Here is a 50,809-nt window from a genome sequence, read left to right on the forward strand (position 1 = left end):
GTTCGGCGGCAGCGCGCATCATTATGCCCGCCACGCCGAGCTTGGCCGCAAGGCCTGATACCGGGAGAGCCTCATGGACCTGTCGTTCAATGCCGAGGAGCGCGCCTTCCAGGACGAGGTGCGCGGCTTCATCGCCAAGAATCTCACCGAGGAGATGAAGCGCGCGACCGCGCTGACGCCGTCGGTATTCTCCGACCCTGATATCGGCATGGCCTGGCAGCGCGCGCTACACAGGCAGGGCTGGGGCGCGCCGGGCTGGCCGGTCGAGCATGGCGGGCCGGCCTGGACGCCGGCGCAGCGCTGGATCTTCGAGACCGAATCCGCACGGGCCGGCGTGCCGAATGTGAATGTCATGGGCGTGAAGATGGTCGGGCCCGTCATCATCGGCTTCGGCTCACCGGAGCAGAAGAACTTCTACCTGCCGCGAATCCTCTCCGGCGAGGATTACTGGTGCCAGGGCTATTCCGAGCCGGGCTCCGGCTCCGACCTCTCCTCGCTGAAGACGCGCGCGGTCCGCGACGGCGACGACTACATCATCAACGGCACCAAGATCTGGACCACGCATGCGCACCACGCCAACCGCATGTTCGCGCTGGTGCGCACCAGCGACGGGCCGCGGCAGCAGGACGGCATCAGCTTCATCCTGATCGACATGAAGACGCCGGGCATCACCACGCGCCCGATCCTCACCATCGGCGGCGACCACGAGGTCAATCAGGTGTTCTTCGACGACGTGCGTGTGCCCGTCGCCAACCGCGTCGGCGAGGAAGGCAAGGGCTGGACCTACGGCAAATATCTGCTCGAGTTCGAGCGCGGCTCGGGCATCGCCTCGGCCAAGCTGCGCGAGGGGCTGAAGGCGATCGCGGATCTCGCCGAATCGGATCTGACCGGACGGGCCATCGACAGTCCCGATATCGCGGCGCGCATCTCGGAGGTGGAAGTCGATATCGACGCGCTTGAAATGACCGAGCTGCGCGTGCTCTCCGCGCTGCAGACCGGACAGAATCCCGGCGCGGTGTCGTCGATCCTGAAGCTGCGCAACAGCGAGATCCGCCAGGCCGTGACGCGGCTCGGGGTCGACGTCATCGGCCACGACGCCCTTGCCGTCGAACCGATGCGCCCGCTCTACAAGCTCAACCACGAGCCGGCGACGCCGGAGGAGATGCTGACAATGGTGCCGGAATATCTCAACGGCCGCGCCTACACGATCTTCGGCGGCACCTCGGAGATCCAGCGCGACATCATCGCGAAGATGATGCTGGGGATTTAGCCCCGTAGCCCGAGCATTTGGCGCGAGCGAGCACTACATACTCCACTGTCGTCCCGGACAAGCGTAAGCGCAGATCCGGGACCCATAGCCACAGGGGGATGTGGTTGCGGGGATTCGGAGTTACCAGTTCGCGCCACAACCACTCCCTGTGGTTATGGGTCCCGGATCGGCGCGCGCTTATGGCGCGCTTGTCCGGGACGACAGCGGAGTTTGACGCAGTACCAGCGCAACAACACGCCGCGCTTAGCCCGCCGCCTTCGCCTCCTTGATCGCCTGCCACACCTTCTGCGGCGTCAGTGGCGTGTTGAGCTGGGTGATACCGAGCTCGGCGAGCGCGTCCATCACGCCGTTGGTGACGCAGGGCGGACCGCCGATGGCGCCGGATTCGCCGCAGCCCTTGGCACCGAGCGGATTGGTGCGGCAGGGCGCGGTATCGTCCAGCGTCACCACGATCGGCGGCACGTCGTCGGCGCGCGGGATGCAATAATCCTGGTAGCTCGCGGTGAGGAGCTGGCCGTCGGCGTCATATGAGACGCCTTCGTACAGCGCCTGGCCGATGCCTTGCGCGACGCCGCCATGGATCTGCCCGGTGACCAGCATCGGGTTCACGGCGACACCGACATCGTCGACGGTGGTGTAGCGCACGACCTTGGAGACGCCGGTCTCGGGGTCGATCTCGACCTCGCAGATATGCGTGCCGTTTGGCCAGCTTGGACCGTCGACCTCGCCTTCGGAATCGACGCTGAGCTTGGCGCCGCTCTCCTTCTCTGCAATGTCGAACAGGCTGATGCGGCGGTCGGTGCCGACCACGGTGAGCATGCCGCCCTGATATTCGATGTCCTCGATCGAGGTCTCCAGCACGTTGGCCGCCTTCTCGCGCGCCTTCTGGATCAGATCGTTGGAGGAGACCGCGACGGCCGTGCCGCCGACGAACAGCGAGCGCGAGCCGACGCTGCCAAAGCCCATGGCGAGATCGGTGTCGCCCTGCACGACGTCGATCTTGTCCATGGCAATGCCGAGCGTGTCGGAGATCATCTGGGTGTAGGTGGTCTGCAGCCCCTGCCCCATCGCCATGGTGCCGGAATGCAGCACGACGCGGCCTTGAGAGGTCGCGTGCAGGCTGACCTTCTCGGTGTGGGCGCGGCCGCCGGTCCATTCGATGTAGGAAGTGAGCCCGCGGCCGTAGAGCAGGCCCTTCTTCTTCGCCGCCTTCTTGCGCGCGGCAAAGCCGTCCCAGTCGGCGAGCTTCACGGCGCGGTCGAGCATGTGCGCGAAGGCGCCGGAATCGTAAACCTGACCCGCGGCATTGGTGTAGGGCAACTGGGCCGGCTTGATGTAGTTGGCTTTGCGGATCGCGCGCGGATCCATGCCGATCTTTCGCGCGGCGGCGTCGAACAGGCGCTCGACGATGAACACCGCTTCGGGACGGCCCGCGCCGCGATAGGCGCCGACCGGCGCGGTGTGAGTCATCACCGACTTCACCTCGAAATGCACCAGCGGCAGATCGTAGACGCCGGTCTGCACGAACGGGCCGAGCACCAGCGGGATGATGTTCGCCGCGCCCGAGGAATAAGCGCCGGTGCAGCCGATCGACCTGACGCGATAGGCCAGCACCTTGCCCTTCTCGTCCAGCGCGAAGGACGCCGTCGAGGTGAGATCGCGGCCATGGGTGCCGCCGACGAACTCGTCGGTGCGATCGCCGCGCCAGCGGATCTTCTTGCTCAGCTTGGTCGCGGCATAGGCGACGATGCCGTCCTCGGGATAGAGGTTGGTCTTCTGGCCAAAGCCGCCGCCGATGTCGCCGACCAGCACGCGCACGCTGTCCTTGGGACGCTTCAGCACGGCCTCGGCGAGCACGTCGCGGGTCGAGGCCGGCGTCTGCGACTGCACGTGCAGCAGCAGGCGGCCGGTCTTGTTGTCGATCTCGGCAATGGTCGAGCGCGGCTCCATCGCGGACGGCACAAGGCGCTGGCTGACGAGATCGAGCTCGACGGTGTGCGCGGCCCTGGCAAATGCCTCGTCCACCTTGGCGGCATCGCCATAAGCCATCGCGCCGACGATGTTGTCGGGCGCCTCCGGCCACACCACGGGCGCGCCGGGCTTCACGGCCTCGACGGGGTCGACCACGGCCGGCTGCACGTCGTACTCGACCACGATTGCTTCGGCAGCGCTCTGCGCCTCGACGCGGGACGACGCCACGACGGCCGCGACGGCTTCGCCGGCGTAGCGCACGACCTCATGGGCGAGCAGCCGACGCGGCGGCACCGTCATCGGCTTGCCGTCCGGGCGCTTGAAGATGCTCAACGTCGGGATGCTGCCGACATCGTCCTTGACGAGGTCGGCGCCGGTGTAGATCGCGGTCACGCCCGGCATCGCGGCGGCTGCACTGGTGTCGATCGAGACGATCTTGGCGTGGGCATGCGGCGAGCGCAGCACGTACAGCCACAGCGCGCCGTCGCCCGGCTTGTCGTCGATGAACTGCCCCTTCCCGGTGAGCAGCCGCTGGTCTTCCAAACGCTTGACGGGCTGGCCCGCTCCGAAACGCAAATTGCCGGGAAGAATGTTCATTCCGTGGGGTCCTCAGGGTCTTTTCGAAACTGCGGGCAGCCTTTTAGCGGATCGATCAAGGGCATACCAGCCGCGGTTTTGGGCGGGATATCCACGGATTCGGCATGCCGTTGGAGATCGTCATTCCGGGATGGTCCGACGGACCAGACCTCAGGTGCGCAATTGCGCACCTGGGAATCTCGAGATTCCGGGTTCGATGCTGCGCATCGCCCCGCAATGACAATCACGCCAGCTCCCGCAACGCCGCCTCGACCACCTTGCGCGCATCGGCCGTCAGCGGGGCTTGCGGCGGGACGGGGTCGCCGACATCGTAGCCCTGGATCGACAGCCCCGCCTTGATGCAGGCGGCGAGGTTGAAGCGGGCGAACGCCTCGTTGATGCGCCACAGCCTGCGCTGCAGCGTCATGGCCTCGTCCCAGCGGCCGGCCTTGCAGAGGTCGTAGAGCGCGACGCTCTGGCGCGGGATGATGCAGGCCGGTCCCGCCATCCAGCCGAGCCCGCCGATCAGCATCACTGCGGCCGGGATATGGGCGGAGGCCGAAAACACCCGCAAGCCATCCCCGCAGCGGTTCATGATCGAGAGCAGCCGGCCGGTGTTGGTCGAGGCGTCCTTGATGTAGCCGATACGCGGATGCTCGGCGAGGCGCGCGATCACGTCGAGGGTGAGGTCCGAGCGCTGGAATTGCGGATTGGTGTAGATGACGACGGGAATGTCGACGGCATCCGCGATGGCGCGGAAGTAGGATTCGACCTGGGCATCATTGAGCGGGAAGTAGGCCTCCAGGATCGCGAGGATGCCGTCGGCCCCACACTTCTGGTAGGCCCTCGCCTGCGCCACCGCATCCGTCGTCGAGGTCGAGGCGACGCCCGCAATCACAGGCACCCGGCCCCTCGCGGCCTCGATCGTGGTCTGCACGACCGCCGTGCGCTGCGCTGCACTGAGATAGGCGAACTCGCCAGTCGAGCCCAGCGGCGTCAGCCCATGCACGCCCGCGCCGATCAGATCGTCACAGAGCTTGCCGAGCACTTTGGTGCGCACGGTGCCGTCGGCATCGACGGGCGAGACGAGATAGGGAAAGACGCCGTGGAATTCGGACATGTCTGGACCGGACCCTGAAGACAGCTTCGGACAGGAGATATCCTTCCGGGTGCTAACATGAGGTCCCAGCGCCAGCAAGCAACGCGATCGCCCGATGCGGATTTGCGCCCGGACCACAACCTGCAGAAATATATGTGTGGATGGACTACCGCGAAGATCGCAGTAACATCTGTCGTAGCAAGAAAAATGCAGGGAGGGGCGCGCTGTCTTGCGCCGGCGTCGTTGGCTACGCGTCGCGCGCATCGCAGGCAGTGCGTCCGAGGGGCGTCGATGTTTGCGTTGTTGTCATGGCGAAGATCGGCCGCGCGCCGTCTCGCCGCGAGCTTGATCGTCGCAGTGTCGCTGCCGATTGCATCGGCGGTGGCACAGGAGGAAGGATCGTCCGGTCAAGGCGGCCGCGACGTGCGCACCGAGGCAAAGCCGTTCCAGCTCTATCGCTGGAAAGAGGATTATTCCTATCTGGCCGGCAAGCCGCAGCTGAGCACGTGGGAGCGGCTCAAATATATTCCGATCGCGCAATCGCCGGAGGTCTGGCTCTCGCTGGGCGGCGAGGCCCGTTACCGACTCGATCGCTACGCGCCTTACCTGTTCGGCCTCGGCAAGAGCGGCTTCGACTGGGCATCCCATCAGGAGCGCATGTTTCAGCATTTCGATCTGCATCTCGGCCGAACATTCCGAACCTTCGTGCAATTCGATGCGGCCTATGAGGATGGACGGCCGGTGCAACGCGCCTACGACCAGAGCCGGCCGGACGTTCGTCAGGCCTTCGTCGATGTCGTGCTGCCGATGGGGCCCGGAAACGTCATGCTCCGCGCCGGACGGGAGGAGCTCTATCTCGGCGATTCCCGCTGGCTCGCGGTTCGCGACCCCACCAACCTCAGGCGCTCGTTCAACGGATTGCTTGCCGAATATGACGATCCCTCACTGACCTTGCGCGTCTTCGCAGCGAACCCGGTCAACATCCAGTCCGGCACATTCGACGACAACACGCTCGGCTCGGAATTCTTCCGCGGCGCCTATGCCGTCGTTCGCGAGCCGCTTGCGCTTCCGCTGACGCTGGACGCTTATGTCTACGGCCGGCAGCAAGCCAGCGTCACCTATGCACGAGGCATGGCGCCCGAAGATCGATGGAGCGGGGGCGCCCGGGTCGCAGCAAGGCACCGGGGCTTCGAGCTCACCAGCGAGGCAACCTATCAATGGGGCTCGTTCGGGACCTCATCGATTTCGGCCTTCGGAGCCTTCGGCGATTTCGGCTACAGGTTTCCACGGCTTGACATCTTCGGCCAGAGTGCCGCCCCGAAGCTCGGCCTACGTACCCACTATGCCAGCGGTGACGACAATTTGAAGGGTACGACCCTGCACACTTTCGCGGGCGCCTATCCGGCAGCGAGCGTGATCTCGGAGATGTCCCTGCTCTCCGCCTCGAACGTGACGAACCTGCAGCCCTATGGCCACCTGTTCATCACCTCCGGACTGGTCCTCGGCGCGAACTGGAACTTCGTGCGCAAAGCCACAACGGCCGACGCGGTCTATGGTCCAATCGGAACGCAGATCACGGCGAAGGGCTCGGCATCGCTCGATGTCGCGCAGATCGGGCAGATCGACATGACCTGGACCATCAATCGCTTTCTTCAGTTGCACGCGCTCTATGCGCACGTCTACGCGGGCGACTACATTCGCGCCGCCGGCGGACGCGATTTCGACTATTACCGCCTGCAATTGATGGCCCGATGGTAACGTCGATGGGGCCTAGCCCCTGATCAGCCGCACCCGCGTGCCCCAGGGATCGACGGCCTCGACACCGTTCGCGAGCGTCATGACCTGCGCGCCGCCCTTGCGCAGGCGCTGTTCCTGGGCGGCCAGGATGTCCTGCTTTTCCGTCACCAGCGAGAACCAGGCAAGGCCGGTCATCTGATCGTCGCGCTGGCCGGCGCCCTGGCTCTGCCAGACGTTCATGCCGAGGTGATGATGATAGCGCCCCGACGACAGGAACGCGGCGCCGTTGCGGCTGCGGGTCAGATCGAGGCCGATCGCGCCATGATAGAAATTTCCGGCCTGTGCGAGATCGCCGACCCGCAGATGCATGTGGCCGATGCGCATTCCGTCCGGCGCCCTGGCGTAATCGGGAACGCGCGTATTGGTCAGCGACAGCAGGTCGGGAATGTTGAGCTCGTCGGACGCCATCTTCACGCTGCCCTCGCTCCATTGCCATTGCGAGGGATCGCGGTCGGCATAGACCTCGATGCCGTTGCCTTCGGGGTCATCGAGATAGACGGATTCGCTGACGAGATGATCGGCGAAGCCCGACAGCTTGACGCGGTGCGAGGCGGCGTGAACCAGCCAGCGCGCCAGGTCCTTGCGGGTCGGCATCAGGAACGCGGTGTGGTAGAGGCCGGCGGCATTACGCGGCTCGATTGCCGCATCGGGGCGGGCCTCCAGCACCAGCAGCGCGATGCCCGATGTGCCGAGCTTCGCCGCGGTCGCCGAGCGCTCCATCACGGTGAGGCCGATGACATCGCGGTAGTAGTCCGCAACCTTGTCGAGATTCTTCACCCGCAGCGTCACCATGCCGACCCGCATCGGCGTGCGGCTGGCATAGGTCGGCCCGCCGCCCTGCGGCGCGCCCTCGGCACGCGCCGCGGCTGCGGCCGCCATGGCAAGCGAGGTCGCGCCGGCGAGTTGCAGCAGGGTGCGGCGGGTGAGGTCGATGGTCATCAGTCAGGGCTCGCTGAAAGGGCATAAGGCCGTGCGGCGCAATGTCGGGCCGATTGCTACACGTTCCCGTGAGCGGCTCCCAATCACATGTTCGTCGGCCGTAACAGGCTGGTCCTGACCACCCGGCCAGTTTCGCGATTCCCCGCGACATCCCAGATTGGGGGCAGCTTATAGGAGCCTGCTATGACCGATCCAACTCCCCTGTCCTCACTGTCGTCCGCCCTCGCGGACGTGGTGGCGCGCACCGCGCCCTCTGTCGTCTCCGTGCACTCGCATCGCTCCCGCGCGACCGGCTTCGTCTGGAAAGGGGGCCTGATCGTCACCGCCGACGAGGCGCTGGCCGATGAGGGCGAGGTCGAGATCGGCCTGCCCGACGGCAGCCGGGCGGCCGCCACGATCGCCGGTCGCGACCACACCACCGATATCGCGCTGCTGCGCACCGACGCCGCTGTTACGCCGGTTAAGCTCGCCGCAACCGTCCCGCCCCTCGGCACATTGGCGATCGTGGTGGCCACCAACCGTGACACGCCCAGTGCCGCGCTGGGGATGGTGTCGGCGTCCGGAAACGGCTGGCGCTCCTTGCGCGGCGGCGAGATCGATGCACGGATCGAGCTCGATGTTCGCCTGCGCGCCAGCCAGCAGGGCGGCCTCGCGCTCGATGCATCGGGCGCGGCCTTCGGCATGGCCGTGCTCGGCCCGCGCCGCGTGCTGGTGATCCCGACCGCGACGATCGAGCGCGTCGCAGCGCAACTCGAGACGCGCGGCCGCATCGCGCGGGGATATCTCGGCCTCGGGCTCCAGCCGGTCCGGCTCGACGACGGCCTCGGCGCCATGGTGATGAACGTCGACAAGGCCGGTCCCTCGGCCGCCGCCGGCATCCGCCAGGGCGACGTCATCGTCGCGGTCAACGACCAGAAGCTGTCCGGCGTGCGCGCCCTGTCGCGAACGCTGGGACCTTCGAGCGTCGGCGCGGTGGTCGATGTCGCGGCGCGCCGCGGCGGCGAGCCGGTCAGCTTCAAGGTCACGGTCGGCGAGAGGCCGGAGGCGTGAGCGAGGACCGGACGCCGGAGATCGTGCTTGCCTTGGAGATCGACGATCCCGCCCTCGCCGATCGCCTGGCGGCCTTGCTCGGCAGCGTCGCCGGGCTGCGTCTCGCCGGGCCCGGCGAGGCGGCCGCGGCGACGATCGTCGCCCGCGATCCGCGCATCATGCCCGAAGACATCGCGCTGACGCAGCGCGAGCTCGACGTGCTGGCGCTGATGGCCGAGGGCGCCTCCAACAAGATGATCGCCCGCCGGCTCGGCATCTCCGTGCACACGGTGAAATTCCATGTCGGCTCGCTGCTCGACAAGCTCGATGCCACCGGCCGCACCGATGCGGTGGCGCATGCGGCACGCCGCGGCGTGATCGAGCTATGATGAACTCAATAGTGCTTTGGTCTTGGGGAAGCTGAGCTCGACCGTCAGGCCGGGCGCATTGTCATGCAGCGCTACTCCCGCGCCGTGAAGCCGCGCGACCGCGGCGACGAGGCTGAGGCCCAGGCCATTGCCCGGCGTGTAGCGGCTCTGCTCGAGCCGGTAGAAGCGCTTGAAGACGTGATCGCGCTCCTCAGTGGGAATGCCCGGACCATCGTCGGCGATCGCGATCACCGCGCCGCCCTCGGTGCTGCGGCAAGTCACGCTCACCTGCCCGCCTTTGCAGCCGTGCTTGATCGCGTTGTCGACGAGATTGGCGATGGCATCGAACAGCAGGTCGCGATCGCCGGTGATCGGCACCTGGCGGTCTCCGGCAAGGCTGAGGCGGGTTGCGACCTGCTCGGCGGCGGCGTCGTAGAGCTCGACGACCTCGCCGGCGATTTCCGTCAGGTTCAGCGCGCGGAAGGCGCCGGTGCGGGCACGGGTCTCGATCTCGGAGATCCGGGTGATGGAGGCGAACATGCCGAGCACGGCGTCGAGATCGGCGATGGTGTCGCCGATCAGCGCGGCATCCGCCTCGCTGTTGCGCTCGTGGTGATAGGCCTTTTCCAGCCGGCCGCGCATCCGCGTCAGCGGCGTGCGCAGATCATGGGCGACGTTGTCGCTGACCTGCTTGACCTCGCCCATCAGCGTCTCGATGCGGTCGAGCATCTGGTTGAGGCTTTCGGCGACGCGGTCCCATTCATCATGGCTGCCGCGCAAGGGGATGCGCTGGTCGAGGCCTGAGAGCATGATGGCGCGGCTGGTGGCGTTGATCTCTTCGATCCGCCCGACGGTGCGCCGCGTCACCAGCACGGCGGCGAGCCCGGCGAGCACCAGCAGCAGCACGGCAACCGCCAACATCGCAAGCTCGATCATCGCGGTGAAGCCGCTGTGATCGCCGGCGTCGCCGACCCGGCTCCGCACATAGGCGATCGTGCCGAAATAGACATAGGCCATGATCGCCGCGACGATCAGCCCGAACGCGGCGATCGCGATCAGCGCCAGACGGAAGGTCGAGGAGCGGAGCGTCTTAACCAGGAGCACGGAGGCAATATCCGATGCCGCGGATGGTATGGATCAGAGGATAGGCCTGGGCATCGTCGACCTTGCGGCGGACGCGCCCGACATAGACGTCGATGATGTTGGTGGAGGGATCGAAATGCAGGTCCCAGACGTGCTGGAGCAGCATCGCACGGGAGACGACCCGGCCCTCGTTGCGGACGAGATATTCGAGCAGCTGGAATTCGCGCGGCAGCAGCGGGATCTTGCGGCCGCGGCGGCTGGCACTGCGTGCGATCAGGTCGATGGCGAGATCGCCGACCCGCAGCAGCGTCTCCTTGGCGATGGTCTCGCTGCGCCGGCCGAGCGCCTCCAGCCGCGCCAGCAATTCGGTGAAGGAGAACGGCTTGACGAGATAGTCGTCGCCGCCGGCGCGCAGGCCGCGCACGCGGTCATCGACCTCGCCGAGCGCGGAAATGATCAGGAACGGCGCGGCGACGCCGTCGTCGCGCAATTGCCGCATCACGCTGATGCCGTCGATATCGGGCAGCATCCGGTCGATCGTGATCACGGCATAGTCGCGCGCCGCGCCGTGGCTCAGGGCTTCGCGCCCGTTAGCTGCGAGATCGACGTCGTAGCCGGAGGTCGTCAATTCCTCGACGAGCTGGCCTGCGGTTTCCGGATCGTCCTCGACGACCAGGATGCGACGGTGACCTCCGGTCATGCAAAACTCCGCGCGACGATCGCCACCAGACTATCCCGTTCCGGGGCTGGACGGAACCGCCCGGTGGCGACCGCGACAATGGTGCGGTACGGCGATGCGACTACCAATAGTCTCCGCACACATTGACCCATTGCCATCCATAGGGCGTCCAGCTCCTGCGCCAGCAGCCGTCATTGTAGCCGGCGTAAATGAAGGGCGCGCCGAAGACGGCGAAACGACGGAAATGATGATGGTGGAAGGCGTGGCGGCCGTGCCAGCCGGCACCGGCGAAACGCGGCCCGATCGCCGCATGCGCGAAGCGTGCGCCGCCGAAGGCCGGACCGCCGACATGGGCGAAGCGCGCGCCGCCCATCCCGCCGACATGCATGCCGCTAAAGCCGCCGGCGCGCATCCCGCCGCCACCGAAATGACCACCACCACCGAAATGGCCACCGCCGCCGAAGCCGCCATGTCCGCCACCGCCGCCTCTGGCGAGCACCGGTGAAGCTGCCGCCATCACCGCGGCGAGCGTCACCGCGGTGAGGCCTTTGAGAAGCCTGCTGTTCATCGAAGCATCCTCCTTGCAGTGCGGCGGTCTTAACGCCGCACGAGGACGATCAGATGAGGAGAAGCGACGGGCGCCTTCAACTTACAAATGCGCCAGATTCTAACGCGGGTGTTAGGGAGAGGGAGCCCGCGCTCTCTCCCCGTCATTGCCAGGAGCCCTTGCGACGAAGCAATGACGACGTGGAGAAAGTTTTCCAAACGTCGGGCAGCTCACCTCTCCCGCAAAGAGCGGGGAGAGGCTGGAAAACCTACGCCCGCTTGCCGTTGTTCTTTTCCGCCGCCCTGCGCAGCGCTTCGGCGAGGGCACCGCCGCCCGAGGATTCCTGCTTGCGCGGGGCCGACGACGTCATGCGGGACGGGTTGCGCGAGCTGTTGTCGCGCTGCATGCCGGGGGCGTCCTTCTTGGCGCCGACCTCGTCGTCGAGACGCAAGGTCAGCGAGATGCGCTTGCGGGCAACCTCGAAGTCCAGCACCTTGACCTTGACGATGTCGCCGGGCTTCACCACCTCGCGCGGATCCTTGATGTAGGTCCTGGACATCGCGGAGATGTGCACGAGGCCGTCCTGGTGCACGCCGATGTCGACGAAGGCGCCGAAGGCGGCGACGTTGGTCACGGTGCCCTCGAGGATCATGCCCTTCTTGAGATGCTTGATCTCCTCGACACCCTCCATGAACACGGCGGCCTTGAACGCCGGACGCGGATCGCGGCCGGGCTTTTCCAACTCCTTCAAAATGTCGGTGACGGTCGGCAGACCGAAAGTCTCGTCGACGAAATCCTTCGGCTTCAGGGTGCGCACGATCTCGCTGCTGCCGATCAGCGCCTTGATGTCGCTCTTGGTGGCGCTGAGGATCCGGCGCACCACCGGATAGGCTTCCGGATGCACGCCGGACGCGTCGAGCGGGTCCTCGCCGCCGAGGATGCGCAGGAAGCCTGCGCACTGCTCGAACGCCTTCGGCCCGAGCCGCGGCACGTCCTTGAGCGCCTTGCGCGACTTGAACGGGCCGTTGGCGTCGCGATGCGCCACGATGCTCTGAGCGAGGCCGGAACCGACACCCGACACGCGGGCCAGCAGCGGTGCGGACGCCGTGTTGACGTCGACGCCGACCGCGTTCACGCAGTCCTCGACCACCGCATCGAGCGATTTTGCGAGCTTGGCCTGGCCGAGATCGTGCTGATACTGGCCGACGCCGATCGCCTTGGGCTCGATCTTGACCAGCTCGGCGAGCGGGTCCTGCAGACGCCGCGCGATCGAGACCGCGCCGCGCAAGGTGACGTCGAGGCCGGGCAATTCCTCCGAGGCGAAAGCCGAGGCCGAATAGACCGACGCGCCGGCTTCCGACACCACGATCTTGGTCATCTTCAGCTCGGCCAGACCCTTGACGAGATCGCCCGCGAGCTTGTCGGTCTCGCGCGAGGCAGTGCCGTTGCCGATCGCGATCAGCTCGACATGATGCTTCAATGCGAGCTTGCCGAGGATCGCGAGCGACTCGTTCCACTGCCGCTGCGGCTCGTGCGGATAGATCACGGCGGTGTCGACGACCTTGCCGGTCGCATCGGTGACGGCGACCTTGACGCCGGTGCGGTAGCCGGGATCGAGCCCCATGGTGACGCGGGTGCCGGCCGGCGCCGCCAGCAGCAGATCGCGCAAATTGGAGGCGAACACGCGCACGGCCTCGGTCTCGGCGGCGTTCCACAGCCGCATGCGCAGGTCGATATTGAGATGCACCTGGATCTTGGTGCGCCAGGCCCAGCGCACGGTGTCGATCAGCCAGCGGTCGCCGGCGCGCTTGAGGTCGGCGATGCCGAACCGCTTCATGATCTTCAGTTCATAGGCGCTCGGCACGCCCGGCGGCGGCGCTTCGGCCTCAGCCTGGATCTGCAGATCGAGGATCTCCTCCTTCTCGCCGCGGAACATCGCGAGGATGCGGTGCGAGGGCAGCTTGGTCAGCGGCTCCGAGAACTCGAAATAGTCGGCGAACTTCTCGCCTTCGGTCTTCTTGCCGTCGCGCACCTTGGAGGCCATGCGCGCATTGGTCCACATTTCCTCGCGAAGCGCGCCGATCAGGTCGGCATCCTCGTCGAAGCGTTCGACCAGGATGGCGCGGGCACCGTCCAGCGCGGCAGCGGCGTCCGCAACGCCCTTCTCGGCGTTGACGAAGGCTTCGGCCACCACCTTCGGATCGTTGGTCGGCTCCGCCATCAGCTGGTTGGCGAGCGGCTCGAGGCCGGCTTCCTTGGCGATCTCGGCCTTGGTGCGCCGCTTCGGCTTGAACGGCAAATAGATGTCTTCGAGGCGGGCCTTGCTGTCGGCGGCGAGAATGGAGGCTTCGAGGGCGGCATCGAGCTTGCCCTGCTCGCGGACTGATTCGAGGATGGCCTTGCGGCGGTCTTCGAGCTCGCGCAGGTAACCCAGGCGCTCCTCCAGGGTGCGCAATTGCGCGTCGTCGAGCGCACCGGTCGCTTCCTTGCGGTAGCGGGCGATGAAGGGAACCGTGGCGCCGCCATCGAGCAGCGTCACCGTCGCCTCGACCTGCTCCGCCCGAACCCCAAGCTCCTGCGCAATTTTCTGGTTGATATTTGCCACGCGAGAATTCCTCTATCCAAGCACGCAACGCGGGGGCGAACCACCGGCCACGGGACGCCGCTTATGGACCAACCGGGGTTGATTCATCAAGGTACCGCGGAGGACCGTCGACAGGGGATTTTTTTGTCGAACCGATGCGATCTCGCCACATTCGTGGGGACGTGCTGCTCTCGTGTCCTGGACGCGCTGCAGCGCGCTTGCGATGTGATGCAGTGGGCGACGTGCCGATGTGAGCGGCAGACACGTGCCGTAGGGTGGGCAAAGGCGCGAAGCCGTGCCCACCAAACTCAATTTGCGGCACGAGATGCGTGGGCACGCTTGCGCTTTGCCCACTCTACGATGTCGGAGGTTGTGACTCGCAGACATGCTTCTCCTCCTCGCGGCGCTTCCGCCCGAGTTTTGCTCTCTTCTTCGCGCCCTCAATAGAAAGGGCGCAGGGAAGGCCGGGTGCCGGCTGGCACCCGCAAGACCCCCGTGCGAACACATTGCACACGCAATGCACGAGGGAGACACAGGGCAGCCGATCATCCGGCCTTCCCTGCGCGATGTTTGACGGCGTATGGCGCGCTCTCCCCGGAGACGAGTTCCTGCTTGCCTCCGTCACCTCACGGATTGACGATGCGCGTCGCCCGGTCGGGCTCGGCGCACCTCCGCAAGGCTTGGCTGTAGCAACGACAGCCAGGACCACGCGATTTGGCCGTACGCATCAGCGCCGTTCGTCCGCACGCCGCCGGGACCTCACGGGGGTCGCCCGCCCTGCTCCCGCTTCTCGTGCACGACGCTGCCGCGTCCACCGCTCCCCGATCCGCGGCTCGTGACGACGTACGACCGCCCCTTTTGCCGGATCAGGATGGGCGACACATACGCCGAAACCGAATTTCGGCAAAGTGGAATATTTTCGCACTTGCGGATTGACAGAGGGCGACACAGCCACGATGGCGTAGCCCGGATCGAGCGTCAGCGTAATCCGGGGCCGTGCAAAATGCCGGGCGAGCGGCCCCGGATTGCGCTGCGCTCCATCCGGGCTACAGGCTCCCCGGTTGCAACCATCGCACCACTGCCGGATTGAGATCCGCCTTGCGACCTCTCCGCCCCATGCAACCCTGCCCCTCGTGCCGGCTCAGTTGATTCATGCGGTCCCTTGCTAAAGGAAGGTGGCGCTGCATCAAAGGGATTTGAATTTCATGACTTTGCCGATGAGCTGGACTGAATGGGCGCAGCACGATGGCGTGGGCCTCGCGGCGCGTGTCCGCAAGGGCGAGCTGACGGCAAAGGAGCTGGCGCGCCAGGCTGCCGCGGGTGTCGCCAAGGTCAATCCGGCGCTGTCGGGCGTGGTCGAGCTGTTCGAGGACGTGATCGCCGATCCCGCCAAGGACGGCGCCAATCTCGCCGGTCCCTTTGCCGGCCTTCCGTTCCTGATGAAGGACCTCGGGCCGACCATGAAAGGCCGGCTGCAGGAAATGGGCTCGCTGTTGATGCGCGGCAATCGCGCCGCGGCCGATACCTTCCTCACCGGCAAATTCCGCCAGGCCGGGCTCAACCTGATCGGGCGCACCACGACGCCGGAGTTCGGCGTGTGCTCTTCGGCCGACAATCCCGCCGTCTACGTCACCCGCAATCCCTGGAATACCGATTACACCACCTGCGGCTCCTCGGCGGGCAGCGCCGCGATGGTCGCCGCCGGCGTGGTGCCGATCGCGCATGCGACCGACGGCGGCGGCTCGATCCGCATTCCCGCCGGCGTCAACGGCAATATCGGGCTGAAAGTCTCGCGCGGCGTGTTCTCGCTCGCCCCCCACATGTCCGACCTCACCGGCCTCGTCTCGATCCAGGGCTGCCAGTCGCGCTCGGTGCGCGACACCGCCGCCTTCGTCGATCATGCCCGCGGGCCTGCGCCCGGCGAGTTCATGCCGTTCTGGACCACGGCGCAGCCTTATTCGGAGATGATCAAGCGCGATCCGGGCAAGCTGCGCATCGCGCTGTCGCATACATGGGGCGACTACACCGCGACGCCCGAGCTCGCAGCCGAGCTGGAGAAGACCGGCCGTTTCCTCGAAGGCCTCGGCCATCACGTCGACTACGCGCTGCCCGAGCTGGACTTCCGTGCCGCGTTCGAGGCGCAGACGATGTGCTACATCTCGAACTTCGCTGTGGTGATCTCCAATATGCTCGCCGCGCGCGGGCTGGACAAGCCGCCGGAAGACCTGATCGAGCCGATGAACATCCGGATCTGGGAAGCCGGGCGGCACACCACCTTTGCCGAGCGCGCGAAAATGCAAGGCGTTTTCAACACGACATCGCGCGGCTTCGGCGCCTTCTTCGAGCAGTGGGACGTGATCCTGACGCCAATCACCGCGCTGCCGACGCCGAAGGTCGGCACGAGGGAATATCTCACCATCTCCGACAATCCTGACGTCCTCGACTGGTTCGGCAATCTCTGGCGCTTCTTCGCCTTCACGCCGCTCGCCAATCTCTGCGGCATGCCGGCGATCTCGATGCCGATGGCGACGCAAGACCACGGCCTTCCGCTCGGCATCCAGGCCATCGCGAAACAGGCCAATGACGGCCTGCTCTTGCAACTCGCCGCCCAGATCGAGCGCGCGCTCGACGGCAAGTGGAACGGCGGCAAGACGGCGAAGGTGCATGTCGCGAGGGCGTAAGCTGTCGCCAGGGATTGCTTAGCCCATCTCCTTGCCAACACCTCGCGCGATCGCCTTGTCGGCGCGCCCGCGCGAGACGCCGTGCTCTGCAAGCAGGCGCGCGGCGGGGCTTCGTGTTTCCGGAAACAGGGCAATTAGGGCGTTGGCGCCGGTCACGGCAGTGTAACCCATCTCCTGGGCGTGGAGCGCGGCGCGCTGATCGACGCGATTGAATGCCGCCGTGGGCTCGGCGCTCCCGACCTCCGTCACGATATGTTTGAGATCGTCGTCGAGAAATTGCACGAGTCCCTGCCTCAGGCCGGCGAGATCGGCGTCGCAGGCCCGCATCACGGCGGATGCTTCTGCATCGTCGATCAGCGCGAGTAGCAAATGCTCAAGTGTCGCGTATTGATGGTGACGGCGGTCGGCGTGATTGAGCGCCTTCCGTATCGTAGTCGCATAATTTGCTGAAACCGGGCGCTGCGGCAGGTCAAGCAGTGCCTCGATGCGCTCGAGCCGCTTCGCGGGATCGAGTGTCGCCAACAGCTCGTACTTGTCCTTGATCGGCAACTTCATCCGCGTCGCAACGGTATCGGCGATCTGTCCGGGATCACGGGTTTGATCGAAGAACAGCCAGATGTCGGGGACTATAATTCCGTGAACCGCCGTGTAATCCTGGAAGCGCTGATAGATCCTTCGGATGAGATCCCTTGCATTGCGGGCAACTCCCTCGCTGACGTCGACCGCCTCGGCCCAATAGGCGGCCGATTCGGTAGCGAAGCTGCGTAGCTCGACACGCCGCAGTCCTCGCGTCAGCACCCTGAACGTGCCATCGGCGAGCGGTTCGAGTTCGAGCAGTTGGGCCACGATGCCGATCTCGTAGACATCGGCAAATCGGGGATCATCGACGCCCGCCTCCCGCTGGACCGCCAGCACGACCTCGCGTGCGCCGTCAAATGCCTGGTTCAGGGCCTGGAAGGAGCTCTCTCGGCCCACAAACATCGGGTATGTCGCATTTGGAAACGGAACGAGATCGCGGAGCGGAACGGCGGGATAAAGCGCTGTTGTCGTTTTGAGCCTCGCAATCGGCGCCGCCGTATCACGCCGCTCGGCGTGAAGCAGCGCCGACAGCGTGTTCCAGTCGGCAACGCCGAGCATTCTCGAGACAAGTTCGAGGCTTTCGCTGTGACTGACGGTGACGGCCTTGCTGGTCAGAGATTCGCGCAGGGTCTGCGCCATAGCCTTGGCATCGCGAGAATCGCGCATCGGTTCGTCCTCTGCATGAGCGATCCAGGTGTGTCAGGCGGTTGCGTTGCTGACCCGGTCGCTCGGGCAAAGGGGAGGCCGATGAGGGCTCGATACGTTCACCATTCCACAGAGGGTGCAACCGGCAGGTCGTATCAACCTGTACGGAAGGTGGCGCAAAGATAAATCGCTGTCAATTGCGATCTCAATTCTTCACCGCGGGGATCTCCTCCGTCACCGGCTGCTGCTGGCCCTGCCGGAACATCGCCAGCGCCTTGTCGAGGGCTTCGCGCAGCGCCAGCGCTGCGGCGACGCTGCAGCGCAGATGCGCGGTCTGGATCACGTCGACCCTGACGGCCGCGCCGACCGGCATCAGCAGGTTCGCGGCGAGCTCGATCTGGATCGCGCCGTTGTGATGGCCGAAGCAGGACGCGCCGTCGAAATAGATGATCGGCGCCCGCTCCGAGCTCGAGCTCGAAATGGTGACGGGCCCCTGATTGTTGGCGGGCGTTTCGGGGTCGGCCATGGGCGCTCCTTGCGGCTAGTCGGCGAACGAAGCGCCCACCATCGGTGCTTCTGCCTGCTCTGTCGAGGCCAATTCGGGGTTTTGCGCGGCGCCCGACACTGGTCTAGAACCTTCCCATGAGCACCATACCGACCACGCTCCCGTTCGAGGAACTCGCCGACGCCGTCCAGGGCCGCCGCTCCGATTACGGCCATATCAGCGGGCTCCAGCTCGACCGCTTTGCGCCTAGCGAGGCCTGGTCGAGCCTGCCCTATCGTCCCGTCTTCGTCGGCGACACCGAGACCGGCGTGCTGCATGGCGGCGTCGTCACCGCGATGCTGGACGAGAGCTGCGGCATGGCGGTGCAGCTTGCGCTCGACGGCACGCGCGCGATTGCGACCCTGGACCTGCGCATCGACTACCAGAAGCCGGCGACGCCGGGCCTCGACATCAAGGCGCATTCGGTCTGCTATCGCACCACGCGCTCGATCGCCTTCGTGCGCTCCACCGCCTATCAGGAGTCCGAGGACGACCCGGTGGCGACCGCGACCGCCTGCTTCATGATCGGCGCCAACCGCACCAACATGCTTGCCGACCGCCGGATGGATGCGCGCAGCATCCCGGTGCTGGAGGCGCCGGAGGATCCGGATGGACCATTCGCGCGCAGCCCATTCGCGCGCGCCCTCGGCATCCGCCTCAATGACGACGGCACGCTGACGATGCCGTTCTCGCCACATATCATCGGCAACCCGATCCTGCCCGCGATCCACGGCGGCATGACCGGCGCCTTCCTCGAGACCACGGCCGTCATCGGCGTCGCGCGCGAGCTCGGCGCCGCCGCGCCGCCCAAGCCAATCGGGCTCACCGTCAACTATTTGCGCTCCGGCCGTGCGCTCGACACGTTTGCCAACGTCTCGATCGTCAAGCAGGGCCGGCGTATCGTCGCCTTCGAGGCGCGCGCCTGGCAGGACGATGCGGACAAGCCGATCGCCACCGCCTTCGGCCATTTCATGCTGCGCCCGACGCCCGGACGTGACGAGGAATGAGCGCTTTTTGACTTGACGGCCGCAGCGCCGGCCACAACGATAGCGCGTCCCCGCGAGAGGTATTGGATTGCGGCATCCGCTCGACATCGTCGCCATGTTCGCCGCACTCTGGCTGCTGGCCGCGATGATGCTCGACGCGCTGACGCCGAAGGAGCTGACCGCGGTGATGATCGGGGTTGCGATCGGCCCCGCGATCGTCATCACCGCCGTGTTCTACTATTTGCGCTGCGCGCGAACGGATTTCGCGGTGATGTTCGCAGCGCTCTGGCTGATCTCGGACATCGCGATCGCCTTCGTCTCGCCGACGCAGCTGCCGCACTTCCTGATCGCGCTCGGCTTCGTGCCGGCCCTGCTGATCGGCAGCGTGCTGCACTGGCAGCGCTTCCAGCGCCGCCAGGAGCAACTGCCCGCGCCTTCGGTGAAGCGGGGCTAGCGCGGCAAGAGGTTCGTCTTGGCGAGGTCGAGCACCTCGTCGCCGCGGCCATTCATCACCGCGCGCAGGACCCAGAGGCTGAAACCCTTGACTTGTTCGGTGGTGATGGTCGGCGGCATCGACAGCTCCTGCTTGGCGGTGACGACGTCGAGCAGCGCCGGCCCGTCATGGGCGAGGATCTCCTTGACGGCACCGGGAAGCTCGCCCGGGTCTTCGACACGCTTGGCAAAGATGCCCATCGCGCGCGCCATCGCCGCGAAATCGGGATTCTCCAGGTCGACATTGGTGTCGACGAAGCCGGCCGCCTTCATCTCCAGCGCGACGAAGCCGAGCACGCCGTTGTTGAAGATCACGACCTTCACCGGCAGCTTCTCTTGCGTCAGCGTGATCAGGTCGCCCATCAGCATGGTGAAGCCGCCGTCGCCCGACAGCGAGATCACCTGACGGCCGGGCTGGGCGGCCTGCGCGCCGATCGCCTGCGGCATCGCGTTGGCCATCGAGCCGTGCACGAAGGAGCCGACCAGCCGGCGGCGGCCGTTCATGTCGAGATAGCGCGCGGCCCACACTGTGGGCGTGCCGACATCGGCGGTGAAGACCGCATTGTCGGAGGCATGGTCGCTGATGACCTTGGCGAGGTATTGCGGGTGGATCGGCTTGCTTCCCGGCGTTCCCCTGGCGAGCGAATCCAGGCCCTCGCGCGCCTTCTTGTAATGCGCCACAGCGTCGCCGAGATGCTTGCGCTGCGTCTTTGCTTTCAGCAGCGGCAGCAGCGCCTCGATGGTCAGCTTGACGTCGCCGACGAGACCGAGATCGATCTTGCAGCGTCGTCCGAGATTTTCCGGGCGGATGTCGATCTGCGCGACCTTCGCATCATCAGGGAAGAACTGCTTGTAGGGAAAATCCGTACCGAGCATCACCAGCGCGTCGCAGGCGTGCATGGCGGCGTAGCCCGAGGAGAATCCGATGAAGCCGGTCATGCCGACGTCGTAAGGGTTGTCGTACTCGACGTGCTCCTTGCCGCCGAGCGCATGCACGATCGGGCTCTTCAGCGTCTCCGCGAGCTGCATCAAGGGTGCATGCGCGCCGGCGCAGCCGCGGCCGCAGAACAGGGTGATGCGCTCGGCGCCGTTGAGGAGATCGGCGAGCGCCTGCAGCTCATCCGCCTGCGGCACCACCTTCGGCGCCGCCACGTTGAGGCCGCGCGTGGTCGACAGCGCGCGCTTGGGCGGGCTGCGAAACGCGACATCGCCGGGCATGGCGACGACGGCGACGCCGCGCAGGCCCACCGCCGCCCGGATTGCGTTCTCCAGCACAAAGGGAAGCTGGCTCGGGTCGGAGACCAGCTCGCAATAATGGCTGCATTCGCGGAACAGGTTCTGCGGATGAGTCTCCTGGAAATAGCCGCCGCCGATCTCGGCGGTCGGGATCTGCGCCGCGATCGCCAGCACGGGGACGCGGCTGCGATGCGCGTCGAACAGCCCGTTGATCAGATGCAGATTGCCGGGACCGCAGGAGCCCGCGCACACCGCAAGGCTTCCGGTCATCTCGGCTTCTCCGGCCGCGGCAAACGCTGCGACCTCCTCGTGGCGGACATGGATCCATTCGATGGTGCCACGGCGCCGCAGGGCCTCGGTCAGGGCATTCAAGCTGTCGCCGACGATGCCGTAGATGCGCTTGACGCCGGCCTGTTCGAGCGTTGCCACGAACAGATCGGCCACGTTGTTGATCGCCATGTCGGTCTCCTGCTGTCGCCGGTCATCCACACGATGCGTGAACAGCAGCATCGCGAACACAATGAGGCACAATAAGCCATGACGGGATCACGGCTAGTTCATTGCCGTCTCAGTCTTTCGCGATCGCCCGATCGTAAGCCGCGATCGTCGCCTTCGCGCGCGCGGCGACGTCGGCTGCGCTCATGCCGGGCTTGTAGAGGCTGGAGCCGAGCCCGAAGGCGGTCACGCCGCCCTTGATATACTCCGCAAAATTCTGATCGGAGACGCCGCCGACGGCCGCGATCATGACACCCGATGGCAGCACGGCGCGGATCGCGGCGATGCCGGAGGCACCGAGCACGCTGGCCGGAAAGAACTTCAGGCCGGATGCGCCGGAGCGCGCAGCAAGCAGCGCCTCGGTCGGCGAAAACACGCCGGGTAGCGTGACCATGGCGTACTGATGCGCACGCACGAGCACCTGCGTGTCCACATTCGGCGAGACCATCAGCCTGCCGCCGACGTCGTTGAGACGATCGACATCCGCGGTGGCCAGCACCGTGCCGGCGCCGATCAACACGCCCGGAGGCGCCTGCTTCACCGCCGTTGCGATGGAGCGGAACGGATCGGGCGAGTTCAGGGGAATCTCGATCGCGGTCATGCCGGCTTCGATCAGGACGCCGACGATCGCCTCGGTCTCCTCCGGCTTGACGCCGCGCAGGATCGCAACCAGCGGCCGCTTCATCGGGGGAAAGGGAATGGTCATCTCAAAGATCCTTTGATTTCGTCCAGATCGCGGCAGCCGCCATCGACAGGCCGCGGCGAACGGCTTCGTCCGCATCGACCGTATCAGCGTTGACCGACAGCGCCTCGAACGCCAGCCGGTACAGCATCGCAAGCCGCCCCGAGGCAATCAGCGTGATGCCGGCTTTCGGCACAACGCCGGAAAGCCCCGCCGCCAGCTCGACGCCGATCAACGTGCCCGACAGCGTCTCGCGCGCCGCGGCCGGCGTGCCGCCGAACAGCAGCTGGCGCGAGCGCGCACCGAACAAGAGATTGGCGGCGAAGGCCGGCGCCTCATACGCCGCTTTCACCGCTGCCTTGAAGCTCGCGACATCCTCGGCCTCGTCGGCGCCGGCGACAGCCAACGACAGGATGGTCTCGCGCGCGACGACGCTGAACAGCTCGCCGGTCATGAAGGTGGAAAAGCGCTCGACGATGCCGTCCCTCACCCGCACCCATTTCGAATGCGTGCCGGGCATGCAGACCAGCGCCTCGCCGGCGGCATTAAGGCCGAGCGCGCCGAGCAGCTGCGTTTCCTCGCCGCGCATGACGTCGGGGGCGGCTGCATCGCGCTGCGCGATGCCGGGCAGGATGCGGATGTCGCGCGCCTCGCCGGGGACGCGCACGGCCTGCTTCAGGATTGCCGAGAGCGGTGCCGGGGTGTCGACATAGCCGGCTTCGACCCAGCCGTTCCTGGCACCGGCCATGCCGCAGACCAGAACCGGCAGATGATCCGGCGCTTCGACCGCCGCAAGATGCGATCGCAGCACGGCGGCAAAGCCGGCCTTCGCCGCCGCCAGCATGCCCTCGCCGCTGCGGCGCTCCGTCAGCACCTCGCCGGCGCGATCGACCAGCCACAGGCGAAAGCTGCTGGTGCCCCAGTCCACCGCGACATAAGCGGGTTCGGTCATTCGAAACTGTCCTCGTCTCACCGCCGGGACGCCGTCTCGCGACAATGAGACGACGTCTTGCGGGTCTGTGCCGGGATACCGGCTATTGCGCGGGCAAACCAGCCCTTTCTCTCCGCTTTGAGGCCGCCCCGCGCTGGCACAGCGCTTGCTGAAGCCTTCCCGCTCAACTCCGTCAACGCGCGACAAGACGCGTCAACATCAGATGAGGAAACCCATGGAGATCGGCTATTTCACGATGCCTTCGCATCCGCCGGAGTGCGGCCTGAAGGAAGGGAACGACTGGGACCTGCAGGTCATGCGCTGGCTCGATGAGCTCGGCTATCAGGAGGCCTGGGTCGGCGAGCACCACACCGCGCCCTGGGAACCCAATCCCACGCCGGACCTCCTGATCGCGCAGGCCTTGATGCAGACCAAGAAGCTTCGCATCGGGCCGGGCGGATTCCTGCTGCCCTATCACCACCCGGCCGAGCTCGCCAACCGCGTCGCGATGCTCGACCATCTCTCCGAGGGCCGGCTCAATTTCGGCGTCGCGGCGAGCGGCCTGCCGAGCGACTGGGCAATGTTCAACGTCGACGGCATGAGCGGGCAGAACCGCGACATGACGCGCGAGGCGCTGGAGATCATCCTGAAGCTGTGGACCGAGCCGGCGCCCTTCACCCACAAGGGCAAGTTCTGGACAGTGACCAAGCCGGACACGATGTTCGACTTCCTCAAGCCCCACATCAAGCCGCTGCAGGCGCCGCATCCGCCGATCGGCGTCGCCGGGCTGTCGAAGAACTCGGACACGCTGAAGCTTGCCGGCGAGCGCGGCTTCATTCCGATGAGCCTCAATCTCAACCCGGCCTATGTCTCCAGCCACTGGGACTCCGTCGAGATCGGCGCCGCCAAGACCGGGCGCAAGCCGAACCGGCAGGACTGGCGCCTGGTGCGCGAGGTGTGCGTCGCCGACACCGACGAAGAGGCCTGGAAGCTCTCGACCGGCGACATGATGGGCCGGATGATGGGCGAGTACTTCCTGCCGCTGCTCGGCCATTTCGGCTTCAAGGATTATCTCAAGCACGCCCCTGATGTGCCCGACAGCGACGTCACCGTCGAATATTGCGCCAAGCGGAACTGGATCGTCGGCTCGCCCGCGACCGTCGCCGAGAAGATCGAGAAGATCTACGACGAGGTCGGCGGCTTCGGCGTGCTGCTGGTGTTCGGCTTCGACTACAAGCACAAGGCGGAAGCCTGGCACCACTCGCTCTCGCTGCTGAAGAACGAGGTGATGCCGCGCCTTGCGCATCTCGGCTCCGCGAAGAAGGCGGCTTGACGCTCAGCGGGTGCGGCGCGATCGTGCCGCACCCGCATCCATTTCGGAGGCCTCGGCGTGAGCGTGGACGCAAAGGATTTCAAGCAGGCGATGCGCCAATGCGCCGGCGCCGTCGCGCTGGTGACGGTCGGTGCCGAGCACGGCAAGCGCACGGGATTGACGGTGACCTCGGCCTGCTCGCTGTCGGACAATCCGCCATCACTGATCGTCTGCGTCAATCGCAACGCCAGCGCGCATGCACGCATCCGCGAGGAAGGCGCCTTCGCAATCAATTTCCTGCACGAGGACCACGCGCTGCTCGCGCTCACCTTCAGCGGCCAGAAGGGCGTCAACGGCGACGACCGCTTTGCGTTCGGCCAGTGGACGCGCGGCGTGACGGGCGCACCGGTGCTGACGGATGCGGTGGCCGCATTCGACTGCGTGCTGGCGCAGGAATTCGAGACGACGACGCATTCGATCTTCGTCGGCGAAGTCCGCGGCGTGTCGCATCTGGCGTCCGTCGCGCCGCTGGTGTACCTGCGCAGCAGTTTCCACACGCCGCAGGAGATGCGCGAAACGGTGACGGTCGGCGACCTCGACTCACGGCATCTGAGCTGGACGGATTTTTCGTAAGACGCGCCACGCAAGCGATCCACGACTACAGATATCGTAGGGTGGGCAAAGCGACTTGTCCGCCGTAGCTCGAAGAGCGAAGGCGGAAGCGTGCCCACGTCTTAGGTCCTCAACGAGAAGACGTGGGGACGGCGCAAGTGCGCCTTTGCCCACCCTACGACGTCTGTGATCTGGGACAGAGACCGCTATTGCGTCGTCTCGATCTTCAGCAGCTTGATCTTCCGATACAGCGTCGCCCGGCTCAGCTTCAGTGCGCGCGCCGCCTCGGTGACGCGTCCGCCGTGCTTGCGCAAGGCCTCGACGATCGTGGCGCGCTCGGCGGCTTCAAGGTCGGGCTCAACCCGCCCGCCGAACGGCGGCAGATCCAGATCCGCATCCGTGATGACGCCGTTCTCCGCCGTGCAGCCGGCGAGCCGCAGCACGTGGCGGAGCTGGCGCATGTTGCCGGGATAGGAATAGGCCGAGAGTCGCGCCCACGCTTCATCCGAGAGGCGACAGTTCGGCGCCTCCTCGCGCGCGATCTGGCGAATGACGTCGTCCCGGTCGGCGCGCTCGCGCAGTGCCGGCAGCCGTACCTCGAGGCCGCGCAGGCGGAAATAGAGATCGGCGCGGAAAGCGCCCTCCTCGGCCATGCGGCCGAGATCGCGGTGGGTGGCGCTGATCAGGCGGATGTCGACGGCGACAGGCTTGAGCGCGCCGAGCGGCCAGACCTCGCGGTTCTCCAGCACGCGGAGCAAGCGCGTCTGCAGCGCGATCGGCATGTCGCCGATCTCGTCGAGGAACAGGGTGCCGCCATCGGCCTGCACGATCAGCCCTTTCGAGCCGTCGCGCCGTGCGCCGGTGAACGCGCCGGCCTCGTAGCCGAACAGCTCGGCGTCGATCAGGCTCTCCGGCATCGCCGCGCAGTTCAGCGCGACATAATTGCTGCGCGCCCGGCAGCTCGCGGCGTGAATGGCGCGCGCGAACACATCCTTGCCGACGCCGGTTTCGCCGTACAGCAGCACGGGCAGATTGTGATCGCCTATGCTTCGGAGCCGCTTCACGCTTCTGATCAGCCCGGGATCGCGGCCGGCGAGCCGATGCAGCGCGTCGAAGCGATCGACGGGCTCATCGCGGCGCGGCGCATGCGGACGCGCCGATGATCTCGCCCGCAGCGGCGGCGCAACATGCCCCTGCCCGATCCCACTGCCGTCGGCGCGGCGCAGCTCAACGACACCGTCCGCGCCGCGGGCGGCATGATGATCGAATTTGAGGTAGCGCGACAGGTCGATGCCGGATGCGATCAAGCCGTCGGTGAGACCCAGCAATGCGCGCGCCGAACGGCAGGCGCCGACGATGCGGCGATCGTCGTCATAGGCGAGCAGACCGCTGCCGCCGTCGCCCGGTACCGTCGCGATCCAGGCGTTGCGGAAATGACCGCGGAAGATCGCGCCCTCCATGCGCCGCGTCGCCTCCATCGTCACCGCGAGCGCGAGCTGATGCGCAGCGCGCTCGAGATCCTCTCGGCAAGAGGTGATGTTCACGGCACCGGCGAGGCGACCGGCCTGGTCGAACAGCGGTGCCACGGCGCAGGAGAACATGTGCCACTGCGCGCGAAAATGCTCGTCACGATGCACCAGGATCGGCTTCTGCTCCGCGAGCGCGGTGCCGAGCCCGTTGGTGCCTTCGAAAGCCTCGGAAAAATTCGAGCCGGTATAGACCTTCCAGCGCATGAATATTTCGGTATCGGCCGGGCCGGGCAGCCGGCTCCACAGCATCGTGGCGCTGGGATCGGCGAGATTGACGCAATAGCCTGCCTCGCGCAGCACCCGCGCGAGGTCTTCGAGCTCCGGCGTCGCCAGCCGGATCAGCTGCTCCATCGGTTCGGCGACATGCCGGACCTCGGCTTCAGTCAGCGTCTGCGGCGGTCCCTGGCGGGCGGGGTCGAGCTTGTGGCCGATCAGGCAACGCCGCCAGGAATCGGCAATGCGCGAAGAGGCATCGACGTCGGCCAATTGATTGGCGACGGACAAGACGCGGGCGACATGGTTCGAGGCCGACAGGCTGGCCATCGCGGACGTCTCCACCCTGTATTATTGTGCAAAGTCTGGCACCACAGGCGGGGATGTCAATCCGGAACCGGGACGCAGCTATTGCTGCACCGCCCTCACCACGTATCGATGCACGGCCGCTTCTTCCCGGTCCTGGCCGGCGGCTTCGGCACCGAACGGAGTCCGGCCATGATCCAGCGCCGCGTCTCGGCGGGGTCGATGACGTTGTCGATCTCGAACACCGAGGCGATCGAGACCGCCTTGCCGTTGGCATAGAGCTCGGCGACCTTGTTGCGGTAATAGGTCTCGCGCTCCTCGGGGTCGGCGATGGCTTCCATCTCCTTGCGGAAGCCGAGGCGGACGTACCCCTCCAGCCCCATGCCGCCGAACTCGCCGGTCGGCCAGGCCGCGGTGAAGAACGAGGCGTGGAAGCCGCCGCCGATCATCGACTGCGCGCCCAGGCCATAGCCCTTGCGCAGCACGATGCCGAACAGCGGCACGGTGAGGCTCGCGCCTGTGACGAACATGCGCGAGACGTGGCGCACGATTGCAGTCTTCTCGGCTTCCGGACCGACCATGAAGCCAGGCGTGTCGCAGAGCGAGACGACGGGCAAGTCGAAGGCGTCGCAGAGCTGGAGGAAGCGCGCGGCCTTGTCGCCTGCATCGGCATCGATGGCACCGCCGAGATGGCGCGGATTGTTGGCGATCAGGCCGAACGGCTTGCCTTCGATGCGGATCAGCGCGGTGATCATGCCGACGCCGTAGTCGCGGCGCAGCTCCAGAACGGAATCCTTGTCGGCGACGAGATCGATGACGCTGCGGATATCGTAGACCCGCAGGCGGTTCTCGGGGATGGCGCGGCGCAGCAGGCGCTGGTCGGCGGCCTGCCACTCCGTCACCGCACCCTGGAAATAGGACAGGTATTTTTGCGCGACCTTCGTCGCTTCCTCCTCGTCCTCGACCAGGATGTCGATGACGCCGTTCGGCGATTGGAACGAGACAGGGCCGACCTCGGCCGGGTGATAGACGCCGAGGCCGCCACCCTCGATCATCGCGGGGCCGCCCATGCCGATCGAAGCATTTTTGGTCGCGATGATCACGTCGCAGCAGCCGAGCATCGCGGCGTTGCCGGCGAAGCAATAGCCGGAGACGACACCTATCACGGGCACGAGGCCGGAGAGCCTTGCGAACTGCACGAAGGACGGACCGTCGAGACCGGTCATGCCGAGCCGGTCGGTATCGCCGGGCCGGCCGCCGCCGCCCTCGGCGTAGAACACCAGCGGGACGCGCCAGTCTTCCGCCAAGGTCAGCATGCGGTCGATCTTCTTGTGGTTCATGTGGCCCTGCGTGCCCGCGAGCACGGTGTAGTCATAGGCCACGACGATGCAGCGCGCGCCCTCGGGGCCGAACTTCTCGCCATTGACCGTGGCGACGCCCATCACGAGACCGTCGGCCGGCGTGTTCTTGATGAGATCGTCGAGTTTGCGGCGGCGGCGCTGCGCCGCGATCGCGAGGCTGCCATATTCCATGAACGAGCCGTCGTCGACGAGCTGGGCGACGTTCTCGCGCGCGGTCCGCTGGTTGGTGTTGCGTCGGCGCTCGACCGAGGCGGGGCGATTCGCATCCAGCGTGTTGGCCTGGCGCGCGATCAGCTCGGCGAGGTCGGGGCGGATGTGGTCGAGATCGATATCGGCTTCGGCCGTCGTGCTGTCGGCCGCAACGTCGAGCGGCTCCAGATAGAGGATCGCCTCGCCATGCAGCAGCGTGGCGCCGTCGCCGGCGGCGAGTTTTGTCACCCGGCCGCCCTGCTCGGCCATCACGAGATGCTCCATCTTCATGGACTCGATCACGGCGAGCTGCTGGCCGGGGCGCACGATCTCGCCCTCCTTCACCTGAATGGTGACGATGGTTCCTTGCAAGGGTGCAGCGACCATCACCGTGCCTTCAGGCACGATCTGCGCGACATGCGTCTCCGCGCCGTAAACGCCACTTCCTTCGGTCGGCGCAAAGTAAAGCGGCTTGGCCGCACCGTCGGCGGCATCGACGAGCTTTGCGATATTGCGGTCGATGAAGTCGGTCGCGATGCGGTTGGTCCTGAAATCAGGATGCGCCAGCACCGCCTGCAGGAAGGCGATATTGGTGACCACGCCGTCGATCCGGAACTCGCGCAGGGCACGCGAGGCTCTTGCAACGACATCATGCCAGGCTTCGCCCGGCGTATGCACGATGACTTTCGCGAGGAGCGAGTCGAAGGCCGCGCTGGTCTTGTAGCCGGCGTAACCAAAACTGTCGACGCGCACGCCCGGCCCTGACGGCGGCTCGAACACAGCGAGCACGCCGCCGGTCGGATGCGTCGCGCCGGTCTCGTCCAGCGTCTCCATGTTGACGCGGAGCTGCATGGCATAGCCGCGCGGCTTCGGGATCGATCCCTGCGCAAGGCCAAGCGAGGACAGCGTTGCGCCTGATGCGACCGCGAGCTGGGCGCGGACGAGGTCGAGCCCGAGCACTTCCTCGGTCACGGTGTGCTCGACCTGGAGCCGCGGATTGGCCTCGATGAAGGCAAAGCTGTCCTCGGCGGTGCCGTCGACCAGGAACTCGAAGGTGCCGAGATTGTCGTAAGAGGCCGTCGTCGCGAGCTGCTTCGCCGCCTCGATGATGCGGCCGCGCAAGGGCTCGCTCAGCGAGGGGCTCGGCGCCACCTCGACCAGCTTCTGGTGCCGGCGCTGGATGGTGCATTCGCGCTCCCAGAGATGGGAGATCGCGCCGTGCTTGTCGCCGATGATCTGCACCTCGATATGGCGCGCCTGCCGGATCAGCCGCTCGGCATAGACCCCGTCGAAGCCGAAGGCAGCCTTGGCCTCCGACTGGCAGCGCGCATAGGCTTCCGCGAGATCGGCCGCGTTCTCGACCACGCGCATGCCGCGCCCACCGCCGCCGGCCATGGCCTTGATCACGATCGCAGCATTGCTGCCAAGGGAAGCGAAGAACGCCGTGATCTCCTCCAGCGACGACGGCCCGCTGGTGCCGGCAATGATCGGCACGCCGCAACGCTTTGCCAGTTGCCGTGCCGCAACCTTGTCGCCGAACAATTCGAGCGCCGCCGGCTTCGGCCCGACAAAGGTGAGGCCTGCATCGGCGCAGGCCTTGGCGAACGCAGCGTTCTCACTGAGGAAGCCGTAGCCGGGATGCACGGCATCGCACCCGACGCTCTTTGCCGCCGTCACCACCGCATCGATGTCGAGATAGGCCCTAGCGCCACGGCCGGGGATTTCGACCGCTTCGTCGGCAACACGCACGTGCAGCGACAGCGCATCATCAGCGGGATGGATCGCGACGGTCGCGATACCGGCGTCGGCTGCCGCGCGCGCGATGCGAATGGCGATCTCGCCGCGATTGGCGATCAGGAGTCTCTTGAACGACATGCGGCAGTCTCCATGCCCGCAAGCGGAGCGGGTCGGCAGGTTCGATGATCCTGCTTCTTCACTTTAGCCGCTGCCGTCAAGGCTGGGGAAGCCAGTTGCGGTGACCGCTCCCGCGGGCCGGAATATCAGCCGGCCGCACGCGCTGCGATGAGGCAAATAATCCGCGCCACGGCAGACGGGATCGGTGCGATGATCGGCACGGTGAACATCGGCTGAAGCGTTCGCGCAGCCTCGCCGAGCGGCCCCCCACCGATGATGACAGCCTCAGCTCCGTCCTGCACGATGCAGGCTTCGACCGCGCCGGCAAGGGCCGCGCGCAGCCGTTCCGAATCGCGCATCAGCTCGTGCGGATCACCATCGGCGAAGCGCGTTCCCATATAGCTGGATCGCAAGCCCAGCGCTTCAGGCAAGGCGTCGATCTTCGCCTCGAGCAGCGGCGTCGTGGTCGCCACGCCAAAGCGACGACCACCTTCGGCCGCCGCGAGCATCGACGCCTCGCCGATGCCGACCGCAGGCAGCTTCAGCGCGCTCTTGATCCCGGCGAGGCCCGGGTCGCCGAACGCAGCGACGATCATGCCGTCGCAAAGGTTCCAATGCGCGCTCGCGATCTCCTCGACCTCGGACGCAGCCGCGTCCAGCGCATCCGCCGACACGATCATTTGGGGAGCGCGTGTTGCCGTGGCGCCGACGATGTCGAAGCCGTCGGGAACTGCGGGCCTCGCAATGGCGACCATCATCGCTGTGGTCGCCTCGAGGCTGTTCGGATTGATCAGGAGGATGCGACGGCCTGACATGTCAGGCGCCGGCCCGTGAGCGCGCACCGATCTCCTTGAAGATCGCGGTGAATTCGTCGACCTCGTCCTTGTCCCCCTGCTGGCTGATCCGCCGTTCCATCTCCTCGAGGTGATGACGCATCGCATGGATCGCGCCCGCCTTGTCCCGGGCGAGGATCAACGCCCCGATGTCCGGGTGCGCGTCCGGCGAGCAATCCGGTTCGCCCGGCTGCTCGAATGTCGCGATCGCCAGCGATGTCCGCAGTATCAGCTCGCGCGACATGTCCAACAGAACGCGGTTGCCCGCAAGCTTGGCGACCAGGATATGGAATTCCGCCGTGAGCGACAGCGAGGCCCAGCGGTCGTTGCGATCGTGGCGCGCCTCCAGCTCCATGTGCGCCTTCAGCGCGGCTCTGCCGGACTTGTCCAATCGGTCGACCGCCGCGGCGACCGCGGCGACCTCGATGATGCGGCGCGCGGCGAAGATGTCCTGCGCCTCCTCCCAACTCGGCCGGTACACGAACGCCCCGCGGTTGGGGATCTGCATCACCACCTTGCGCGAGGCGAGATGGGCAAGCGCCTGCCGGATGTGAATCCGCGTCGTGCCAAAGGCAGAAGCAAGCTTATCCTCGCCGAGCTTGGCGCCGGGCTTGAGCCGCTTCTGGCTGATCGCGGTCAGGATGCCCTGGACCACCGGATCATCGTCGATGCTGCGCGGATCGACGGCATCTGGCTCCCCGTGTTTCGGCGCGGGGCGCTTCCGCGGGCGCTTGAGAGGGCGGGTTCGCTTCATGCCTCGCTTTTATAGGATTCTGGAGTGTTGCCGCAGCCTATTTTTTATACAAACGGGGCCAATGCTTGTTTACAATATAGCCATTGTATTGGCGCCAATATTTGGCAACAATTAATTACCGACGTATTTACAATGTGTTGGCGAACCGCCTGCATTGGCACGGCGCTTGCTGACGACCCTCCGGCAGGACAACGCCAACGACGGAGCTGACGTTGAGTGACGTGCGCGGACATTCGCTGGATCTGAAGGACATCGGCCATGCTTTCGGCGCAACGGTCGCGCTCGACGAGATCGATCTTGCCGTCGCAGCCGGAGAGCTGATCGCACTGCTCGGGCCGTCAGGCTGCGGCAAGACCACGATGCTCCAGATCATCGCCGGCTTCCTGCGTCCGTCCAGGGGGGAAGTCCGCTTCGACGGTGCACGGGTCGAGCACATCCCGGCGAACCGCCGCCGTATCGGCATGGTGTTCCAGAACTACGCCCTGTTTCCGCATCTCACCGTGTTCGAGAATGTTGCCTACGGGTTGCGGGCGCGCAAGACGCCCGGCGCCACGGTCTCTGCCAAGGTCGAGCAGATGCTCGGCCTCGTTCAGATGACGGCGTTCGCGCGCCGGCTGCCCGGAGAGCTGTCCGGCGGACAGCAGCAGCGCGTGGCGCTGGCGCGCGCGCTCGCGATCGATCCAGGCCTCGTCCTGCTCGACGAGCCGTTCTCGGCGCTCGACAAGAATCTGCGCCTCGACATGCAGATCGAGATCAAGAGCCTGCTGAAGACGTTCGGCGTCACCTCCATCATCGTCACGCACGACCAGGAGGAGGCGCTCTCGATGGCCGACCGCATCGTCGTCCTCAACAAGGGACGCGTCGAGCAGATCGACAACCCAGACGCGCTCTACGACCACCCGGCCAGCCTCTTCATCTCAAGCTTCATCGGCCACACCAATTTGCTGCGCGGCACCGTCACTGACGCGGACCGCGTGTTGCTGGAGGCGGGTCCAGAGATCGACCTCGGGCGCTCCGCGCAACGACGGCGCGGCACGCCGGTGACGATCTCTGTGCGACCCGAGAACATCGCATTCGGCGCCGCTGACCGACCCGGCGCCATTCCCGTCACGATCCGCGCCACCGTACCGCTCGGCGCGGTCAGCGTCACCGAGGGACTCACGGCGAGCGGCGAGGCCGTGAAGATCAGCCAGGCGCGCGCCGCCGGCATCGCGAAGGCGCAGACGGGATCAACCGCCTGGCTCGCGATCTCCGACGTCTCACGCGTCAGCATTTTCAGCACGCCGGCCGACGGCGTCCAAGACCATCAGCAAAGGAGTGTTTGACATGAGCCTATCCCGGAGATCGCTGCTCACGACCGGTTCGGCCGCTCTTGCGGCAGCACGCCTGGGATGGCCGACATCATCGCGCGCCGCCACCTCGATCGTGGCGACGACGTATCCCGGCAGCTTTGACGAAGCGTTTCGCGCCGTGGTCGGGCCGGCCTTCAAGAAGACCAGCGACAGCAGCGTCACCTTTACGCCCCTGCTCGGTGTCGACCAGATCGGCAAGATTCAGGCCTCGCGCAACGCGCCGCCCTTCGACGTGGTGCTGTTCGACGAGGGCCCGCTGATCCCCGCGATTGCGAGCGGCGTGCTAGAGAAGTTCCCGGCCGAGCAATCAAAATCCTTTGCCGACATTCCGAGCGCGTTCCGCCATCCCGACGGTTACGCCCCTGTCATCACCTGTCAGTTGATCGGCATCGCCTACAACCCGAAGAAGATCACGACGCCGCCGACCTCGTGGGAGGACCTCTGGAAGCCAGAATACAAGGGCCGCGTCGGCATCACCGGGCTCGGCTCGAGCCTCGGCACCGCCTTTATGGTCGAGATCGCAAAGCTGAACGGCGGCTCCGAGACCAACATCGAGCCGGCTTTCGAAGCGATGAAGAAGCTGCTGCCGAACGTCGGCGCGATCGCGGCCTCGCCGGGCGCGCTGGCTGCGCTGTTCCAGCAAGGTGAGATCGATATCGCCTTCAATTTCTGGAACAACGTGGCGCTGCTCGCCGCCAAGGGGGTCGATATTGCCTTCGCCAAGCCGAAATCGGGCGCCGTCGTGATCCGCACCAGCGCGCAGATCGTGAAGAACAACCAGAATGCGAAGGCGGTGCTCGACTATCTCGACACCGCGATGTCAGCCGAAACGCAAAAGGGGATCGAGGCGGCGCCCTGGGTGATGATGCCGACCAACAGAAAGGTCGTGCTGACCGGCGCGAACCTCGCTGTCGCCAAGAGCGTCGACGAACTCGTTTCCAACAATGTGCTGCTCGACTGGACAAAATTCCAGCCGCTGCGCGGCGAATGGATCACCCGCTTCAGCAAGGAAGTGAAGATCTAGATGATTCCAGCGAGCACGAGCGCATCAAGACAGCTGCTGCCGGTGGTCCCGCTGGCGACGCTGTTCTTCGCAGCCTTCGTGCTGCCGCTGCTCGCGCTCGTCGCGATCAGCCTGTTCCGCAACCCACAGTTCGCGGACCTGTCGCTGGCGCAATATATGCGCTTCTTCACCGATCCGTTCAGCATCAAGGTGCTGACGGACACGTTATGGTTAGGGGCTGAAGTCGCGCTGGCGACGCTGGCCCTCGCCTATCCGCTCGCGCTCGTCTATGCCGCGAGCGGTCCGTTCATGCGCACCCTGATCACCTTCTTGATCATGCTGCCGCTGCTGACCAGCACGGTGGTGCGCACCTTTGCCTGGATCGTCATCCTCGGTCGCGACGGCATCGTCAACTCGGCGATGCTGTCGCTCGGCCTCTGGCAGGCGCCGGCCCGACTGCTCTACACTTGGGAGGGCATGGTTTTGGCGCTGACCCAGATACAGCTTCCGTTGATGGCGCTGCCGGTCATCAACAGCCTGCTACGACTCGACGGCAACCTGACGCGGGCGGCAGAAGGACTCGGCGCAAGCCGCGCCCGCATCTTCCTCACCGTCATCCTGCCGCTGACGCTGCCCGGCGCCATCGCCGGATGGCTGCTCGTCTTTGCCGCGGCTGCGACCGCCTTCATCACCCAGACGCTGGTGGGCGGCGGACGCATCATCCTGATGCCCTCCTATATCTACCAGCAGGCGGTTGGCGTGCAGGACTGGCCGTTCTCGGCCGCGCTGTCGCTGATCTTCACGCTGGCCGTGACCGGCATCGTCTTTGCCGTCGGTGCGCTGTCCCGCCGCTACGTGCGAGGCGTCGATGCAGCGTAACCTCATCGATCGAGTGTATTCGGGCGTCGTCGGCACGATCACCGGCCTCGGGATGCTGCTGCTATTGGCGCCGACACTGGTCGTTGTCATTATTTCCTTCACCGGTGGCATCACCCTGAAGTTCCCGCCGCCGAGCTGGTCGCTGCGCTGGTATGTCGAGCTGCTGCAATCGCAGGAGATCGTCGAGCCCGCTCTGACGAGCCTCAAGATCGCGGCGGCGGCGACGATCCTCTCCGCGATCCTGGGCGGCGCGGCAGCGCTCGGACTTGCGCGCAGCAAGCTCAAGATCGCTCGCGCGCTGGATGCGCTGTTCATGTCGCCGATGGTGCTGCCTGCGATGGCGTTCGGCCTGTCGCTGCTGCTGGTCTTCAACCTGCTCGGCATTCGCCTTTCGGCGGCGACGCTGGTGCTCGGCCACACCGTCATCTGCGTGCCATTCGTGATCAGAATGATCGGCGCTTCCGTGCAGCAGCTCAATCCGGTGCTGATCACCTGCTCGCTCAGCCTCGGCGCCAGCAGCTGGTACACGTTCCGGCGCATCACGCTGCCGCTGATCCGCCGCGGCATCGTCGCGAGCTGCTCTGTCGCGTTCCTGACCTCGTTCGACAATGTGCCGGTGTCGCTGTTCCTCGCCGATGCACGCACCGAGGTCCTGCCGATCAAGCTCTGGGCGATCCTCGAAGGCAGCCTCGACGTCCGGGTCGCCGCGGTCTCCGGCGTGATCGTACTGCTGACGCTGGCCGGCCTCGTCTGCGCCGAGATCTTCGGCGGCGTCAGCCGCCAGATCGGGAGCCGCTGACCATGCCGATCGAACGCGATCTTCGTGGATATGGCCGCGCGCGGCCGGATATCGTCTGGCCCAACGGCGCCCGCGTCGCGGTGTCACTGGTGGTGAATTTCGAGGAGGGTGCCGAGCTCGCCGTCGAGCAGGGCGACGCCGAGACCGAGCACTACGGCGAGGTCGCCTCGACATCACCGCCGGGCGTGCGTGATCTCGTGCAGGAGCAGGTGTTCGATTACGGCATGCGCGCCGGCCTGTGGCGCTTCCTCGACGCCTTCGCCGACGCGAAGGTACGCTCGACCTTCATGATGTGCGGCCGTGCGGTCGAGCGCGTCCCGGATCTCGCCCGAGCCGTGATCGAAGCGGGACACGAGCCGGCCGTGCACGGCTGGCGCTGGTTGCCGCACGCGCTCTATGGCGATGCCGAGACCGAACGCCGCGACATCGAGAAGACGCGCAACGTCATTGCCCACGCAACCGGCGTTAGGCCGGTCGGCTTCATGACCCGCGGCAGCCAGAGCGCCTGGACGCGTGACATCCTTATCGATCTCGGCTTCGCCTACGATTCCAACGCACTCGACGACGACCTGCCCTATTGGAGCCGGTCGCCGCACGGATCGATGCTGATACTGCCCTACGGCTTCGACACCAACGACATGAAGTTCTTCCATCCGAACGGCTTCGTGCAGCCGGATGATTTTTCCGGTTACGTCAGCGCCGCGCTCGCGACGCTGATCGAGGAGGCCGAACGCGGCCGCTCCGCGATGTTGTCGGTCGGCTTCCACCTGCGTATTTGCGGCCGGCCTGCGCGTTTCCGCGCGGTGAAGGCCATTCTCGCGGAACTGGCGCGGCTCGAAGGCCGCGTCTGGGTGGCGACACGTGCCGACATCGCGAAGCATTTTCGCGGTGTCGCAAGCGAGCGCCGGATCTAGGCCGCCCGCACGCCCGCGACGAAAGCGCTGACTTCGTTTTCGAGCGATTGCAGCTTCTGCGTCAACCGGCCGCTCGATTGCAGCACGAGGCCTGCGGCCTGGCCGGTCGCCGCGGTCGCGTCGGTGACGCCGGAGATGTTCTGCGAGACCTGGTCGGTGCCGGAGGCCGCCTCCTGCACGCTGTGGGCGATCGCCTGTGTGGCCGCGCCCTGCTCCTCGACCGCGGCGGCGATCGACGAGGAGATCTCGTTGACCTCCATGATGGTGGCGCGGATGCTCTCGATGTTGCCGACGACCTGATTGGTCTCGGCCTGGATGGCGGTGATCTGCGCGCCGATCTCGTCGGTCGCCTTCGCGGTCTGGCTCGCCAGCGACTTCACTTCGCTCGCAACCACCGCAAAGCCCTTGCCGGCTTCGCCCGCCCGCGCCGCCTCGATCGTGGCGTTGAGCGCGAGCAGATTGGTCTGCGAGGCGATCTGGTTGATGAGGTCGATGACCTCGCCGATCTTGTGCGCGGCCGCGGCCAGCCCCTGCACGGTGTCGTTGGTGCGCTGCCCGTCCGCGGCGGCCTTGTCGGCCACCGTCGCGGCCTGTGCGACGCGCTGGCTGATCTCCGAGATCGAGGACGACAGCTGGCCGGCGGCGGAGGCCACCGTCTGCACGTTGCTCGAGGCCTGCTGGCAGGCGGAAGCCATGAAGCTCGCGCGGTCGGTCGCCTTGTCCGCGGTTTCCGACATGCCTTGGGCTGCCTGCTGCATCGCGCGCGCCTCGTTGAAGACGTCGCGGACGACGGCCTGGACGCTCGCCTCGAACTTGCCGGCGAGATCGGTCATGGCCTTGCGCTTCTCTCCGTCGGCCAGCTGCTTCGCCTCCTGCTGCTCGGCGTGCATCCGGCCGACGGCCGACGCATTGTCCTTGAACACGGCGAGCGCCTTGGCGAGCGCGCCGACCTCGTTGTTGCGGTCGGTATAGGGCACCTCGAACGCGCTGTCGCCGGCGGCAAGCCGCTCGGTCAGCGCGGTGATCTTTGCCAGTGGCCGGGTCACGCTGCGGCCGATCACGAAGGAGGCGCCGAGGACCAGGACCAGCACGGCCAGACAGACGTAGCCGAACGTCGTCGCGGCCTGGCGGAACACGGCGTCGACGTCGTCGAGATAGATGCCGGTGCCGATGATCCAGCCCCAGGGCGCAAAGCCCTTCACATAGGAGATTTTCCCGACCGGCTGGTCGAAGCCGGGCTTCGGCCAGAGGTAGCCGTAGAAGCCCGCGCCCTGCTTCTTGACGACGTCGACGAAGCCCATGAACAGCGCGTTGCCGGCGGGATCCTTCATGCCGGAGAGATCCTTGCCGTCGAGCTCCGGCTTGATCGGATGCATGACCATCTTCGGGGCCATGTCGTTGATCCAGAAATACTCGACCTTGTCGTAGCGCAGGCTCTTGATCTCGGCGATCGCGGCGGCCTGGGCCTGCTCGCGCGGGAGTTTTCCGTCGCTCTCGAGCTTCTGGTAATGCGCGAGGATGCCGTAGCCGACATCGACCATATGTTGCGTCTTGGCCTGACGATCGGCGACCATCTGCGTGCGCAGGGTCGACAGCGCGATCGGCGCCAGCGCGATCATGCCGAGCAGGCTGATGCCGACAATCAGGACCAGCTTGAAACTGATGCGGGAGAAAATCATCGGAGCTCACGAGATTTGGCGGGACAGACATACCAATTTATCCCGATCCCCTTAGCAAAGCTTTAAGCATTCGGGTTCCCGAAGCGGCCGCCGAAGGCCCGCGTCTGCGCACGGATTTTCCACCCTTGCGATGCGGCCCCGCGCCTCCGAATATAAACCTCTTCAAAACTAGAAGACCTCGATATCGCCCCTGCGAGCGTTGACTTGGAGCGGGCTCCGGCAGAACGATCGATGCAGGCAATCAGCGCCAGCTGTGGCGTAAGCGCAGCCAAGGGCCAGAGGTTTCATGCATCAATCGACATCACCAGGGTCTCTCGACCTTCCCGCGCTCAGCGCGGCGGAACGGCTCTTCATCTGGGGATTCCGGGCCAAGGCACGCAGCGGCGGCGCCGTTCCGACCGCAGCCGATATCCAGGAGGTGTACGACCATTTCCGCGTGGGCGATGCCGTGCTCTCGCTGGAATCCATCATCGAGATCTTCGCCTGCACGGCCCATACGGCGATCGAAGTGCACTGCCCGACCTGTCCGCGCATGTCGGACAGCGAGCAAGGGATTCTGCACGCCATCGCCGCGGCACAACAGGATCGCATCGACATCGTGCGCGAACGGTTCGCGAGCTGGCTGCCGCCGGTCGGCGCCGATTGGGCGCTGGCGCCCGTCCGCGGGCTCGCCACGATCTTCCGCATGGCAGGTCTCATCCTGCCCGACCGGCAGGTGCGATCATTCGACCATGACCGGACCATGGCGATGAAGAGCTGGCTGGTCGGAAGCCCGACATTGCACTGACGAGATCGATCATGCCCCCCGATAATTGCGGTTCTGTGCCGGACGCCGGCCAATCGCGGCTCTGTCCGCTCCAGGCCGCGCTTGCGGCGCGCCCCGGCGTCGACAGCTACGACGATTTCTGCCGCGTCGCGCTGTCGCTGTTCCGCTTCATCGGAGCGGCCTACACCACCGGCGCCTCCGATTGCTGGGAGGCCGCCTATCGCTTTGCCGACGAGGCACCTGATATTGCCGACAGTCCGCTGCTGGTCGCGCGCGTGGCCGCGCTGGTCAGAATCCTGCGCAGCGGCCGGCCATGCGAGCTGTGCTTCATGCCGCCGTCCTGTCGTCGGCTGTCGAAAGACGAGACGGAATTGATGCGGTTGCTGGCGGTCGCGCGCCGCAAGCAGCCGGGCGAGCTCGAATCCATCGTCTGCGCGTTCGTCGGCTCCGGCAAGCAAGCTGCGGCGACACGGGCGGTCAACGCCCTTGCCTTGTGCTGACATCTAGCCGCCTTTCCTGCCGAGCAGGAGATCAACGGTATGCGCAGCGATCTTGCGCAACTGCGGCTCGTCGCCGAAGGCACGTTCGAGCACGGCGAGGCCGCGCGTCACGGTGACAATGTGCAGCGCCGCGGCCGCGGCATTGCCGTTGAACTCGCCGCGCTCGGCGCCTGCCGACAACGTGTCCTGAACCAGCGCTGTGATGCGCGCGATAAGGCCCGCAAGAGCCTTGCGCGCGTCTTCGTCCAGCCCCTCGCCTTCGGCGGCGCCGAGCTCCATCAGCCCGCGCGTGGTCGGACAGCCGCGCGGCGGCGTACCCGACCGGAAATTGGTGATGGTCAGTTCGAAGAACGCGGTGAGGCGCTTGCGCAAGGAGCCCGTGCCGAGCGCCTTCTGCAGCGCTGCGAGATAATCCCCCGCATAGCGTTCATAGGCCTGCAGGAACAGCGCTTCCTTGCTGCCGAAGGCATTGTAGAGGCTGCCGCGCTGGACGCCGGCATCGCGCGCGATGTCCGACAGCGAGGTGCCGCGCACGCCTTTGCGCCAGAACTGGTCGAACGCAATGCGCAGGACCTCGTCATGATCGAATTCGCGCGGCCGCAAGCTCGGCTCCTTTTGGAAGTATTTGACACGACGTCAAGAACATGCTTTCTCGACATCGTGTCAAAAACCAGTTGGAATTGATAGCCCGTTTCAACACTGGGCCGAACAGTGGCGTATGCATTCGCCCTGCTGGTCGGACCCGCATGCAAAGGGACGCGCGATGCCTCTGCTCCACATCTCGATGCGCGCCGGCAAGCCGCAAGCCTATCGGCAGGCGATTCTCGACGGCCTCTACCGCGCCATGCGCGAAGCGCTGAACGTGCCCGCCGACGATGCGTTCATGGCCATCACCGAACATGAGCCCGCGAATTTCCGCTGCGGCAACGCCTACGGCGTCGCGCGCAGCAACGACGCGCTGCTGATTCAGATCACCGTGTTCGCCTCGCGCACCCCGGAGCAGAAGAAGGCATTGTATCGCCGGATCGCGGACCTCCTCGGCGAAAGCCCGGGCATCCGGCCCGAGGACGTGTTCGTGAACGTGCTCGATGCCCCAGCTGAAAACTGGTCGGTCGGAAACGGCATCGCGCAGTTCGCGTGAGACGGCACAGACTGCAGCTTCATTCGACAACGCACGCCTCCATGATGCCGTCGAGCTCGGCCTTGGAGAGCACGCCGAGCTCGGCGATGAAGACGATCCGCGACCGCGGCACGCCTGCCGCCGGCGCGTCGCCAGGGGCGAGCGTGGCGCGGCCAGCGGCGAATTGAAACACCATCTGGCGTCCGGGCTGCTCGATGGTCTCGAACAGGCCTTTCGCGCGCGCGAGTTTTGGCGCCAGCTTGCCGATGGCCTGCTGCAGGCGGGGCAGCGAGAGCGGCCGGTCCGAGGTCCAGCTCAGCGTCTCGAAGCGCTGCTCTGCCGGTCGTTTCGGGCCCGGATCACGCGGCGCGGGCGCACGCTCGACATTCGCGGGGAACAGCAGCGCAGACGGAATCTCGCCATGCCGGGCATCGACCACCACGGCGGGAAGGCGCAAGGCGCGGATGGCCTGACGCATCCGCGCACCCGCGCCCTCGTCGGCCAGATCCAGCTTGGTCAAGGCCACGATGTCGGCGACGCGCAATTGCGAACGCTGGAGAGCATCATCCAGGGCGGCCGGCGGCGTCGCGGCGTCGATCACGCACAGCACCGTCTCCAGCGGCGCCTCGCGCAGAATCACGGGGTCCATCAGATTGCGGACGATGTCGGCGGGATCGGCAACGCCGCTGGTCTCGATGACGATATAGTCGGGCTTCGGATCCCGCCGCAGCAGCGTCGAAAGCGTGCGCAGCAGATCGCCCTCGAGCGAGCAGCAGATGCAGCCATTGGCGAGGCTGACCACGCCGTCGCTGGCGCCCGCGATCAGCTCCGCATCGATGTTGATGGCGCCGAAATCGTTGACGATTGCGGCGATCCGCCGCCCCTCCGCATGCGCCAGCAGATGATTGACGACCGTGGTCTTGCCCGCCCCCAGAAAGCCCGTCACCAGGAGAATGGGGACCGGCATGGGTCAGCCCCCGACGACGGGGCGGCGCACCGGCTTGCCCGGCCGCGCCGCCAGGTCCAGCTCGCCGTCGCTGATCAGCACCTGGCCGCTGACCACGAGATGCCGCACGCCTTCGGAGGGACGGTTCATCGCCGTGAAGGTCGCGCGGTCACTCAGCTTCTCGTAGTCGAACACGACGATGTCGGCGTCCGCGTCCTTCGCGATCCGGCCCTTGGCGCGCATCGCCGGCGTGCTCTGCGACAGGATTTCCGCCGGGATCAGCGCGCATTTGCGCACGCCTTCGAGCAGCGACACGGTCTTGCGCTCGCGCACCCATTCGCGGATGAAGCGGGTGAAGCAGCCGGCCGAACGCGGATGCGAGGTGGCATCCTCAGGCAGCGGCCAGGCATCGCCGGTGTAAGTCTTGCCGTCCGATGTCGTCCACGGCATCGCGTCGGACGCGATCGCGCCGCCGGGATACAGCACCGACATGTCGAGCAGGTCGCGGTGATGCGAATTGTTCTCGATGTCGAGGATGTGCCAGAGCACCAGCGAGGACGGCTCTTCGGCCTGCGCCTTCAAGAGCTCCTCGCGGTCGTGGAAGCGATAACCGTCGGTCACCCGCTGCACGGAATCGTAGCCGGTGCCGTTGCGCTCGACGAATTCGGGGTCGCTGAAGAAGGCGGCGGCCAGCACAGTCGAGCCGGTGCCGTAAGGATAGGCCTCGACCGTGATGGGCAGGCCCTGCGCCTGCGCCTTCGCGATCAGCACGCGGCAACGCTCGACGTCGGTCTTGCTCGACGAGTTGAAATGGCAGATGTGCATGTGCGCGCCGGTGGCGCCGGCATAACCGATCAGGCGGATATAGGCTTCCACCGCGCTCTCGGGGTCGATGCGCGACATGAAGGCGACGTGGGTGAAGGTCGGCACGTCCTTGGCGGCGGCAAGCTGGCACACTGCGGTCAGCTCCTGCACGCCGGCGCCCGGCGCGTAGGCATTGAGGATGCCGATGCCGATGCCGCCTTCATCGAGGCCGCGCGAAAGACGCTCGAGAATGCCGGCGACCTCCGCATCACTTGCCACATTGTCCATCCAGCGGCGATCGCGCATGGCGTTGCCGAATGCCTCCAGCGAGCTCTCCGCATTGGAGCCGGTCATTGCGCCGATGCGCGCAAACGCCCAGTTGGTGGCGGCGCCGTAGTTCAGCACGCGGCCTTTTCTCGCCTGGCGCTCGTACCAGGACCCGACCGGCAGCACGCCAGCCTCGAGATCGAGCGTGGTCGTCACCCCGTCGAACGCCTGCATGCGGTCCGCCGGGATCGATTGACCATGCGCGTGCAGGTCGATGAAGCCGGGGGCGACCACGAGCCCGGTCGCGTCGATCACCCGCTCGGCGCCGCCGAGGCCCGTGCCGACCGCGGCGACCTTGCCGTCCACCACCGCCACATCGCCGACGGCGTCCATCCCACTCGCGGGATCCACCACCCGGCCGCCAGAGATCACCAACCCGCTCATATCGTCACTCCTCCACCTCGAAATCGCATCAAGGCAGATTCCGGAAGCGACGACCACCTCCACTGAAGCCGACGCATCATGCTCGCACGGAAGGTCATCTGGCAGGCAACCCGCGGACGCGCGCCCGCGTCCTCGCGGCATGTTTTGCCCGAGCTGTGCTTCTCTCCTCACCCTCTCGAAAGAAAGGGCGCAGGGAAGGCCGGGCGCCGGCTGGCACCCGTAAAGACCCCCGTGCTGAACAAATGCACACGCAATGCACAGGGGAGACACAGGGCAGCCGATACCAGGCCTTCCCTGCGCGATGGTTTGACGGCCTATGCCGCGCTCTCCCCGGAGACGAGTTCCTTCTTGCCTCCGTCACCTCCGCGAAATTCGGGCGACCACGCCGGTTGGCGCGATGACGCCTTCGCGAAAGGCTTGACCGTAGCAACGACGGCCAGGACCACACGGTTTTGCCGTACGCAGGGGCGCCGTTCGTCTTTGCGGGTCGCGCCATGCTCACGAGGTGACCTCGCCCTGCACGCGCAAACTCCGCCTTTAACGCCGCCCGCGTCCACCGCAACTCCCAGCCCGCGCTCGAAACGACGTACGACCGCCCCTTTGGTGGGCTGGGATGACCGACACATACGACAAATCCGAATTTCGGTAAAGTGGAATGTTTTTGCGAGGAGGGGTTGACAGCGATCGGGCTGTTTTGCCCGACGCTAGCCCGCGTCAAATGCCCGAACTCTTGCGAAGCAACCGGCTGGCCAGTAGCCTCAACGTGCTTTTCAGAGGACAATCGACCATGAGCGTTCCGCAACGCATCAACGCTTTATCACCTCTTATCGGCCGAAGTCGGTGTGCAACAAGTGCATCGCTGAGGGTGTTGGATTAGTCAACGACGGAGCCCACCCCGCGCAAGTCACGGGCGCCCTAGCCACAACAAGCGATTTCGTACAAGAAGACGGGGTGTGCGATATTTGCAAGGGACAGAAGTAAGGTGATCCGGCGCGCCTAGACGCCTTTGCGCAAGAGGCGCCCGCGTTCATCAAGAGAGCACTTTCTGGACAAGTGTTCGCTTCATGCCGGCTTGACGGGCTATGGCCTCCGGTCGGCCGATTGTGGCCGACCAAAAGGAGTTCGCAGATGGCAAGGAAACTTCCGCCGATTCATCCGGGCGAAGTCCTACGGGAAGAATTTCTCGTTCCGCTGAAGCTGACGCCCTACGCGGTCGCGGCGGCTCTGAACGTGCCGCGCACTCGGATCGAGCGCCTTGCGCGCGAAGAAAAGCCCGTCACGGCCGACACTGCGCTGCGGCTCGGAAAGTTCTTCAAGACAGGCGCCGCGTTCTGGATGAACATTCAGACCCGCTTCGACCTCGAAAAGGCCGAGGACGTGCTCGCACCTCAGATCAAGAAAATTACGTCTTACGAGGCCGTTTGAGAGTGCGCCATGACTTGAACCGGCCGCGAAGCTGCTCCGCCGTCTTCTCGCCTGCATTGTCATTCAGTGAGCTAGGTGGGGCGGCGTTACGGTGGGCAAGTTCCCAAAGGTTCCCAGTGATCGTCCGACGTCCTCTGCAACGCCATTCCCGCCATTCCGTTTCGCGCCGCGCGCTGCTCGGCGGATTCGTGTCGGCGGGAAGTGCCCTCGCGCTCGGCGGATGCGCCGGCCTGGGTGCGACCGGCGCGCGCTTCGACGCTTCGTCCCTCTCCCTCGACCCGACAGTGCTTGTCACCACCACGCGCAAGCCCGTCAACGGCGCTCGTGCCAAGCCCTGGTTTGGGCCGGAACGCGCGACGACCATGACGGTTGCGCGGGCCAAGCTGGCGGCGCCGGACGAGAGCCGTCTTTCCCTCGCCTCCGTTGGACTTGGCGATTGGCGCCTTGATCGGGTGGAACCGGTGTCGGCCGACGCTGGCGATCTCGCTGCGCAAGCCGGGACAGGAGACGTGCTGATCTATGTGCACGGCTTCAAGCAGACATTCGAGACGGCCGTGCTGGATGCCGCCCACCTCTCCGATGGGATCAAGTTTCGCGGCCGGACCATGGTGTTCTCCTGGCCCTCCAAGGCCGGGCTGTTCGACTATGCCTATGACCGCGACAGCGCGATGTGGTCCCGCGACGATTTCGAACGCGTGCTCTCCGCGCTCGTGTCGGCGCCAAGCGCCGGCCGCGTGCACATCGTTGCCCACAGCATGGGAACCATGCTGACGCTCGAAAGCCTGCGTCAGCTCCATGCGCGATACGGCGACACGGTCACGGGCAAGATCGGCGCGGTGGTGTTTGCCGCACCTGATATCGACATGGACGTGTTCTCGTCGGCAATCCAGCGCATCGGCCCGCTGGCCGGCAAGATCACCGTGATCGCGTCGACGAACGACCGCGCACTGGCGCTGTCGGGACAGATCGCAGGTGGGATGACCAGGGTCGGCGCCGCCGAGAAGGCCGTCATCGCACGGCTCGGCGTGCGCGTGGTCGATGCCTCCCAGGAGGGCTGGGGCATCATCAACCACGATCTGTTCCTGTCGAATTCGGAGGTGCAGAAGGTGATCCGCCGCTCGATCGACGGCACCACGGCGTGAGGGCGCGGCCGCGCCGAGCCATGCGCGAAGATTGCTCCTGCGCGCGCTCGCTGCGGCTCCGAGGGGAAAAACGGCCGGCTTCGAGTGCCAGTCTCGATCGACATGGCGCTCCGCGCAGAATAAAACCGCGAACGCTGAATTGCAGCTTGCGGATGGAAGACCTATGTTGGGTCTCTAGTCAGGCAGCCGCCCATCGTATGGCGAGAGTCTGCAAGGTCGACCTCTCGGTGGATGGTTTGCATTCCGCATCGGAGGTGATGCCATGGCCATTGCTCCCACGCTCCAGAAATACCTCGCCGCTGAGAACATCCAGTACGAGGTGATCCCGCACGAACTCAGCATGACGTCCGCTCGAACGGCCGAGGCATGCCATATCTCGGGCGACCGCCTCGCCAAGGGCATCGTGTTGCGGCGCGACGGCGGATACATGCTGGCCATCTTGCCCGCATCGCATCACCTCCGTCTGTCGGACCTGAGGACAAGTCTCGGCGACGATGTCCACATGGCCGATGAAACCGAGATCAATCGGCTGTTCAGCGACTGTGCACACGGTGCGGTTCCTGCCGTCGGCAAATGCTACGGATTGGATATCATCGTTGACGACAGCATCGAGGCACAGCCAGACATCTATATGGAAGCCGGCGATCATGAGACGCTGCTCCATATGGCTCACGCGCAGTTCGCGCGCCTGACGGCCAACACACCGCACGGGCGCTTCAGCGCGCATGACTGAGGATTAGACCGCCCATTGCCGTTGCGATCTTGGGCGGGAACTCTGGCCGCGAGGTCGCCGCCATACTGTTCCGCAGGGTGGCGCCGAGAGTGTCTGCGCTTGTCTGGTCGGAGTTCGGAAGATTGGGGGTGCCGTTGCATTGCATCAACGCGCTTGAAACCCACGAACGGAGGTCGCCATGAAAGTCAAAGACGTGATGCACAAGGGTGTCGACTGGGTCAGCCCCAACACCCCAATCACCGAGCTTGCCAAACTGATGCGGGCGCATGACATCGGCTGCATTCCGATTGGCGAGGATGACAAGCTGGTCGGAATGGTGACCGACCGCGATATCGTCTGCAAAGGGCTCGCGAGCCACAGCTTCGATGCTGGCCGCGCGACGGCGCGCGACGTGATGACCGAGGGCATCCATTGCTGCCGCGAGGACGATGACCTCACCAAGGCGATGCATCACATGGAGAAGCTGCAGGTCCGAAGGCTGCCGGTGATCAACAAGAGCAAGCGGATGGTCGGCATCATCAGCCTGGGCGACGTCGGCCATTCCACGTCCGGTGATATGCTCACCGAGACCGTCAGGAGCATCTCGGCGCATCACTGAACTTGCGGCCAGGGCTTACGGCTAGGGCTCCAGCATCAGCGTCGACGCCGCGGCGCGCAACCTATGACCAAGCGAGATTCGCGCGACCGGACCGGGATGCGGTCGGGGTCGCAGAAAAAAGTCGAGGAATATAGTGGATTTGGCGCTCCCTAGGGGAATCGAACCCCTGTTTCAGCCTTGAGAGGGCCGCGTCCTAACCGCTAGACGAAGGGAGCGTGAGGGACAGGACATAGCCGCGAATTTTGCCGGCGGCAAGGTGAGATTCACGGGATTCAAATGGCCTCGGCAACGTCGTCCTGGCGAACCCTGGGGGCCATTACCCGATGGGTCTTGGTTAAGGCGAAACGGAGCTGCCAGCTGGATTCTTTAACTGAGCCCTGTGGTTATGGGTCCCGGACCAGCGCTTCGCTTGTCCGGGACGACAGCGGGATATGCCGCGCGACTGCGGCCCAGCTTACGGCTCATTGGCAAATTTCAGCTTTCCGGCGGGTTTCAGCGTGTGGGCGTCGAAGGTCCTGATCTCGATGACCCCGCCGACATCCAGCGTGACCACGAGGCGGTCGCCGGCGAGGCCGGTCGAGACGATTTTGGCGCCCTTCGGCAGGATGGCGGTGACGTCACTGGCCGCCTCGGGCGCCCTTCCCTCCGACTTGAAAAGGCGGTAGCCCACCGCGATCAGCACGGCGCAGATCGCCAGCGCCGTGGTCAACCCCGCGATCAGCATCATCCGTCGCACCCGCGCGAACAGCGCGGCCTGCTCGGGGCTCGGTTCGGGAACAGCGGTATCAGTCGTCGTCATGGAAAATTCTGGCTCTGCGCAAAGGTTGGAGGTTGTCGTCGCCGGCAACGAGGGCTCGGCCCGGCTCGACCGCGTGCTGGCGGCGCACCTCACCGACCTGTCGCGATCGCGGCTGAAGGCCCTGATTTTGGCGGGCGCGGTGAGCCTGAAGGCCGCCGCGGTCCGCGACCCCGCTTATCACGTCACATCCGGCGATACGATCATAATCGACGTGCCGGAAGCGGCCCCGCCGGAGCCGAAGGGGGAGGATATCGCCCTCGATATCGTGTTCGAGGACGACGACATCATCGTCATCAACAAGCCCAAGGGGCTGGTCGTGCACCCCGCGGCCGGCCACGAGACCGGCACGCTGGTGAACGCGCTGATCGCCCATTGCGGCTCGACGCTGTCGGGCATCGGCGGGGTGCGCCGGCCCGGCATCGTGCACCGGCTCGACAAGGACACGACAGGGCTGATGGTGGTCGCCAAGAACGACCTCGCCCATGCCTCGCTGTCGGCGCAGTTCGCCGACCACGGCCGCACCGGCGAAATGCGGCGCGGCTACATGGCCTTTGCCTGGGGCGTGCCGGGGCGCCATCGCGGCACCGTCGATGCGCCGATCGACCGCCATCCGCATGCGCGCGAGAAGATGGCGGTGCGCCAGGGCGGCCGCGAGGCGGTGACGCATTGGGAGATCCTGGAGAGCTTTGCCGGGCGCGACGGCAAGCCGATCGCGACGCTGCTCGCCTGCGAGCTCGAGACCGGGCGCACCCACCAGATCCGCGTCCACCTCGCCCATATCGGCCATCCCCTGATGGGCGATGCCGTCTATGGCCCGCATTTCAAGACCAAGGCGAACCAGCTGGCGCCCTCGTCGCAGGCCGCTCTGGCCGCGCTCGGGCGGCAGGCCCTGCATGCGTATTTGCTGGTATTGGAGCACCCGAGGACCGGAGAATTACTCCACTGGGAGGCGCCTTTGCCGGAGGATTTGCTTCTCCTTGAGGGGGCCCTGAAAGCGGCGGTATGACGCAGGCTCTTTAGGAAAAGCGTTACATTACAAAAGATTATAGCTGCCACACGGGGACGTGACGTCAGCAATCCTTCCCTTTTTGCCCCCCCATGGGGTATATTGCGCCTGCGTTGGAAATGACCAACGCGGAACATCGCAGCTACGGCCGGCTTTAACAAAGCGGTCGTCTGCCTGGCCCGCCGCTATCGGGGGCCTGAACCTTTGGAGGGCTTCAGTATGGCCCGTACCGCTGCTCTGCCGGTCCTCAATGGAGAATCCGGCCTTTCCCGTTACCTCGCCGAGATCCGCAAGTTCCCGATGCTGGAACCCCAGCAGGAATACATGCTCGCCAAGCGTTGGCGCGAGCATGACGATCGCGACGCGGCGCACCAACTCGTCACCAGCCATCTCCGTCTCGTGGCCAAGATCGCCATGGGCTATCGCGGCTACGGCCTGCCGATCTCCGAGGTCGTCTCGGAAGGCAATGTCGGCCTGATGCAGGCGGTGAAACGTTTCGAGCCCGAGAAGGGATTCCGTCTCGCCACCTACGCCATGTGGTGGATCAAGGCGTCGATTCAAGAGTACATTCTGCGTTCCTGGTCGCTCGTGAAGATGGGCACCACCGCGAACCAGAAGAAGCTGTTCTTCAACCTGCGCAAGGCGAAGAGCAAGATCAACGCGCTGGACGAGGGCGATCTGCGCCCCGACCAGGTGAAGATCATTGCCAAGCGCCTCGGCGTCACGGACCAGGACGTGATCGACATGAACCGCCGCCTCGGTGGCGACGCGTCGCTCAACGCGCCGATCCGCGACGACGGCGAAGCCGGCGAATGGCAGGACTGGCTGGTCGACAATACGCCCAACCAGGAAGCCATGCTGGCCGAGCACGAGGAGTATGACGAACGCCGTGACGCGCTGAACGGCGCCATGGGCGTGCTCAACCCGCGCGAACGCCGCATCTTCGAGGCGCGCCGCCTCGCCGATGAGCCGATGACGCTGGAAGACCTCGCTGCCGAGTTCGGCGTGTCGCGCGAGCGCGTCCGCCAGATCGAGGTCCGCGCCTTCGAGAAGGTGCAGTCCGCGGTCAAGGGCACGATCGCAAGGGCGGAACAGGCCGCGCTGGAAGCCGCGCACTAAGCGGGGCTTCGCCGCGGCGAGAAATTGGCGGATCGAAAAGACAGAAAAGCCGGCGGCAACGCCGGCTTTTTTGTTTTGGGGATGGTGCATTGTTGGAGTGGTGCGAAGCGCAGCCTCACGCCCGGTGTCATCGCCCGACTTGATGTTTAGCCCGGACAGATCACTGACAGGTGTTCGGAGACATAGCTGACACATCAAACTGGCTGGATTGGTCGATTCGGGAGGCCGTCCATGCCCTGGAACGAGGTGTCGGTAATGGATCAGCGGCGCGAGTTTGTGCGACTTGCCTTGCAGGACGGAACGAACCGGCGGGAGCTATGCCGGCGGTTCGGGATCAG

The 50,809-nt window shown here is 65.8% G+C and carries 45 protein-coding genes and 1 tRNA gene (1 of these 46 only partly in view); 24 read left to right on the forward strand and 22 right to left on the reverse strand.

What is annotated here, in order from left to right; translation table 11 throughout:
- Positions 1 to 58: the 3' end of an acyl-CoA dehydrogenase family protein gene (locus AABA86_RS23715; RefSeq protein WP_212253526.1), read on the forward strand. Its footprint begins 1,082 nt before the window's first position; only the last 58 of its 1,140 coding nucleotides appear in the window; its start codon lies beyond the left edge, outside the window; its stop codon occupies positions 56 to 58.
- 15 nt (positions 59 to 73) lie between these two features.
- Complete coding sequence (locus AABA86_RS23720; protein ID WP_212253524.1) at positions 74 to 1,270, forward strand: acyl-CoA dehydrogenase family protein; 1,197 nt, start codon at positions 74 to 76, stop codon at positions 1,268 to 1,270.
- Positions 1,271 to 1,513: 243 nt separating this feature from the next.
- On the opposite strand, the gene AABA86_RS23725 is transcribed toward AABA86_RS23720, so the two are convergent.
- Both AABA86_RS23725 and AABA86_RS23730 read right to left on the reverse strand, forming a co-directional pair.
- Positions 1,514 to 3,838: a xanthine dehydrogenase family protein molybdopterin-binding subunit gene (locus AABA86_RS23725; protein ID WP_338308628.1), complete on the reverse strand. Its 2,325-nt coding sequence runs from the start codon at positions 3,836 to 3,838 to the stop codon at positions 1,514 to 1,516.
- A gap of 223 nt (positions 3,839 to 4,061) precedes the next feature.
- The gene (locus AABA86_RS23730; protein WP_338308629.1) at positions 4,062 to 4,937 is read right to left on the reverse strand and encodes a dihydrodipicolinate synthase family protein; all 876 of its coding nucleotides are present in this window, start codon (positions 4,935 to 4,937) and stop codon (positions 4,062 to 4,064) included.
- A 270-nt stretch (positions 4,938 to 5,207) separates the two neighbouring features.
- Between AABA86_RS23730 and AABA86_RS23735 the strand changes: the two genes are divergently transcribed.
- Positions 5,208 to 6,674, forward strand: a complete 1,467-nt coding sequence (locus AABA86_RS23735) for an alginate export family protein (protein ID WP_338308630.1) — start codon at positions 5,208 to 5,210, stop codon at positions 6,672 to 6,674.
- 12 nt (positions 6,675 to 6,686) lie between these two features.
- On the opposite strand, the gene AABA86_RS23740 is transcribed toward AABA86_RS23735, so the two are convergent.
- Positions 6,687 to 7,652, reverse strand: a complete 966-nt coding sequence (locus tag AABA86_RS23740) for a VOC family protein (protein ID WP_338308631.1) — start codon at positions 7,650 to 7,652, stop codon at positions 6,687 to 6,689.
- A 183-nt stretch (positions 7,653 to 7,835) separates the two neighbouring features.
- Here AABA86_RS23740 and AABA86_RS23745 point away from each other — a divergent pair, with 183 nt between their 5' ends.
- Together AABA86_RS23745 and AABA86_RS23750 are read left to right on the forward strand one after the other, a co-directional pair.
- Positions 7,836 to 8,702: a S1C family serine protease gene (locus AABA86_RS23745; RefSeq protein ID WP_338308632.1), complete on the forward strand. Its 867-nt coding sequence runs from the start codon at positions 7,836 to 7,838 to the stop codon at positions 8,700 to 8,702.
- Complete coding sequence (locus AABA86_RS23750) at positions 8,699 to 9,070, forward strand: response regulator transcription factor (RefSeq protein WP_212253512.1); 372 nt, start codon at positions 8,699 to 8,701, stop codon at positions 9,068 to 9,070. The genes AABA86_RS23745 and AABA86_RS23750 overlap by 4 nt, the downstream gene beginning before the upstream one ends.
- On the opposite strand, the gene AABA86_RS23755 is transcribed toward AABA86_RS23750, so the two are convergent.
- From AABA86_RS23755 to AABA86_RS23770, 4 genes are all read right to left on the reverse strand, one after another.
- Positions 9,065 to 10,153: a sensor histidine kinase gene (locus AABA86_RS23755; RefSeq protein ID WP_338308633.1), complete on the reverse strand. Its 1,089-nt coding sequence runs from the start codon at positions 10,151 to 10,153 to the stop codon at positions 9,065 to 9,067. The genes AABA86_RS23750 and AABA86_RS23755 overlap by 6 nt on opposite strands.
- Entirely contained in the window at positions 10,140 to 10,832 is a 693-nt protein-coding gene (locus AABA86_RS23760; protein ID WP_212253508.1) for a response regulator transcription factor, read from the reverse strand. The genes AABA86_RS23755 and AABA86_RS23760 overlap by 14 nt, the downstream gene beginning before the upstream one ends.
- A gap of 100 nt (positions 10,833 to 10,932) precedes the next feature.
- Positions 10,933 to 11,379 (reverse strand): hypothetical protein, encoded by a 447-nt coding sequence (locus AABA86_RS23765; RefSeq protein ID WP_212253506.1) that lies wholly within the window; start codon positions 11,377 to 11,379, stop codon positions 10,933 to 10,935.
- Positions 11,380 to 11,626: 247 nt separating this feature from the next.
- The gene (locus tag AABA86_RS23770; protein WP_338308634.1) at positions 11,627 to 13,963 is read right to left on the reverse strand and encodes a Tex family protein; all 2,337 of its coding nucleotides are present in this window, start codon (positions 13,961 to 13,963) and stop codon (positions 11,627 to 11,629) included.
- 1,184 nt (positions 13,964 to 15,147) lie between these two features.
- Between AABA86_RS23770 and AABA86_RS23775 the strand changes: the two genes are divergently transcribed.
- Complete coding sequence (locus AABA86_RS23775; protein ID WP_338308635.1) at positions 15,148 to 16,623, forward strand: amidase; 1,476 nt, start codon at positions 15,148 to 15,150, stop codon at positions 16,621 to 16,623.
- Positions 16,624 to 16,641: 18 nt separating this feature from the next.
- On the opposite strand, the gene AABA86_RS23780 is transcribed toward AABA86_RS23775, so the two are convergent.
- Together AABA86_RS23780 and AABA86_RS23785 are read right to left on the reverse strand one after the other, a co-directional pair.
- On the reverse strand, positions 16,642 to 17,868 hold the full coding sequence (locus AABA86_RS23780; RefSeq protein WP_338308636.1) for an LON peptidase substrate-binding domain-containing protein: 1,227 nt from the start codon (positions 17,866 to 17,868) through the stop codon (positions 16,642 to 16,644).
- A gap of 184 nt (positions 17,869 to 18,052) precedes the next feature.
- Positions 18,053 to 18,373, reverse strand: a complete 321-nt coding sequence (locus AABA86_RS23785) for a hypothetical protein (RefSeq protein WP_028140433.1) — start codon at positions 18,371 to 18,373, stop codon at positions 18,053 to 18,055.
- Between the two features lie 116 nt (positions 18,374 to 18,489).
- Between AABA86_RS23785 and AABA86_RS23790 the strand changes: the two genes are divergently transcribed.
- Together AABA86_RS23790 and AABA86_RS23795 are read left to right on the forward strand one after the other, a co-directional pair.
- On the forward strand, positions 18,490 to 19,398 hold the full coding sequence (locus AABA86_RS23790) for a PaaI family thioesterase (RefSeq protein WP_338308637.1): 909 nt from the start codon (positions 18,490 to 18,492) through the stop codon (positions 19,396 to 19,398).
- Between the two features lie 67 nt (positions 19,399 to 19,465).
- Entirely contained in the window at positions 19,466 to 19,831 is a 366-nt protein-coding gene (locus AABA86_RS23795) for a hypothetical protein (protein WP_338308638.1), read from the forward strand.
- On the opposite strand, the gene poxB is transcribed toward AABA86_RS23795, so the two are convergent.
- The 3 genes from poxB to AABA86_RS23810 form a co-directional block, all read right to left on the reverse strand.
- Complete coding sequence (gene poxB / locus AABA86_RS23800) at positions 19,828 to 21,564, reverse strand: ubiquinone-dependent pyruvate dehydrogenase (RefSeq protein WP_338308639.1); 1,737 nt, start codon at positions 21,562 to 21,564, stop codon at positions 19,828 to 19,830. The two genes, AABA86_RS23795 and poxB, sit on opposite strands and share 4 nt — an antisense overlap.
- A gap of 109 nt (positions 21,565 to 21,673) precedes the next feature.
- Positions 21,674 to 22,306 carry a 2-dehydro-3-deoxy-6-phosphogalactonate aldolase gene (locus AABA86_RS23805; protein WP_338308640.1) on the reverse strand — a complete coding sequence of 211 codons (633 nt, stop codon included), beginning with the start codon at positions 22,304 to 22,306 and terminating at the stop codon, positions 21,674 to 21,676.
- A gap of 1 nt (position 22,307) precedes the next feature.
- Positions 22,308 to 23,234 (reverse strand): 2-dehydro-3-deoxygalactonokinase, encoded by a 927-nt coding sequence (locus AABA86_RS23810; protein ID WP_338308641.1) that lies wholly within the window; start codon positions 23,232 to 23,234, stop codon positions 22,308 to 22,310.
- Between the two features lie 214 nt (positions 23,235 to 23,448).
- Here AABA86_RS23810 and AABA86_RS23815 point away from each other — a divergent pair, with 214 nt between their 5' ends.
- Entirely contained in the window at positions 23,449 to 24,546 is a 1,098-nt protein-coding gene (locus tag AABA86_RS23815) for an LLM class flavin-dependent oxidoreductase (protein ID WP_212248451.1), read from the forward strand.
- Positions 24,547 to 24,603: 57 nt separating this feature from the next.
- A complete protein-coding gene (locus AABA86_RS23820; RefSeq protein ID WP_338308642.1) occupies positions 24,604 to 25,158 on the forward strand; it encodes a flavin reductase family protein in 555 nt (184 codons plus the stop codon).
- 185 nt (positions 25,159 to 25,343) lie between these two features.
- Here AABA86_RS23820 and AABA86_RS23825 read toward each other — a convergent pair whose 3' ends face one another.
- The 4 genes from AABA86_RS23825 to AABA86_RS23840 all read right to left on the reverse strand — a co-directional run bounded on the left by AABA86_RS23825 (position 25,344) and on the right by AABA86_RS23840 (position 32,176).
- Complete coding sequence (locus AABA86_RS23825; RefSeq protein WP_338308643.1) at positions 25,344 to 27,209, reverse strand: sigma-54-dependent Fis family transcriptional regulator; 1,866 nt, start codon at positions 27,207 to 27,209, stop codon at positions 25,344 to 25,346.
- 95 nt (positions 27,210 to 27,304) lie between these two features.
- The gene (locus AABA86_RS23830) at positions 27,305 to 30,610 is read right to left on the reverse strand and encodes an acetyl-CoA carboxylase family protein (RefSeq protein ID WP_338308644.1); all 3,306 of its coding nucleotides are present in this window, start codon (positions 30,608 to 30,610) and stop codon (positions 27,305 to 27,307) included.
- 125 nt (positions 30,611 to 30,735) lie between these two features.
- On the reverse strand, positions 30,736 to 31,404 hold the full coding sequence (locus AABA86_RS23835; protein ID WP_338308645.1) for an aspartate/glutamate racemase family protein: 669 nt from the start codon (positions 31,402 to 31,404) through the stop codon (positions 30,736 to 30,738).
- Between the two features lies 1 nt (position 31,405).
- Positions 31,406 to 32,176, reverse strand: a complete 771-nt coding sequence (locus AABA86_RS23840; protein ID WP_338308646.1) for a GntR family transcriptional regulator — start codon at positions 32,174 to 32,176, stop codon at positions 31,406 to 31,408.
- Between the two features lie 212 nt (positions 32,177 to 32,388).
- Here AABA86_RS23840 and AABA86_RS23845 point away from each other — a divergent pair, with 212 nt between their 5' ends.
- Genes AABA86_RS23845 through AABA86_RS23865 form a run of 5 tightly spaced genes read left to right on the forward strand, consistent with a single transcriptional unit; the run spans position 32,389 to position 37,123 of the window.
- Positions 32,389 to 33,501, forward strand: coding sequence for an ABC transporter ATP-binding protein (locus tag AABA86_RS23845; protein WP_246550238.1), 1,113 nt, complete (start codon positions 32,389 to 32,391; stop codon positions 33,499 to 33,501).
- Position 33,502: 1 nt separating this feature from the next.
- On the forward strand, positions 33,503 to 34,552 hold the full coding sequence (locus AABA86_RS23850; protein WP_338308647.1) for an ABC transporter substrate-binding protein: 1,050 nt from the start codon (positions 33,503 to 33,505) through the stop codon (positions 34,550 to 34,552).
- The gene (locus tag AABA86_RS23855) at positions 34,553 to 35,410 is read left to right on the forward strand and encodes an ABC transporter permease (protein ID WP_338308648.1); all 858 of its coding nucleotides are present in this window, start codon (positions 34,553 to 34,555) and stop codon (positions 35,408 to 35,410) included.
- Positions 35,400 to 36,209, forward strand: coding sequence for an ABC transporter permease (locus AABA86_RS23860; protein WP_338308649.1), 810 nt, complete (start codon positions 35,400 to 35,402; stop codon positions 36,207 to 36,209). The genes AABA86_RS23855 and AABA86_RS23860 overlap by 11 nt, the downstream gene beginning before the upstream one ends.
- A gap of 2 nt (positions 36,210 to 36,211) precedes the next feature.
- The gene (locus AABA86_RS23865; RefSeq protein ID WP_338308650.1) at positions 36,212 to 37,123 is read left to right on the forward strand and encodes a polysaccharide deacetylase family protein; all 912 of its coding nucleotides are present in this window, start codon (positions 36,212 to 36,214) and stop codon (positions 37,121 to 37,123) included.
- Here the strand turns inward: AABA86_RS23865 and AABA86_RS23870 are convergent.
- Positions 37,120 to 38,802: a methyl-accepting chemotaxis protein gene (locus tag AABA86_RS23870; protein ID WP_338308651.1), complete on the reverse strand. Its 1,683-nt coding sequence runs from the start codon at positions 38,800 to 38,802 to the stop codon at positions 37,120 to 37,122. The two genes, AABA86_RS23865 and AABA86_RS23870, sit on opposite strands and share 4 nt — an antisense overlap.
- Positions 38,803 to 39,088: 286 nt before the next feature.
- Between AABA86_RS23870 and AABA86_RS23875 the strand changes: the two genes are divergently transcribed.
- A complete protein-coding gene (locus AABA86_RS23875) occupies positions 39,089 to 39,589 on the forward strand; it encodes a hypothetical protein (RefSeq protein WP_212248287.1) in 501 nt (166 codons plus the stop codon).
- Positions 39,590 to 39,600: 11 nt separating this feature from the next.
- Positions 39,601 to 40,068 (forward strand): hypothetical protein, encoded by a 468-nt coding sequence (locus tag AABA86_RS23880; RefSeq protein ID WP_338308652.1) that lies wholly within the window; start codon positions 39,601 to 39,603, stop codon positions 40,066 to 40,068.
- Between the two features lie 3 nt (positions 40,069 to 40,071).
- Here AABA86_RS23880 and AABA86_RS23885 read toward each other — a convergent pair whose 3' ends face one another.
- Positions 40,072 to 40,671, reverse strand: coding sequence for a TetR/AcrR family transcriptional regulator (locus AABA86_RS23885; RefSeq protein ID WP_338308653.1), 600 nt, complete (start codon positions 40,669 to 40,671; stop codon positions 40,072 to 40,074).
- Positions 40,672 to 40,831: 160 nt separating this feature from the next.
- Between AABA86_RS23885 and AABA86_RS23890 the strand changes: the two genes are divergently transcribed.
- Positions 40,832 to 41,209, forward strand: coding sequence for a tautomerase family protein (locus AABA86_RS23890; protein WP_338308654.1), 378 nt, complete (start codon positions 40,832 to 40,834; stop codon positions 41,207 to 41,209).
- Positions 41,210 to 41,228: 19 nt separating this feature from the next.
- On the opposite strand, the gene AABA86_RS23895 is transcribed toward AABA86_RS23890, so the two are convergent.
- Both AABA86_RS23895 and AABA86_RS23900 read right to left on the reverse strand, forming a co-directional pair.
- On the reverse strand, positions 41,229 to 42,155 hold the full coding sequence (locus AABA86_RS23895) for a CobW family GTP-binding protein (RefSeq protein ID WP_338308655.1): 927 nt from the start codon (positions 42,153 to 42,155) through the stop codon (positions 41,229 to 41,231).
- Positions 42,156 to 42,158: 3 nt separating this feature from the next.
- Entirely contained in the window at positions 42,159 to 43,649 is a 1,491-nt protein-coding gene (locus AABA86_RS23900) for an amidohydrolase family protein (RefSeq protein WP_338308656.1), read from the reverse strand.
- Between the two features lie 1,128 nt (positions 43,650 to 44,777).
- Between AABA86_RS23900 and AABA86_RS23905 the strand changes: the two genes are divergently transcribed.
- From AABA86_RS23905 to AABA86_RS23920, 4 genes are all read left to right on the forward strand, one after another.
- Entirely contained in the window at positions 44,778 to 45,074 is a 297-nt protein-coding gene (locus AABA86_RS23905; RefSeq protein ID WP_338308657.1) for a HigA family addiction module antitoxin, read from the forward strand.
- A gap of 116 nt (positions 45,075 to 45,190) precedes the next feature.
- A complete protein-coding gene (locus AABA86_RS23910; protein WP_445083485.1) occupies positions 45,191 to 46,216 on the forward strand; it encodes an alpha/beta hydrolase in 1,026 nt (341 codons plus the stop codon).
- A gap of 262 nt (positions 46,217 to 46,478) precedes the next feature.
- Positions 46,479 to 46,949, forward strand: coding sequence for an aminoacyl-tRNA deacylase (locus tag AABA86_RS23915; protein ID WP_212248294.1), 471 nt, complete (start codon positions 46,479 to 46,481; stop codon positions 46,947 to 46,949).
- Between the two features lie 178 nt (positions 46,950 to 47,127).
- On the forward strand, positions 47,128 to 47,547 hold the full coding sequence (locus tag AABA86_RS23920; protein ID WP_338308659.1) for a CBS domain-containing protein: 420 nt from the start codon (positions 47,128 to 47,130) through the stop codon (positions 47,545 to 47,547).
- Between the two features lie 140 nt (positions 47,548 to 47,687).
- Here the strand turns inward: AABA86_RS23920 and AABA86_RS23925 are convergent.
- Positions 47,688 to 47,762 (reverse strand) — tRNA-Glu (locus tag AABA86_RS23925).
- A gap of 239 nt (positions 47,763 to 48,001) precedes the next feature.
- On the reverse strand, positions 48,002 to 48,346 hold the full coding sequence (locus tag AABA86_RS23930; RefSeq protein ID WP_212248296.1) for a hypothetical protein: 345 nt from the start codon (positions 48,344 to 48,346) through the stop codon (positions 48,002 to 48,004).
- Between AABA86_RS23930 and AABA86_RS23935 the strand changes: the two genes are divergently transcribed.
- On the forward strand, positions 48,345 to 49,352 hold the full coding sequence (locus AABA86_RS23935; RefSeq protein ID WP_338308660.1) for an RluA family pseudouridine synthase: 1,008 nt from the start codon (positions 48,345 to 48,347) through the stop codon (positions 49,350 to 49,352). The two genes, AABA86_RS23930 and AABA86_RS23935, sit on opposite strands and share 2 nt — an antisense overlap.
- A gap of 219 nt (positions 49,353 to 49,571) precedes the next feature.
- Complete coding sequence (gene rpoH / locus AABA86_RS23940) at positions 49,572 to 50,471, forward strand: RNA polymerase sigma factor RpoH (protein WP_018318222.1); 900 nt, start codon at positions 49,572 to 49,574, stop codon at positions 50,469 to 50,471.
- Positions 50,472 to 50,809: the final 338 nt, after the last annotated feature.

The organism is Bradyrhizobium sp. TM233, from assembly GCF_036247965.1.
Lineage (GTDB): Bacteria > Pseudomonadota > Alphaproteobacteria > Rhizobiales > Xanthobacteraceae > Bradyrhizobium > Bradyrhizobium ottawaense.

Bases quoted from the DNA above. Each gene is read 5' to 3' on its own strand.
- AABA86_RS23720 (WP_212253524.1), top strand. From the start codon at position 74: ATGGACCTGTCGTTCAATGCCGAGGAGCGCGCCTTCCAGGACGAGGTG.
- AABA86_RS23725 (WP_338308628.1), bottom strand. From the start codon at position 3,838: ATGAACATTCTTCCCGGCAATTTGCGTTTCGGAGCGGGCCAGCCCGTC.
- AABA86_RS23730 (WP_338308629.1), bottom strand. From the start codon at position 4,937: ATGTCCGAATTCCACGGCGTCTTTCCCTATCTCGTCTCGCCCGTCGAT.
- AABA86_RS23735 (WP_338308630.1), top strand. From the start codon at position 5,208: ATGTTTGCGTTGTTGTCATGGCGAAGATCGGCCGCGCGCCGTCTCGCC.
- AABA86_RS23740 (WP_338308631.1), bottom strand. From the start codon at position 7,652: ATGACCATCGACCTCACCCGCCGCACCCTGCTGCAACTCGCCGGCGCG.
- AABA86_RS23745 (WP_338308632.1), top strand. From the start codon at position 7,836: ATGACCGATCCAACTCCCCTGTCCTCACTGTCGTCCGCCCTCGCGGAC.
- AABA86_RS23760 (WP_212253508.1), bottom strand. From the start codon at position 10,832: ATGACCGGAGGTCACCGTCGCATCCTGGTCGTCGAGGACGATCCGGAA.
- AABA86_RS23765 (WP_212253506.1), bottom strand. From the start codon at position 11,379: ATGAACAGCAGGCTTCTCAAAGGCCTCACCGCGGTGACGCTCGCCGCG.
- AABA86_RS23775 (WP_338308635.1), top strand. From the start codon at position 15,148: ATGACTTTGCCGATGAGCTGGACTGAATGGGCGCAGCACGATGGCGTG.
- AABA86_RS23780 (WP_338308636.1), bottom strand. From the start codon at position 17,868: ATGCGCGATTCTCGCGATGCCAAGGCTATGGCGCAGACCCTGCGCGAA.
- AABA86_RS23785 (WP_028140433.1), bottom strand. From the start codon at position 18,373: ATGGCCGACCCCGAAACGCCCGCCAACAATCAGGGGCCCGTCACCATT.
- AABA86_RS23790 (WP_338308637.1), top strand. From the start codon at position 18,490: ATGAGCACCATACCGACCACGCTCCCGTTCGAGGAACTCGCCGACGCC.
- poxB (WP_338308639.1), bottom strand. From the start codon at position 21,564: ATGGCGATCAACAACGTGGCCGATCTGTTCGTGGCAACGCTCGAACAG.
- AABA86_RS23805 (WP_338308640.1), bottom strand. From the start codon at position 22,306: ATGACCATTCCCTTTCCCCCGATGAAGCGGCCGCTGGTTGCGATCCTG.
- AABA86_RS23810 (WP_338308641.1), bottom strand. From the start codon at position 23,234: ATGACCGAACCCGCTTATGTCGCGGTGGACTGGGGCACCAGCAGCTTT.
- AABA86_RS23815 (WP_212248451.1), top strand. From the start codon at position 23,449: ATGGAGATCGGCTATTTCACGATGCCTTCGCATCCGCCGGAGTGCGGC.
- AABA86_RS23825 (WP_338308643.1), bottom strand. From the start codon at position 27,209: ATGGCCAGCCTGTCGGCCTCGAACCATGTCGCCCGCGTCTTGTCCGTC.
- AABA86_RS23830 (WP_338308644.1), bottom strand. From the start codon at position 30,610: ATGTCGTTCAAGAGACTCCTGATCGCCAATCGCGGCGAGATCGCCATT.
- AABA86_RS23835 (WP_338308645.1), bottom strand. From the start codon at position 31,404: ATGTCAGGCCGTCGCATCCTCCTGATCAATCCGAACAGCCTCGAGGCG.
- AABA86_RS23840 (WP_338308646.1), bottom strand. From the start codon at position 32,176: ATGAAGCGAACCCGCCCTCTCAAGCGCCCGCGGAAGCGCCCCGCGCCG.
- AABA86_RS23850 (WP_338308647.1), top strand. From the start codon at position 33,503: ATGAGCCTATCCCGGAGATCGCTGCTCACGACCGGTTCGGCCGCTCTT.
- AABA86_RS23855 (WP_338308648.1), top strand. From the start codon at position 34,553: ATGATTCCAGCGAGCACGAGCGCATCAAGACAGCTGCTGCCGGTGGTC.
- AABA86_RS23860 (WP_338308649.1), top strand. From the start codon at position 35,400: ATGCAGCGTAACCTCATCGATCGAGTGTATTCGGGCGTCGTCGGCACG.
- AABA86_RS23865 (WP_338308650.1), top strand. From the start codon at position 36,212: ATGCCGATCGAACGCGATCTTCGTGGATATGGCCGCGCGCGGCCGGAT.
- AABA86_RS23870 (WP_338308651.1), bottom strand. From the start codon at position 38,802: ATGATTTTCTCCCGCATCAGTTTCAAGCTGGTCCTGATTGTCGGCATC.
- AABA86_RS23875 (WP_212248287.1), top strand. From the start codon at position 39,089: ATGCATCAATCGACATCACCAGGGTCTCTCGACCTTCCCGCGCTCAGC.
- AABA86_RS23880 (WP_338308652.1), top strand. From the start codon at position 39,601: ATGCCCCCCGATAATTGCGGTTCTGTGCCGGACGCCGGCCAATCGCGG.
- AABA86_RS23890 (WP_338308654.1), top strand. From the start codon at position 40,832: ATGCCTCTGCTCCACATCTCGATGCGCGCCGGCAAGCCGCAAGCCTAT.
- AABA86_RS23895 (WP_338308655.1), bottom strand. From the start codon at position 42,155: ATGCCGGTCCCCATTCTCCTGGTGACGGGCTTTCTGGGGGCGGGCAAG.
- AABA86_RS23900 (WP_338308656.1), bottom strand. From the start codon at position 43,649: ATGAGCGGGTTGGTGATCTCTGGCGGCCGGGTGGTGGATCCCGCGAGT.
- AABA86_RS23905 (WP_338308657.1), top strand. From the start codon at position 44,778: ATGGCAAGGAAACTTCCGCCGATTCATCCGGGCGAAGTCCTACGGGAA.
- AABA86_RS23915 (WP_212248294.1), top strand. From the start codon at position 46,479: ATGGCCATTGCTCCCACGCTCCAGAAATACCTCGCCGCTGAGAACATC.
- AABA86_RS23920 (WP_338308659.1), top strand. From the start codon at position 47,128: ATGAAAGTCAAAGACGTGATGCACAAGGGTGTCGACTGGGTCAGCCCC.
- AABA86_RS23935 (WP_338308660.1), top strand. From the start codon at position 48,345: ATGGAAAATTCTGGCTCTGCGCAAAGGTTGGAGGTTGTCGTCGCCGGC.
- AABA86_RS23930 (WP_212248296.1), bottom strand. From the start codon at position 48,346: ATGACGACGACTGATACCGCTGTTCCCGAACCGAGCCCCGAGCAGGCC.
- rpoH (WP_018318222.1), top strand. From the start codon at position 49,572: ATGGCCCGTACCGCTGCTCTGCCGGTCCTCAATGGAGAATCCGGCCTT.